The organism is Pseudoalteromonas shioyasakiensis (assembly GCF_001550135.1).
Lineage (GTDB): Bacteria > Pseudomonadota > Gammaproteobacteria > Enterobacterales > Alteromonadaceae > Pseudoalteromonas > Pseudoalteromonas shioyasakiensis.
On the sequence record NZ_LRUE01000018.1, the window covers coordinates 30,820 to 88,490 of the forward strand.

Consider the following 57,671-nt stretch of genomic DNA (forward strand, 5'->3'; position numbering starts at 1 on the left):
AAATCTCGCGCCGCGATTAAATCGCCCCTAGAGTGAACAAATTTTAATCCACAAAGGTCAACACGCCCTAATAAATATTGCTTCTAGTGCTGTAAACTTGCCATATATATGTCAGGTTTGCTTTAATGCATAGACTTTTTGTTTTCTAAGCAATGACTCTCACTTTTTTAACGGGCAAAAAAATGACATTAAATAAAATTAGCCAAGCACTTATCTTATCAGGTGCTGTTTTCCTTGGTGCATGTTCTGACCAGCAAGCTACCACTTCTCAAACTAAGCCTGCTGCAGAGCAAACAAAGCAAACTACTGAACAAAACAACCCACAACTTATCAATGCTGAGAAAAGCCGCTTAGACATTTACACTGACTTTACGCTTACTTCTGATCTTAGCCACTTAAGCGATAACCAGAAGCAAATGATTGGCAAGTTAATCGATGCCTCAAAAATCATGGATGAGCTATTTTGGCGCCAAGCATTTGGTGAGAGCAAAGACGCTTTCTTAGCAAAAATTAATGATGAAAAAGTTCAGAAGTTTGCAGATATTAACTACGGCCCTTGGGATCGCTTAAACGGTGACCAAGTATTCTTGTCAGGCTATGAAGAAAAGCCACTAGGCGCTGAGTTTTACCCAAGCGATATCACAAAAGAAGAATTAAACAACGCAATCGTTGATGACAAAACCGGTCTTTACTCCGTGATCAAGCGCGATGAAAAAGGCCTTCTTTATAGCGTGGCTTACTCGGTTGAGTACGCACAAGAGCTAGAAAAAGCAGCTAATTTATTACGCGAAGCAAGTAAATTGGCTGATGATAAAGAATTTGCTAACTACCTAAGCATGCGCGCAGACGCACTAGTAAGTGATGACTTCCAACCATCTGATTTTGCGTGGATGGATATGAAAAATAACCCAATTGACGTGGTTATTGGCCCTATCGAAACCTATGAAGATCAATTGTTTGGTTACCGTGCAGCGTATGAATCTTATGTATTAATTAAAGATTTAGCATGGAGCGAGCGTTTAGCTAAATTTGCCGCTTTCTTACCTGAGCTACAAAAAGGTTTACCTGTAGACGAAAAATACAAGCAAGAAGTCCCAGGCTCTGATGCTGACCTTAATGCTTATGATGTTGTTTATTACGCAGGCCACTCAAATGCAGGTAGTAAAACAATTGCTATCAACCTGCCAAATGATGAACAAGTTCAGCTAGAAAAAGGCACTCGTCGTTTACAGCTTAAAAACGCAATGCGCGCTAAATTCGATAAAATCTTAGTGCCAATTTCAGAGCAGCTAATTGTTCCTGAGCAGCGTAAACACATTACCTTTGATGCTTTCTTCGCAAACACTATGTTCCACGAAGTAGCGCACGGTTTAGGTATTAAAAACACCATTACTGGTAAAGGAACTGTTCGCCAATCATTGCAAGAGCATGCAAGTGCCCTTGAAGAAGGTAAAGCGGATATCTTAGGCCTTTACATGGTTGAGCAATTACTTAAGAAAGGCGAGATCACTGACGGTACGTTAGAAGATTACTACATCACCTTTATGGCTGGTATCTTCCGCTCAGTACGTTTTGGTGCATCAAGCGCACACGGTAAAGCGAACATGATCCGCTTTAACTTCTTCGCTGAAGAAGGTGCATTCTCTAAAAATGCTGACGGCTTATACAGCGTTAACATGGAGAAAATGAGCCAAGCAATGGAGAAACTATCTAACCTTATCCTTACTATTCAAGGCGACGGTGATTACCAAAAAGTTGATCAGCTAATCGCAACTCATGGCGACATCAAAGCTGAACTAGCTAAAGACTTAGAAAAACTAAGCCAAGCTAACATCCCTGTTGATGTTACTTTCAAACAAGGTAAAGAAGTATTAGGTCTTTAAGCCTTATTCTTCTCTAACAAAAAACGCTGCAATTGCAGCGTTTTTTGTTGCCTGAAATCGAGTAAAACACGACTAGTGTGCAACGAAGTTCAAACCATATTTGGAGTTTAGTTCTAAAATATCCCCGTTGATCAGCATTTTTTGAAACTCTGCATTAAAAGCATCAATAAATTCATCGAGTTCGCGTTGTTTACTAAAGCCATAGTAGCCCTGATTAACCGTCACCGGCGGCGATAACATAATCACTTTATCTGCTATATCTAAACTGTCGATCACAGGCTTTGCAGCCCGAGGATGGGTAAGAATTAAGTCAACTCGGTTATGCATCAATTGTAAAAAGCTAGCCCGCACATTACCCACTTCAGATAGCGATAAATTTGCCTCGTTACGCTTAAATTCAGGACCATAGTTCCAACCTCGAATTGTACCAATAATATCTTTACGAAGGCTGGCAAAGTTTCCAACCCAAGTCACATCATTGTTCTTTTTGGTATATAAAACAATCGGGTCTTCGTAAAAGGGCAAGTCACTAAATTGCATATACTGCTGACGTATAATGGACTTGTAAGGACCAATAATGGCATCAGCCTGACCTTGCTCTACCATTTTTAAAGCGCGTTTTAGTGGCATGATATCAATAACCAACTCATGCCCTAAACGTCTGCAAATTTCGTGTGCGATATCGGCACCTAAGCCGACCACTGTTCCTTGCTGATCTTGTTCTAAAATCGCTGGAAAGTGGCTACCAACAAAGTAATAGCTTTTTGCTAAACAAGAAAAAGAGCTCAGAATAAGCAACACGGCAAACACTGTGTGTTTCATTTATTCTGTACCCCTTCGCGCATCATCCATTTAGCTTAGTCCAATCTTGCTAGAACAAACAGTTTAAAAGTGCGCTTTTAATGCGGCAATTTGTTCATCGCTATAAGGCACTGCAGGTAATTTACCCCAAATTGGTGTTGGCCAAGCTGCATCAGTTGTGAAGCGCGCGATATGATGAACATGTAGTTGCGGTACCATATTCCCTAGTGCTGCTACATTGAGTTTGTCTGGGTTGAATACCTGTTGTAATAATTTACTCAGTTTGCCCGACTCTTGTAATAAGGTAATTTGTAGCTCTTCAGAAAGGTCGATTATCTCTTTAACGCCAGCGACTCTTGGCACTAAAATAAACCAAGGATATTGGCTATCATTCATCAGCAATACTTTACACAGTGGCCAATCAGCAAGCTCAATGCAATCGCGTTGTAGTTCTGGGGCCAAAGAAAACGGCGTATCAGTATTTTTCATCAGTAAATCCTTTGATATTGGGTAAACAAACCCTACTTTATAGCATTTTGTTGCAGTTGCCTAAGCTTACCATTACCATCATGGCAGTTTTTATTCGAGCGAAGGTACTCCTGTGCTAAAAAAAATTAAATCTCTCTCACTTGCTTTGCCAGTGGTGGCAACAGCATTCAGTGTGACCGCTGAACCACTCACTCTTGAACGTATTTTTGACGATCCAAGCTTAGCAGGTAAAGCGCCTGTACAACTTAAATTCTCTCCAGATGGCAGTCGTGTAACTTACCTGCAAGGTAAAACCGATGATTACAATCGCTACGACTTATGGGAATACAACTTAAAAGATAACAAAAACCGCTTATTAGTTGACTCTGCTGCACTATTTTCTGGTCCAGAAAACTTATCTGATGAAGAAAAAGCACGCCGTGAGCGCCAACGTATTTTTGGTAAAGGGATCTTAGAATATAAATGGTCAAAAGACGGTAAAGCGCTTTTATTCCCGCTTAATGGCGACCTTTACTATTATGAGCTTACCTCAGCTAAAAGCCGTAAACTAACCGACACTGAAGCATTTGAAACCGATGCACGTTTCTCACCTAAAGGCCATTATGTGTCGTTTATTCGTGAGCAAAACCTCTACGCACTTAACTTAAAAACGGGTCAAGAAATCCAATTAAGTAAAGATGGCGGCGGCGTTATTAAAAACGGTATGGCCGAGTTTGTTGCGCAAGAAGAAATGGGTCGAATGACTGGCTACTGGTGGTCTGGTGATGAGTCTAAAATCGCTTATACCCGTGTTGATGAAAGCCCAGTAAAAGAAGCGATCCGTAATGAAATTTACGCCGATGAAGTAAAGCTATTTAATCAACGCTACCCGTTTACAGGTACCGACAACGTTAAAATTCAGTTAGGTGTTGTAAGCATCAACAATCAAAAAACTGACTGGGTTGATTTAGGCGACGATCAAGATATTTATATCGCTCGCGCAAAATGGTTAAAAGATAACAAAACGCTTTCATATCAGTGGCAAGACCGCTCGCAACATAACTTAGAGTTACGTTTTTATAATAGCGACACTAAAAAACAAACCGTTGCCCTAACAGAAACCAGTGATACTTGGATTAACCTGCACTTTGATTTGCAGTTCTTAAACGATAAGAAACATTTCGTTTGGGCATCTGAGCGCGACGGTTTTAAACACCTTTATTTATACCGCACAAACGGTGAAATGATCCGTCAAATCACCCAAGGTGAATGGGTTGTTGATAGCTTAAAAGGTATCGATGAGAAAAAAGGCATCGTTTATTTTGCAGGTCGCAAAGATACAGCACTTGAGAGCCACCTTTACAGCGTACCGCTATTCAAAAAAGGCGAAATTAAACGCGTAACTGAGCTAGGTGCTTACCATAATGTGGTAATTGCTAAAGACAACAAAACCTTTATCGATAACAGCTCTTCAGTGAATAAGCCTGGCTCTGCGGCATTACGTAAAATTAATGGCGAATTTATCACTTGGCTTGAAGAAAACAAGTTAGATAAGTCACACCCATTAACGCCTTACCTAGCTGATTTGATCACGCCTGAATACGGCACGTTAAAGGCTGAAGACGGACAAATCATGCATTACCGTTTATTCAAGCCAACTAATTACCAAGATGGTAAAAAGCACCCAGTTATTGTTAACGTGTATGGCGGCCCTCATGCTCAGCGCGTAACGAACAGCTGGCGTAGTAAAAACTTATACTTCCAGTACATGGCACAACAAGGCTATGTTATTTTCCAACTTGATAACCGTGGTTCATACAACCGTGGTAAAAAGTTTGAAGACGTGATTTATAAGCACTTAGGTGTGGCTGAAGTGGCAGACCAAATCAAAGGTGTCGAGTTCTTACGTACCCTTGATTACGTTGACCCTGAACGTATTGGTATTTATGGCCACAGCTACGGTGGTTATATGGCGCTTATGACTATGTTTAAAGCGGGCGACTACTTCAAAGCCGGTGTTTCTGGTGCGCCAGTAACTGATTGGGCACTTTACGACACTCACTACACTGAACGTTATGTAGGTCACCCTGCAACTAACGCGAAAGGTTACGAAGCAAGTGCAGTTTTCCCATATGCCGAAGGCTTAAAAGGCCCACTGATGATTTACCACGGTATGGCAGATGATAACGTGTTATTCACTCACGCCACTAAGTTATTCAAACAACTGCAAGATCAAGAAAAGCAGTTCGAAATGATGACTTACCCGGGTTCAAAACACAGTTTACGTGGCAAGAGCGTACAAACGCACCTACACCAAACCATCACAAGTTTCTTCAACCGACACTTTAACGTGGAGTAATCACGTTTAATTTCGGTAACTTAGACTAAAGGCTGATTGTTAAATCAGCCTTTTTTTTGTCTCAATGTATTCTACTATTTAACTAGATTTTCGACCTATTTTAGCTACGCTTAATACATTGCTCCTATGAGCATGACGAAGGAATACACATGAATTTACGCCGTTTTACAATTTTTCAGCGCCTCGCCATGTTAGTGAGTGTGGTCGTGATAGGGCTGATATTTTTAAGCGTCTCGAGTTTAACGCAGCAATACAGCTCGCTAAAGCAAGAGCAATACATTAAGACCCAAAACCTTGTTGAGTCTGCTTACTCTATTATTGAGCATAATTATGCGTTGTTTAAGCAAGGTAAGCTGAGTGAGCAACAAGCCAAACAAGCAGCCCTCGAAACAATTTCTGCACTACGTTATGACAACAGCAATTACTTTTGGATCAACGACTATCAACCCGTGATGGTCATGCACCCATTTAAGCCCGAATTAAATGGTAAATCTCTAGCGGGCAGTAAAGATCCAGATGGCGTGTTGTTATTTGTCGATATGGTCAATATCGTCAAAAAACAAGGTGAAGGTTTTATTCCCTACAAGTGGCCAAAGCCAGGTAAAGATAAGCCGGTTGATAAAATTGCCTACGTAAAAGGCTTTGATAAATGGCAATGGATTGTAGGCTCTGGTGTCTATATTGATACTATTGAAGAGGCATTCTCTTCGCTACGTAACCATGTAATTATTACCGCAGTTGTGATTATTGCCCTACTGGTTGCGCTAAGCTACCTAATTGCTAATAGCATTCTTCGCCCGACCCAACTTGCCGCAAACATGATGAAAGACATCTCACAAGGCGAAGGCGATTTGACCCAAAAGCTTGATGAAAATGGCAATGATGAAGTATCTCGTCTATCGCGCTATTTTAATTTGTACACCGCAAAAATGCGTGAGTCACTGAAACATGTTGCCCACAATGCCGAGCAAGTAAACCAGTTTGCCCATAGCGTTGATGATGCCAGTAAAACAAATCACTCTTTTATTGAATTACAAAACGACAGCTCAACACAAGTAGCAACCGCGATGGAACAAATGACCCATCAAATTCACGATGTCAGTCAAAATGCCGACCAAGCTGAGCATGCCGCTAATGAAGCAGCGCAAAATGCTGAAGCGGGCAAGCAGGTTCTTAACAAGACTATCACCGCCATTGAGACCCTGTCGCATAATATTGAACAAGTGAGTAAGGTAACGGCGGATCTTGCTGCAGAGAGTAACAACATTGGCTCAGTACTGGATGTTATCCGTAGCATAGCTGAGCAGACCAACTTACTGGCTCTCAATGCTGCCATTGAAGCGGCCCGTGCTGGTGAGCAAGGTCGAGGCTTTGCCGTTGTCGCTGACGAAGTGCGTACATTAGCAAGTCGTACAGGTAAAAGTACCGACGAAATTCAAGCTATGATCAGTAAACTACAAACAGGCGCACAAGCTGCTGTTGATGCTGTATCAGCAAGCCAACAGCTATCGACCGAAACGGTTTCACAAGCGGGCGAAGCAAATAGTTCATTGAGTGAGATTGAGCGACTTGTCTCTATTATTAAAGATATGAACAGCCAAATCGCCCGTGCTACCGAGCAACAAACCAGCGCCGCAGATGAGGTTAATTTACGGATTAATGAGCTTTCACAATCAACCGAACAATCACTGTCGAATACCGAAGGACTTTCGAACGCCAGTGAAAACTTAAAGCAAAGCTCACAAGCGTTAAGTGATGTGGTTAACCGCTTCAAGCTCGACTAACACCACAAAAAAAGCCCCACACTGCTGTGCGGGGCTTTTCAAACTTAAAACTTATAGATTTTAGCTTTTAGCTTATAAACAATAACGAGCGAATAAGCTGCTTACTGTTGCTGCGGTAGGCTTACCATGTTGCCAATCACCGCCTTCTACACCGCTACCTGCGATGTCCATATGAACATACGGTAATGGTTGCGCTGATTCAGTGCCATGTTTATCTAAACCACCAACAATCGCTAAGAATGCCATTGGGAACTGGTGACCACGAGCTGTCACTGCAGAAGCGGCATTGTTACTTGATAATACATCGTCAGCTAACGTGCGAGGACGAATAAAGTCATAATCTTCACGGCGGCTACGAGATACTTCGGCGCCATCTGCCCATAAATCGCCTAAGTCAGCAATTTGGCGCGAAATTTTCGCTGCGCGAGCTGGACCATTTTCAACATATGCGCTGTAAGGACCCATAGCACGTGCTGCGTGGCCTGTTAGTGTTGCAACAGTGAATAGCTCTGGATTTACTTCGTTTAAAGCACGATCTTTCATTTCGCTTAGTAAGTCACCCATTGCTAAACGGCCTTCAGCATCTGTGTTACCGATACGAACACGAACGCCTTCACGGCTGGTAATGATTTCGTCAGGAACAAAACAATCAGAACCAATTGAGTTACGAACTACGGCTAAATAAGCAATCACTTTTACGCCTTTTGGTGCAAAGTCAGCCACTGATTTCATAAAGCCAGCAACCGAAGCTGCACCGCCTTTATCACGGCTCATACCAGCCATAAAGCCACCCACTTTAAGGTCAGCACCACCGGTATCGTAAACTAAACCTTTACCAACAAACATTAAGGTACGCTCAACGTCGCCTTCAGGCACGTATTCTAGTTTTACAACACGTGGGTGATGACGCTCAACAGCGTAAGATGCGCGCGCTACAGTGCTCATCATTGGGTAATCTTTATCGATAGTGTTGATATCTGAAATCACTTCAACAGACACCTTACTACCAGCAAATAACTCAACGCAGTAGTCTGCAAAACGAGGTGGTGCCATACGCTCAGGCTCGGTACCACATAAATCACGTGCAGCGTATTGACCCGCAGCAATAGCATTAAGCGCTTTGCTCATTGCCTCATCTGCACCCACTAGGCTAATTTGGCTAATTGGTTCAATCGCTTGGCCGTGGAACTCACGTGCCTCAAGTGGTTGCCAAAGCGCTTGGCAAGCACCTAAATAAGCCACTTCAAGGGCATGCTTGTAACGGCTATCTTGATTTACGTTAGCAAGTAAAATTGCAGGCTGAGTGCTACCCGATGCTTTCGCCTCTAGTACACCTTGCTTCGCTGCATCAAAGTAACGACGTACATCATCATAATCACGATTTAGAGGGCCTGTAGGCGCTAAGATAACGCGTTTAGAGTCAATAACAAGTAATGTCACTTGTTTGCCAATACGTGCGTCTACAGCTTGTTGAGCGCTAATAGCTTGGCTTAAGCTTGCGTCTGCTAAAGAAGAAAAATCATCACCGATAATAATCAATGCATCGTGATTTGCATCCGCTAATTGCGGGGCTGCAACTGCATGAGGGTATGCCATAAAAAAGGTCCTGCTGTTAGAAACATAGGACCTTATTATCATTGATTTAGAGCGCTATTGCCAGCCAAGTAAGGCAACTTACGATATGGCTGGCAAGCTAAGTTTACTGCTCTGTAATGTCTGCTGAGTCTTTACGATGCTTAACAATCACAGACCAAGCTTCAAGCATAACCAGTACGCTCACAACCAGTACTAACAAATCAAGTGTCACCAGTAACCAGTTACCTTGTTGATAGTACTCGCCCAGTTTAATAACCCCAGCAAAGAACGCCATAACTAATACAAAACTCATTGGGATCAAGGTGTATTTAGCCGGGCGATTCGCTTTAATAAGCATTACCGAGATAACCAGTAGGGTTAAGCTTGCTAAGATTTGGTTAGTCGAACCGAATAATGGCCAAATGATCATACCGCCACTACCGTCAGCGCCACCAGCACCAAAGGCAAGCAGTAAACAGCTAAGTACTGCAATAAGTGTAGCTACAATACCATTACGAATGATGCTGATATTATAAATATCACCCCACTCTTGAATGATATAACGCTGCAGGCGCACGCCAGAGTCCATCGTAGTCCCCGCAAACAGTACCACCATTACAGCAAGTAAGGTTGATGCCACCTCTTGCGAGATACCCCAACCACTTTCAATTAAGTTTGCGCCACCATTAATAAAGGCACTCACACTACCGGCGCCTAAGTGACTGTAAATTTCGTGCCATTCTTCAGGTGATACTGCAAGTGCAACACCACTTACTGCAACTAGTGTAATAAGCGCAAGCATACCTTCACCTACCGCACCTAAGTAACCCACAAAGCGACCATCAGTTTCTTTGTTCAACTGCTTAGAGCTGGTACCTGAAGACACAATACCGTGGAAACCCGATACCGCACCACAGGCTATGGTCACAAATAGCAATGGAATAATACTTGGTGTATCTACCGCAGTTTGAGTATTAAACGCAGGCGCTGTGATATCCGGCATTGACACAAAAACCGCACCATATAGTAATACTAAACCAACCAATAACTGCATACCGTTGATGAAGTCGCGTGGTTGTAAAAGCATCCATACTGGCAATAATGAAGCAATGGCTGCATAGATAAATAAGATGATGATCCAGTTCGCATTCGCACTTAAGCCAAACATTTCATCAGGTAATGAAATCGGCATACCACTACCAAGGTAAATAGTGTAATAAAGAATTCCCACACCAATTAAACAAAGCGGAATTAACGACACTTTACGGCGTAGTAACTGGCCAATAACTAAGGCCACGACAATCGCTGACCAAGCAGGGAATACCGCGTTAGGTTGCGATACAAATGACTTGGCAATCACCACACCAAATACCGCATTCACCATCAGTAGTACTAAGAACACCACAATCATAAATAATGCACGGGTGCGTTTACCAATTACGCTTTCAGACAAAGCGCCCATTGATTTGCCTTTGTTACGCGCACTGGCCCATAGAGCGCCCATGTCGTGAACACCAGCAAAAAAGATAGTACCAAATACCACCCATAGTACCGCAGGCACCCAGCCCCAATATACGGCAATCGCAGGGCCAACAATTGGCGCTGCACCTGCAACAGAGGTGAAATGGTGACCCCATAACACAACTTTGTTGGTTGGCACATAATCCACACCATCCTCAAGTTCATGAGCAGGTGTGACAAAATTATCATCCATTTTAAATATTTTTTCGGCGATGAATTTCGAATAAAAGAACCATCCGAACAACATACCGACTATTCCGAGCAGCACGATTACGACCGATTGCATAGTCATCTCTCTTATTAAGTTATAATGTTGTCTAAGGTGTTGAACTAGGCAGGCCTAGCACCCCAACTAGACACTAACAAACTTTCAAGCACCAAGGTGTTAACCTTTAGTCTAATATATTCAGCTGAAAATGCTCGTGAGCTTGACTCTTTATTCCGACACCTATCCCTAACAGGCGTACTGGCTGGTTGTTACCTCGCTCATAGGCTTTACTCATTAACTCAGTAAAAATGCGTTCGTCTAATTGATGGTGGCTTTGATCGGCACTGGTCACGACAAAATTGGCAAACTTGACCTTCACAGATAACTTATTGATGCGGTTGTTTAATTGCTGTTTATCAAGACGGCGAGATAATTCATCCATCAAGCGGGGTAACTGGCTTAAACACTCATCTAAATTATTTTTGTTGTATTCATAGGTGTGCTCAACACTGAGCGACTTTCGTACTCGCTCAGTTGACACTTTGCCAACGTACTCGCCTGCACACTTTTGATATAAAGACACGCCAAAATTACCAATATGCTGCTGCATCCAATTAACCCCTTTCGCACGCACATCAGCCCCAGTGTAAAGCCCTTTAAGTTGCAGCTTTTCTAATGTCACCTTGCCAACGCCAGGGATTTTGCCAAGCGGTAAACTCGCCAAAAAGTCATCAACTTGATCGGGCAATACCACAAACTGACCATTAGGCTTGTTTTCATCGCTGGCAATTTTGGCAATAAACTTAATTGGCGCGACGCCTGCTGAGGCTGTTAGTCCGGTGGTGTCATAGATTTCTTGGCGGATTTGCTGTGCCATGAGTGTTGCACTGCCTTTGCACGCAGTACTGTCGGTTACATCAAGGTAGGCTTCATCTAACGATAACGGCTCAATAAGGTCTGTGTACTTTGCAAAAATGGCGCGAATTTGCGTGGAGATTTCTTTATAAACCTGCATTCGTCCGGGAACGATAACCAGATCGGGGCACAGTTGTTTGGCGTGATAGTTCGACATCGCCGAGCGCACACCATATTTACGGGCAATATAATTAGCAGTTGAAAGCACCCCGCGACGACTATTACCACCTATAGCCAGTGGCACATTGGCAAGCGCGGGGTTATCACGCATCTCAACGGCTGCATAAAAGCAGTCCATATCGATGTGAATGAATTTTTTCATCAGGAATACAACAACTGTTTATATATACAGTTATTATATTTAAACTTCCTGAGAGTGCAAGCTAAGAGGTTTGGCTTGTTTGTTGGTTTGGTTTTTTTCGGCTAATAAGCCGTGAACCAAATAACCAAAACGCGGCTTCTAATAACAAGCCCACGACAATTAAAGCGATAAATCCTGACATTGTGCCCATGCTATAACAGAGCAAAGCTAGAGCTAGCAAGATGAAAAGTGCAATCCACTTTATCACCCTCAAGGTTAGTTGCTGCATAATTAAGGTCCTTTAATGTGTGTTCATTTTGCTCACACTTTACGTAAGCGTGAACTTATAAATCTAGCACAATCTACTGAGCTTTCTAATTTCCTTGAGCTAAAAGCAGCATATTGCTAACCTAAGATTTCTCACAATCAACGAAGATTTACTATGCAATCGTTTATAGAACAACACCCTATCAGAACAAAAATTAATGTTGCATGGGGCGAAATGGATGCCCTGCAGCACGTCAATAATGTGGTGTATTTTCGCTACTTTGAAACAGCCCGTATCGATTTTTTTACTCAACTGGGTTTTCTTAAAGATTTACAAGTAACAGGTGTTGGTCCGGTGATCAGCGAAAACAACGCCCGCTATAAACGCCCTGTGACATTTCCTGATACTGTGCATGTTGGTGTAAAGATTAGTGACATTGAACAAGATCGTTTTATGATGCATTACACTGTATTTAGTGAAAGCCAAGACGCAGTAACAACCATTGGCTCATCACAAGTGGTTATGTTTAATTTTAAAACGGGTAAAAAAGCGCAGTTAAATGATGAGTTATTAACTGCACTTAGAGCCCATTCTAGCGATTAACAAGGATCTATTATGCTTTATAGCCCACTTGGTCGAAGTGGTATTGATGTATCTCGTGTTTGCTTAGGTAGCATGACATGGGGTATGCAAAACAACCAAGCCGATGCCGATGAACAAATCGCCTATGCATTAGATAAAGGCGTTAACTTTATTGATACCGCCGAAATGTATGCCGTACCACCTTCTCCAGACACCTACGGTAAGACAGAAGAGATCATCGGTAATTGGTTAGCGCGTAATAAAGACAAACGCGATGAGCTTGTCATTGCCACTAAAATAGCGGGTAACGGCTTACCTTGGGTACGCGATGCAGGCGATATTACTCGCCAAGCAGTGGTTGAAGCCGTTGATGCATCTCTTAAGCGCTTACAAACTGATGTTATCGATTTATACCAATTACATTGGCCTAACCGTACATCACCGCACTTTGGTAAACAATGGCCAGGTAAAGTGTGCTTCTCAGAGGCTGACACTGAGCAAAATATCGCGGGTATGTTAGATATTCTTGAAGGTCTGAATGACTGTATCAAGGCTGGTAAAATTAAGCACTGTGGTTTATCAGACGATACTCCTTGGGGCATTAGCCAGTACTTGCGTTTAAGTGAACAGCATAACCTTCCACGTATGGTATCGATTCAAAACGAATTTAGTTTATTGCACGCCAAAGATTGGCCGTATTTGATTGAACAATGTATTCATGAAGATATTGCTTACCTACCTTGGTCACCCCTAGGTGGCGGCATGCTAAGTGGTAAGTACTTAAATGGTGCTCGCCCTGAAGGTAGTCGTTGGACCCTAGTGCAACGTAATGGCCTATTTAGAGACACAGCACAATCACGGGCTGCGATTGCTGAATATGTTGAAATTGCTAACGCCTTTAATTTAACACCTTCACAACTTGCATTGGCTTGGTGTGATCAAGTGGATGGCGTAAGCTCAACAATTATAGGGGCAACCTCAATGGCGCAGTTAAAAGAAAATATCGATGCTTTCTCGGTGCAATTAAGCGATGAAGCTAACGATAAAATCGCTGATGTATTTACCCGCTATCCTATGCCTTTCTAAGCAATTATGTGCATTATTATAAGCCTGTGATCTGACAGGCTTATTAATACTTATTCATCATTTTTATACTCAACCTACAATTTTACCCATACTTTAGTGTATAGTTATTCATAGCATTTCACTATGTAGGTTGTTAATGAGTAAATACATAAAACAAGTAGTATGCGTAGTTGCAGGGATTTTACTTGCTCCCATTACTCATGCCTCCGACAAGCTCTCTATTACCTGGCTTGAAACTGATAACAAACCTTTTTTTCTTGATAAATCAGAGCAATATCCTTTTGGTGGCTTATGTAACAATATAACCGACCAGCTGATTGAAGCGATGCCAAACTTTAAGCACCAAAAATCACTATTACCACCAAAACGTTTGAGCAAATATCTCGACGAAGGACATCTTGCCTGCTATGCCTGCATGATCCATCGTGATAAAAAAACCAACCGTGCTACTTACTCAATCCCAACCACAGTGTACCCACCCTTTAGCGTATTAAGTACCAAAGAAAAAGCACTAAAAATTAAGCAAAAACACGGTAACCCAGTGTCATTAATCTCATTATTGACTGATGCAAATTTTATGTTTGGGCAAAATGATGCGCGAAAGTTTGGCAGTAAGCTTGATACTATAGCTAAAAATACCAAGCTTTATGAAAGTGCAGCATTAAGTGGCACTGGCAGCCATGCAAACCAAGCGCTACTATCGCAGTTAGAACATGGCTACATTGATTACACCATTGATTACCCATTTGTTGCTGATTATTACAATCAACAAAACCAACAGAATATTCAAAAACTCAACATTGTTAATCCGGCTCAGAATGTGGTTTTTGGCGCCATTGGTTGCTCAACGAATGCACCTAATAATTATGCCGAAAAAGTGCTTACAGAAATTAATGAGGCACTGAAAAACAAGGTACTACCAAGTGAGAGATATCAGCAAAGCCAACGAGTTTGGCTCGAACAAAGCTTTCCTGAGTTTTCAACTTATTATCAGCGCTACATTTTAGAGCTGCTTAAAGAGCCTGCCACTGATGAGTTAACAACACCTGCTGACCATCCATAAGAGTTACAGTAAAGGTTGAATTAGCGACAACCTTCCCTACTCCTTCAGGCGTGCCAGTCATAATGATATCGCCATCTTCTAGGTCCATAAATTCACTGATTTCAGCTAAGATTTGCTCAGTGTTATGCAGCATTAACTTTGTATCGCCTAGTTGAGTGTCTTTACCATCAATCTTTAGACTAAATTGATAGTGTAAGTTGGAATTAACGGCAACAAATTCAGTAAAAAGCGCAGAACCATTAAATGCTTTTGCGCGCTCCCAAGGTAGGCCTTTTTCTTTAAGCGTGCTTTGTAGGCCTCGCTTGGTTAAATCAAGCCCAAGCCCAACCGCAGCTAGTTGCTTGTTTTTAACTAAAAAACAAAGCTCTGTTTCGTAATGTAAAGTCTCACCTAAGTGTTCACTATTGAGGGAATCGGTGATAGAACTATTTGGTTTTGCAAACAGCACCATATTTGTAGGCGTTTCGTTATTTAGCTCTGCAATATGCGCTGCATAATTACGGCCAACACAAATGATTTTACTAGGTAAAAACGTTTTATCTGCAAATCTAACCTTATGCATTATTCCTCCGTTAAGTAATTTATTCCAAATAATGGCCTTTACATAAAAAAGGCTAACAGATGCGACAGCACCTGTTAGCCATGAGGAACATTAAGGGAGAAAAAAGTTAGTTGCAAGGAATAGCAGTATCGTTTTTCTTCGAGGTTGTCACATTCAATTTAGCAATCGATACCTGCCATGCACCTTCAGTGGCTAGCTGCCAAGGTGAGAACACTTGTCCAAGTTGCACACCTTGCTCAGCAAAGCAGCTCAAATCGATTGTCAGGGTTTGCCAATCACTTGCTGCTTTAACCTGTTTGCTAATATCAAATTGGCCGTCACAGTTTTCACCGCATTGCATACCCAGCATTAACGGCGCATCAGCAACTTGGTCTACCTTAATTTGCATTTCTAACTGCCCCGCTTTTTCAACGTATGAACGAAGATCCGACGGGAACGCCGCCATTAAACGAACCGCAGCCGCTTCTTTACCATTAAAGCTGATTGCGCGCGCATCTTCTTGTACGTCTTTATCAAAGGTTTTTACGCTAACAGCGTTAAGTGCTGCACGACTACTAGTCATGGCTTGGAGCTCAGAACCACTTTGCAACTGTAGTGACCATGGTGCTTTTACGGCACGCTCAAATAGTACTAAGTCTTCTAATTTAGCGGCAACTTGTGATTTTTCGCTTAAGTCATCTGCTAATGTATTTTTATCTTGGTAAGTTAAACCAAAGCCGTAAGGCAATAGTGGCGCGTAATCTTTATCACCACGGTTTTGGTTACCTACCGGGTTATTTGGCCATGAGAACGATAACTTACCTTTAAAGTCATGATTGATAGAGCCATCTTGCTTTTTAAAGATAACATCGCTGATTGCATCACCTTCACTACCTGGTAACCAAGTTGCGACAAACGCATCACTGGCATTGAGCTCTGCATTCACCCACATTGGGCGGCCACTAATAAATAGCGACACCACAGGAATACCGGCATCTTTTAGCTTTTTAAGTAGGGCTAAATCAGTTTTATTACCGCGTTGGTATTCAAGGTTATCTAAATCACCATTACCTTCTGCATACGGTTGTTCACCAAATACCACAATCGCAACATCTGGCTTAGCTTCAAATTCGCCATTTACATTGTATTGAACCTGACCACCGGCCTGCTCAACTGTATTTTTGATCCCATCAAAAATTGAAGAGCCACCCGGGAAGTCACTATTTTCATTACCTGTGCCTTGCCATGTGATTGTCCAACCACCTGACTGCATACCAATGTTATCAGCGCCCTGACCGGCAACTAATACGTTTGAATTTGCTGATAGCGGTAACAACTGTTGTTTATTTTTCAGAAGAACCAATGATTCACGTACCGCTTGTTTTGCAACTGCGCGATGTTCTGCACTACCAATGATTTCTGTTTTACCTGAAAGCGGACGCTTAGCAGGGCTTGGCTTATCAAACAAACCTGCGCGCATTTTTACACGTAAGATACGTGTTACTGCATCATCAATGCGGCTTTGCGCAATTTCACCACTTTTAACTTGCTTAATAAGGTTTTCGTAAAGTGGTTTCCATGCATCTGTTGGCACCATGTACACATCAAGACCGGCATTTGCTGCTTGCGCGCAGTTGCCATTAGTACAACCCGGAATTTGACCATGGCCGTTCCAGTCACCAACAACAAAACCATCAAAGCCCATTTTGCCTTTTAGTACGTCAGTAAGTAGGTATTTGCTACCGTGAATTTTTTCACCATTCCAGCTATTAAATGACGCCATTACAGTTTGTGCGCCAGCACCTAAGCCGCCCACATACCCTTGCGCATGAATATCAAATAACTCTTGCTCAGATGCTGTGTTATTACCTTGGTCATCACCGCCTTCTGTGCCGCCATCACCTAAAAAGTGTTTAACGGTACTTATCACGCGCTTATCAGATAAAAAGTCGTCATCAACCGCACCTTGCAACCCTTTAACAATGGCTGCTGAATATGCTTTTACAATTTCAGGGTCTTCAGAGTAACCTTCATAAGTACGACCCCAGCGGTCGTCACGAACAACTGCGACTGTTGGCGCGAATACCCAATCGATGCCGGTTACCATCACTTCTTGCGCGGTAGCGGCTGCAATTTTTTCGATTAGCTCAGGGTTGTTTGTTGCACCTAAACCAATGTTATGAGGGAATAGTGTCGCACCAATAACGTTATTGTGACCATGCACAGCATCGGTGCCCCACATAGTCGGAATTGAGCTGCCATCAAGCGAGTCATCAATTGAGGCTTGATACATTTTTTCAGCAAGATCAATCCAATCTGCAGCACTAGCATGTTTATCATTATTAGGGAATGCGCCACCGCCATTAAGGTAAGAACCAAAGCCGTATTTACGCATATCTTCAACGGTAATATCGCGAATTTCTGGTTGGATCATTTGCGCAATTTTTTGCTCAAGGGTCATATTTGCCAGCATTTTCGCAATTTTTGCTTCCATTTCTGGATTTGCAGCAATGCCCGTTTCGATGTTTGGCCAAATTTCTTGCTCAGCGCTCACGTTTGCCACCTTATCTTGCCCAGTGCAAGCTGTCATGCTGGCGCCTGCCATCATTAACGAGAAGAGTGTGAATGTTTTTTTCAATTTCATTTTTACACCTATGAAGATTGCTGAGTCTGAGTCGATACTTTTGAGCCAACCAGCGCAAAGTAAGTAATATATAAATAACAGGCGATAGGTAAGAATAACGCCATTTGTACGCCAATAGAATCGGCTAACACACCTTGTAGTAATGGAATAATTGCACCACCTACAATCGCTAAACATAAAATACCAGAACCTTTTGATGTGTACTTACCAAGGCCGTGTAAAGCAAGGCTGAAAATGGTTGGGAACATAATCGAGTTACATAAACCCACAAGCAGAATTGCCCACATAGCCAGGCTGCCCTCTCCAGTCATAGCAATCACAACCAGTAAAACAGCCAATAAGCCATGACATGCTAACACCTTACCTGCATTAAATTTTTGCATTACAGCAGCGCCAATAAAGCGGCCAACCATGGCTCCTGCAAAATAGTAGCTAATATAATGCGCGGCTTCGTTTTCTGGTAAACCCGCAATGTTATCAAGGGTCAAAAAGCCCACCAAGAAACTACCAATTGCCACCTCTGCGCCTACATACACAAAAATACCAACAGCACCTAGAATTAGGTGGCGATAGCGCCAAACACTGCCTAAATCAACAAAGTCTTCTAGGTCTTGGTGTGCCGCTTCGCTATCACTTTCTTTACCTAGTTTTGGCAGTTTTAAAAACGCAAAGATAACCGCAAGCACAAGTAAGGTTAACGACAACATTAAATAAGGGAGTTTCACTTCTTCTGCTGTAGCTTGACTAATTTCAGATAGAATTAACCAACCACCAAAAATTGGTGCGACTGTTGTTCCTAAAGAATTAAACGCTTGCGTCATAGTCAAACGCGAAGACGCTGTTTTTTGTGGGCCAAGAACACTTACATAAGGGTTAGCAGATACTTGTAAAATAGTAATACCCGAAGCAAGTACAAACAAAGCTAGTAAAAATAACTCATACACATGAGCAACAGCAGCTGGGTAAAACAGCGCACAACCAATGGCTGCAACCACTAAGCCGACCACGATACCAAATTGGTAACCAATACGACTGACCAACTTACCTGCCGGAATCGACATCACAAAATACGCGCCAAAGAAGCAAAACTGTATAAGCATAGCCTGCGTATAGTTAAGTGAAAACATGCCTTTTAAGTAAGGGATTAATATGTCATTAAGACAGGTGATGAATCCCCACATAAAAAATAATGTGGTCAATGATGCCAGCGCAAAGTGCTGCTTTGGCATATCTGCTTGGCCTGCTGCAGCCGAAACAGGAGTTGATACATGAGCCATAATTTTCTTCTCTAGTTAATTATATTTATCAGTTTGTTACAGCAAACTCTGGTACTTAATTACTAACAACAAATAGCGAAAAATGTTGCAACATCAAATGTAAGCGCTTACATTTATAACATATAAATCATATTTAGCAATTTATTTACAGAAAAAATGTAAGCGCTTACAGCGGAGCCAAAACTCTAAATATTCAAGCCTTACACTAACCCAAAGGACGAGTATTAACTGTGTATAAATCAATCTCACTGTTACCAGATTCGGCTTTGCTCAAGCCCGAATTCACTTTTGGGGTGGCAACAGCCTCATTTCAGATTGAAGGGGCACGCGATAAGCGCCTCGATTGTATTTGGGATACATTTTGCGAAAAGCCTGGCACCATTGCAGATCAAAGCCATGGCGATGTCGCTTGCGATCATGTTGCGCGTTGGCAGCAAGATGTCGAGATGATTGCAGATTTGGCTGTCGATGCTTACCGCTTATCTATTTCGTGGCCGAGGGTCATGCAACAAGATGGCTCGGTTAACGAGCAAGGTATGGCATTTTACGCTCAGCTATTATCGGCGTTAAAAGCACGTAATATTAAGACCTACGTCACCTTATATCACTGGGATTTACCTCAATACCTTGAAGATAATGGCGGTTGGTTAAACCGCGAGACAGCCTATAAATTTAAAGACTATGCCGAACTTGTTACTCAACACCTTGGTCACTTAGTTGATTCATTCGCCACCTTGAACGAGCCATTTTGTAGTGCCTACTTAGGTTATGAAGTGGGTGTACATGCACCTGGCATTAAATCGCAACAAGCTGGCCGACAAGCAGCGCACCACTTATTACTTGCCCACGGCCTTGCTATGCAAGTATTACGTAAAAACTGCCCAGACACAGAAGCAGGTATCGTATTAAACTTCAGCCCGACCTACCCTTTAACCGCCGATGATAAAAAAGCCGCAGAGCTTGCTGATCAATACCATAATCAATGGTATATCAAAGCGGTTTTAGAAGGTGCTTACCCATCTTTACTGGATGATTTAGCAGATGAAGTTAAGCCAACTATTATTGCTGGCGATATGGCAATTATTAGCCAAGATGTCGACTTTATTGGCGTTAACTACTATACCCGCATACACTACAGAAATACCGCTGATAACTGGTTTGAAGAAGCAAACCTTACAGATGTTCGCGTTACCGATATGGGCTGGGAAGTTTACCCACAAGGTTTAACTGAACTTTTGGTATCACTTCATCAGCAATATGATTTACCAAAAATGTATATTACCGAAAATGGCGCAGCCATGGCCGATACGTTAGAAAATGGTGAAGTGAACGATATAGAACGAGTAGATTATTATCACACTCACTTAAATGCAGTGTGTGATGCAATTCGCCAAGGCGTTGATATTCAAGGCTACTTTGCGTGGAGCTTAATGGACAACTTTGAATGGGCGTATGGCTACGAAAAGCGCTTTGGGTTAGTTTATATTGATTATCAAAGCCAACAACGCATTTTAAAAGAAAGCGCAAAACAATATCGCGCGCTACTCAAACAGCGATAAAAATAACAACAATCGAGAACACACATGCTGACAAAAAGAGAAAAAATAGCCTACGGATTAGGCGATACAGCAAGTAATATCATCTTTCAAACGGTGATGTTATTTTTAACTTTTTTCTATACTGATATCTTTGGTATTTCACCCGCGATTGTTGGCACCTTGTTTTTGGTGGTGAGAGTCGTTGATGCAATTACCGACCCATTAATGGGAGCTTTAACTGATTCAACCCGCACTAAGTGGGGAAGCTATCGTCCCTACTTACTCTGGCTTGCTTTACCATTTGGGGTGATCAGCATGATCACCTTCACCACGCCCGACCTTCCTGAATCAGGCAAAGTCATTTATGCGTTTGTCACTTACACTTTGCTGATGCTGGTTTACACCGCGATTAATATTCCTTACTCAGCGTTAGGTGGGGTATTAAGTAGCGACCCTAAAGAGCGAGTATCCATTCAATCATATCGCTTTGTGTTTGGTATGCTGGGCGGCTTAATTGTCAGTGCCTTTACTTTGCCTTTGGTAAATTGGCTTGGCAAAGGTGATAACGCAACGGGCTACCAACTCACTATGGCCCTGATGAGCGGCTTAGGTGTAATCTTATTTCTGATTTGTTTTCGCTTTACCAAAGAGCGTGTTGCAGCTCATAACAGCTCATCGTTGAGCTGGAAAACCCGCATGAACACACTATGGCAAAATGGTCCATTTAAAGTGTTGTGCTTTGCTGCATTTATGCTGTTAACCAGTATGGTATTGCGCACGACCCTTGCCATTTACTATGTAAAATATGTACTTGGTGAAGCAGAGCTAGTCACCTACTTTGTTACCATCGGCATGATAGGTAATATTTTGGGCTGTGCCTGTGCAAACCCACTCAGCAAACGTGTTGATAAGAAAACCGCCTATATTCGTTTGCAATATATCTCTGCAGCTATCAGTTGCGTGGCATTTTGGTTGCCGGGTGAACAACTGATACTTGCCTTTGCAGTGTACTTTTTATGGTGTTTCTTCACGCAAATGGCAACCCCGCTACTGTGGGCAAAAATGGCCGACACCATAGATTACGGGCAATGGAAAACTGGTGAAAGGCTAACAGGCCTAGTCTACGCAAGCGTGGTCTTCTTTATTAAGCTTGGTCTTGCCCTTGGCGGTGCCATTGCAGGTTGGTTACTGGCATTTTATGGCTATGAAGCTAATACCGAACTCAGTGAACACACGCTTTCGGGTATATTAATTTCGTTTACCCTTTACCCAGCAATAGGTAGTATGCTTGTCGCTTTTATAATGAAAAGGTATATTCTGGATAACCAAACGGTTGAGCAGATCAGTGCCGATTTATCGTTAAAGCAGCACCCATAATTTTGTTTAAAAAGGAATAACATGGCCACCATTTACGAGGTGTCGAAACTAGCAGGTGTTTCTCTTGCAACCGTTTCACGAGTAATGAACAACAATGCAAATGTCAGTGATGCAACACGTAAAAAAGTCACTGCCGCAATGGATGAACTTGGCTATCGACCTAACTCAATTGCTCAGTCATTGGCATCAAATTGCTCGAACAGTGTTGGCCTACTGGTCTCTGAATTACAGGGTCCGTTTTACGGGCCTATGATGAGCGGCATTGAAAATACCTTTCGTAATCAAGGCAAACATCTGATTATTGCTGCGGGTCACAGTGATGAAGAACGCGAAAAACAAGGGATTGAATTTTTAATTAGCCGTAACTGCGATGGCCTTATTTTGCATGTTGAAGCGGTCAGCGACGACTACCTTATAAAACTCAGTAAAGGTCGGACGCCGTTTGTTTTGATCAACCGCTATATCAGCGAACTCAGTGACCGCTGTATTTTGCTTAACAACATTAAAGGTGGCTATTTAGCGGCGAAGCATGTGTTAGAGCAAGGTCATAAAAATATTGCCTACATCAGCGGGCCGCTTTGGAAACAAGATGCTAAAGACCGCTTAGAAGGTCATAAACAGGCTCTTGCTGAGTTTAACCTTGAGTTTGATGAAAACCTATTATTCCAAGGTGACTTCATGGAAGCGAGTGGTTATGAAGGGTTAAAGGCGCTTCATGAACAAACGCATCCATTCACTGCGCTTATCTGTGCCAATGATGAAATGGCAGTGGGTGCCATGGCTAGCGCGCGGGATTTAGGGCTAACTTTACCTAAGCAATTGTCGATTATGGGTTACGATAACGTGTTTTTCACCCGTCATGTTTACCCACAATTGAGCACCGTTAATTATCCAATCGATGAAATGGGCCGCATGGCAGCTGATTGGGTGTTAAACCAAGTTTATCAAAAACAAACACCACCACTACAAACGCTATTTGAACCGGAACTGGTAGTTAGGCATTCAATTAGCCGCCAATCAGCTCAGATAACAAGCCAAGGTTAATCGGCTTTAATAGCACTTGTTCAATCTCAAGTTGCTTGATTTTTTCTGGTTCTGGCTCGGCGCCACTAACGATGACTAGATTTAAGTCAGGGTGGCGCTGTTTTATCTCATGGGCTAAATCAAGCCCTTCACCATCCGGCAAATGCATATCCAGTAATACTTTAGCAAAATTTTGATCGTGACTCAGGGTCGCAAGACATGCGGCACAACTTGGCGCTATAACAGTTTCAACACCTAAGCTTTCAAGCAATAACTGAGTGATTTGCGCCGCATCACTGTCGTCTTCGACCAGTAAATAGCGCGTGCTTTGTAATGTCATTTCAGGGCTGTCGTCTTGCTCAACCACAGGTGCAGTATTGCCTTCGCAAATATAATGATTGAGCACTTGGTAAAGCAACCCAGAATCAACCGGCTTGGCAATCATATCGTTAAAGCCAAGCGCACTTAATTCTGTTTTCACCCCTTTCATGGTGGCGGCGGTAAGGGCAATAATCGGCCCTTGATAACCCATTTTACGAAGCTCTATAGTGGCCTCTTTGCCGCCCATAACCGGCATATGCAAATCAATAAATACAATATCAAAAGGCTTACCCGCTTGCTCTGCATTAGCTACTTTTTCAATCGCTTGTTTACCATGTTCTGCATACTCCACTTCTGCCCCGGTGCTGGTGATCATATGGCCAACGAGATTACGTAAATCTTTTAGGTCGTCGACCACTAATACTCGCCCAGTGGTTTTTAACGTTGCTAGTTTTTGCTGGCAATCGGGGTTTGAATCAAAGCTCAGCACTTGGCGTTCAATATCTCGAATATTGCCAGGGTAAATCGAAAGGGTAAATTCAGAGCCCACGCCTTGCGTTGATTCAAGTTCAATAGAACCTTGCATACGACTAAGTAACTCTGAACAAATAGCAAGGCCCAATCCTGCTCCACCGACATCTCGAGATTCTACATCGGCAATTTGTTCAAATGGTTTAAAGATCAATGCTTGTTTTTCGGCTGGGATTCCAAGGCCAGTGTCTTTAATACTAAAAAACAGCATTTCCCGCTCATTAACCCAAGCAGTCCAAGCTCGCACTGTGATCTCGCCTTGGTTGGTAAACTTGATTGCGTTGTTGATGATGTTAATGAGGATTTGGCGTAACCGCGTAGCATCTGTGTTTATAACTAAAGGCAGAGCTTGCTGCGACTCAAACTTAAGAGTTAAGCCTTTATCAAGCGCAGAAACGCGCATTAAGGTATAAACGTCAGCCATTAGGCTATCTAAGTTAACATCACTGCAATTGAGCTCCAGTTTATCGGCAGCAATCTTTGATAGGTCGAGCACATCATTCAGCAAACTCAGTAAGTGTTTACCATTTCGGTAAATCACACCCAACTCATTTTGAGCATGCTGATTTTTATCACTTTGCATGAGTAACTCTGTGTAACCCAAGATAGAAGACAGAGGTGTGCGTAACTCATGACTCAAATGGGCCAAAAAGCGGTCTTTAGAGCGGTTTTCAGCTTCTGCTTTTAAACGCTCAACACGCTCATCTTCAACATCTCGGCGAGCTAAAGCGTAGCGTATAGCACGGGCAAAGCGGCTAGAGTTCATCTCGCTTTTAACCAGATAATCAACCGCACCGGCATCGAGTGCTGCAGAATCGAGAGCTTCATCTGATTGCCCGGTTAGCATGATAATCGGGCCGCGAAAGCCATTTGCTACAGCCCGTTTTAGTACTTCGAGGCCATCTGATGCGCCTAAGCGGTAATCTAACAAACAAATATCATGTTTGTTTTCGCTAAGCTCACTAATGGCCTCTTCAGGGCAACTTAACCACTCAACATCGAATGTATGGGAACCTAATTGGTCTAAGTAGTCGCAAGTAAGAATATAATCGTCTTCGTCGTCTTCTACTAAGAGTAATCGGGTTACCTTGTCTAACATTCTTATTCCTTATTCCAATTTGCTTAATTAAGTATGATTGCGAATTGGACTTAATCGTTCTGTGATGTTGGTAGCTCTACAAACTCTACCCAGTATTTCCCTAATGTTTGCATTAACTCAACTAAACCTTCAAAAGTAACCGGTTTAGTGATGTATGATGCAGCGCCCAAGTCGTAGCCTTTAACCATATCTTCTTCTTGTTTTGATGTGGTTAAAATCACAACCGGTATGCCCTTCAAGTTAGGGTTGGCTTTGATGGCTTGTAAAGCTTCTCGACCATCCATACGCGGCATATTTAAATCGAGTAAAATCAAGCCCGGACGAGGCGAGTTTTCTTTTTCACTAAATTTGCCTTTACGCTCAAGGTATTCAAGCAGTTCTACACCGTCTTCAACAAAAAACAGCTCGTTCAATACACGGCTTTCGGCCAATGCGTCTTGGGTTAATAAACGATCATCTTCGTCGTCATCAGCCATTAAAATGGTAATTGGTTTAACTTTATTAAGTGGCATTACGCCTCTCCTTGTAATGTGAAAAGCGATGCTTCCACGGGTAATTTAATAGTGAAACTTGCACCCTCACCAACGCGACTGCTTGCGGTTATTTCTCCGCCGTGACGCTCAACAATACGGCGACAAACCGATAAACCTATGCCTGTGCCTTTATATTGAGAACGACCATGCAATCGCTGAAACGGAACAAATATTTTTTCGAGATACTCTTCAGAAAAGCCGATGCCGTTATCTGAAATTGTAATAACTTCCCACTCCACATCGCTATTGTGAGTTTCGCTAAATTCTGACGTTCGTTGGTATGCAATATCAATCACAGGCGCAACATTCTCACGTCTAAACTTCACCGCATTAGAAAGAATATTTAAGAACAATTGCAGCATTTGGCTTGGATCGGCTTGAATATGCGGTAAAGTATCAAGGTTAACTGTGGTTTCAGATTCTTTTATCGCAATTTCAAGATCATCAAGAACTTCTGCAACAACTTCATTTAAATCAGTATCAGTAAAATCTTTACCCCGGGTGGTTACGCGAGAGAACTCAAGCAGGTCATTGATTAAATTAGACATACGCTGCGCCGCATTTTTCATCCGGCTAATATAGTCGATACCTTTTTCACCGAGTTCATCTTTAAACATCTTTTCAAGGCGGTCACTAAAAGCTTGAATCTTACGCAGTGGCTCTTGTAAATCATGACTTGCAACAAAAGCAAAGTCTTCTAACTCTCTGTTAGAGCGGCTTAACTCGTCTGAATATATGGTTAGCTCTTGGGTGCGCTCTGCGACTTTTGCCGCTAGATTCTCATTTTGGCTTTCAAGTTCAGCTCTATATTTAGCTTGGTTACGTTGGTTAATACGAGTTAATACAAACATACCTATAATCAATAAGGTACTGGTCACTGCCGTAATCGCAAATGTTAGCTTAGCTTCATTTCTAATCTCAGAAAGCTTTGCAAACTGCTCTATTTTAAAGTTCAGTTCACGCATTTGAATTTCATCAACTGCAGCGCGGATATCTTTGTATAAATCACGGCCTTGGTCTGTTAGTAACAAGCGGCGAGCCTTAACGTCTTTATTCGCAAGGGCCAGATCAGTTGTTTTAGTCATCACCGCAACTTTGTCGTTTACTAAATATATTAAACGAGCAATGCGGTCTGCTTGGCCTTCAATTTCAGAATGCAGACTTTTCACAAGCATAATCTGCGCCTGCATTGAAGCGATTGCATCATTGTAAGGCAGTAAATAATCTTCTCGGTCAGTAAGTAAATAACCACGCTGACCTGACTCAGCTTGCACTACAGATAAATGCAAACGCTCAATCGCGGTGTTAAGCGAGTTGGTGTTATCAAGACTACTTTGTGTTTCGGTGAGTGAGCGAATGCTATTAAGGGCTAAAAACGCATTAGCCACCACGATACACAGCACCACGGCAATAAAGCCAGCCCAACTGACTGCTATTTTTCCTTTTTGTTTTTGCATTTGCTTCCCAGTTTTTAAGTGCTTAATCAGCTGCGTAAGTGTCGCTTATTTCCTGTAAGTGCTCACTACACTGCTGACAATTAGCTATTATTTTATTTAATGCCTCTAGTGCTTTTTGTTTTGGCATATCATTTTCTAATACGAGCTTAACTAACTCTGCATTCATTGAAATACGGTTCAGCGGCGCACGGGCATCGTGCACCATTTTTCGTAAAGACTCGTTATTATTCATAGCTATCCTTTTATTTGTATTCGCCAATGCCTCCATAAGCATTTAAACGGTTATAAAGTGTTTTAGTACTGATCCCCAGCATTTGTGCTGCAATCGTCTTATTACCTTGTACTTTATCTAAAGTAGCGTGGATCAATTCTTTTTCAACTTCTTCAATGGTTTGCCCTGCAACGACTTGGTTTGCTTGACTCTCTTTATTCACTTTAGAAAATGGTGACTCTAGCGATTCAGGCAAGGTAATAACAGTGCCTTTAGGGTCACTCATAATAAAGGCGCGGTGAATAGCGTGGCGAAGTTCACGTACGTTACCTGGCCAATCATGGGCTTCAAGCTCTTTGATTTGCGCCGCTTGCCATTTAAAGTCAGTGCCGTTTTCTTCATTGAGTTGCTCTAAAAAGGCATTGGCAAGCAGTGGAATATCTTCTTTTCGCTCACGAAGTGGTGGAATATCAATGGGGAATACCGCTAAACGAAAGTAAATATCTTCACGGATAACATTGTTTTGCGCAAGGTCAGTCAAAGTGCGGTTGGTTGCAGAAATAACACGGCAATTTACTGCTTGCTCTTTTGTGCCACCCACTCGGGTTACTTTTTTGCTTTCAAGTACACGTAGTAAGTTTGGCTGCATATCAATTGGCATTTCAGTTACTTCATCTAAAAACAAAGTACCACCAGCAGCTTGTTCAAACACCCCCTCTTTACGCGCAATAGCCCCTGTAAACGCGCCCTTTTCATGACCAAAAAGCTCGCTACCAATCAGCTCTTTTGAAAATGCACCACAGTTGGTTGCCACTAGCGGACCATCACACTCAGTCGCATTGTGTATCGCCTGCGCCACCACTTCTTTACCGGCACCACTTTCACCCATCAACATTACATTGGCAGAAGTGGCTGCAACACGCTCAATCATAGTATAAAGCTTTTGCATCACTTCAGATTCACCAATTAGAGTGCCAAAGTGACGTTTTATTGCTGGCGTTGATTTTTTCTTAGGGGTCGCTTTTTTCGGGTTGAGTACACGCTCAATGTCTTCGCGTTGCAGTGGTTTGACTAGGTGGCCTACATTAGGCTCACACATTTCAGCCAGCTTACCTTTTACTGAAGGGTGCCCTGAAATTAACGTAACACGAGGCGATTGACCGATTGCTTTTAAATGCTCTAGTAAATGCAGGCCGCTGCCATCTGGCAGCATGAAATCTAAAAAGACATGATCAAATGTGTTGTTTTCAAACCATTGCTCCGCTTCAGCAAGGTTCGCTGCGGTATTTATATTGTGCCCGAGGAACTCAACTATGTGACAAACTACATCACTAAATTCACTGTCATCATCAACCAAAAGTACGTTTAACATATTCATTCCCTAAGCTTTTTTTGCCATTTTACGCATAGTTATAATGAAATGAAACTATATGCGTTAAATACCTAAATAGTTCTTAATTCCAGTTATATTACCTTATTAGTTTCGATTTGGGGTAAGTATAATGAATTAAATTCGGAAAAAAGGTTATTATGGCGAGTTCAATATTAAGCCAAGCTGTACTTGCATTAATTTAAAGTTGTAATTCTATGAAGTTATTAAGAAAAGTAATTCACCCAAGTTTAAGTAATGACTATGGAACGGTGTTCATTCGTCACACTGCCCGCGCCATTGTTTTAAAAGGTGAACAAATACTACTTTTATATACCGCCCGTTATGATGACTATAGCCTACCTGGCGGTGGCGTTGATGAAGGCGAAAGCATTGAGCAAGGACTCCTGCGAGAGTTACATGAAGAAACGGGTGCACTACAAATTAAAATAAAGCAGCCATTAGGATTATACGAAGAAATCAGGCCTTGGTATAAAGACGACTTTGATTGTGTTCATATCAAATCCTATTGCTACTTCTGTGAAATTAGCGATGAATTTGCAGACCCAAAAATGGAGCATTACGAAGTGCAAAATGGCATGCACCCTAAGTGGGTGAATATTTTTGATGCCATCGCACACAACGAAACCACCATGGCAATGAGTGAAAAACAGGGCCTATCGATTCAGCGCGAAACCTTTTTATTAAAGCTGATTGCTGACATTCTTTAAGTTATTTTACATTACTTTACGCAACCATCAGATATTGTGGCAGTCTATATTTATAGTTAAAACCAATTATGAGAGTAAACCATGAGTAAAGTAGCCCCCCTTTCAAAGCCAACCATCCTTTTACATTGGACCGTTGCCATTTTGTTTATCGGCGTATTCGCGATGGGCATTTATGTTGCTGATTTTGCCGAGCCACCCGCTAAATTTACTTATATGGGTTGGCATAAATCAATGGGCTTAGTGGTATTAGTTTTTGCCATTGCAAGGCTTATTTGGCGTATTAAAGAAGGTGCATTACCCGCGACATCTGCAATGCCTAAATGGCAAACAGCGATTGCTCACCTCACTCATGGCTTATTATTACTTGCAACTCTAGCTATGCCGTTATCTGGTTTTATCATGAGCTATGCGGGTGGTCGTGCAATTAGCTTCTTTGAGTTTGAGCTATTGAACGCACCAGAGAAAACACCTTGGCTTGCTGATGCAGGCAGCTTTGTGCATCACAGTTCAGTGCTTATTATCGTGGTGATTTTAGCCTTACACATTGCTGCTGCACTTAAACACCAGTTTGTTGATAAAGATGGCATGTTGAGCCGCATGCTAGGTAAGTCTTAAATCAAATTTAAGCGGGCTTAGGATGAGCATAAAAGCGCCATAAGCCCACTAAATTACTTATTAAAAACACCGTTTCCATTACCACTGCTAGTGGTGAAAAAACCAAAATGTTATGGACTATCCAACCAATCGTGCCAACAATCATCAGTATGCGTAAGGTAAAATCTTTGCCTTGGAATGAAGCATAAGTTTGCAGTAACGTTGCCGACAGCGCGATAAAGCTAACCCAGCTTTGCCAAGTAAGTAGTACTGCGCTAATACTCAAAAGCATAAAAGCTATCATCACCCAGGTTTTGCGGGCAAAAATACAATAGCCATAACGTAGTGCTGCAATCAGCATTAAACATGCAGCGCTGAAGTTATCGAGCAGCATAAAGTGCACAGATGTCAGTAAAACCGAGCTAAACAAACAAGCTAAAATTGCCTGCCTTTGTTTAAACTGAAATGAAGCCAAATCGAGTAATGTGGCAATGGCAACTAAGCACTGAGATAAAATAAACATAACGACTCCTGAAAAATCAGCAGTGTAATGTTTACTGTTTTGCTACGCCTTAACTTAAGTTAAGACGCCGTCTAATTCGCGATAAAGAAATCGCAGAAACCCCTAAATACATAGCAACCTCGTTTAAACTCAGTTGTTCAAGCCAATGCGGTTTTTGTTCCAGTAAATATTGGTAACGCTGCTCAGGGGTATTGAGTAATAAAAACGCTTCTTTTGCTTCTTTAAACATTAATTGCTGACTAATTAACTGATGTTTTATTGCTTGCCAGTCACTACTATCAAATAAAACCAAAGGCACCTTAATAAGCTCAGCATCACGTATCACTTTGAGCTGGTAAAGCGCTGGGGTTTTGGTTAACCAGTTACCATATAGCAGTGCAAATTCATCTTGAAAGTAGAACTCTTTACACTTTTGCGCACCTTGCGATGATGCATGTAATGCCCCAAGCACCCCAGATATAATTAAGTAACCTGCATCTTGTTCGTCACCTTGCTGCAATAAAACATCACCTTTAGCGAAACGCTTTATGGCGCATTGCCCAGCAAGCTTGTTACGAAATTCACAGGCTAGTTGATGGTAACTATCACCAAGTGGGAGTAACTGGGTATCAGTCAAGACTGCCAACCTTGCATTAGTAGTTCAGTAATTTGCTGGGCGTTTATACCTTCTCGAACCACAAAGCGCTCACCACACCAAAGCGGTGAAAAACCACTGTCGCCTTTAGCCTCTGCTTTTGCACGTAATGCGGTCATTGCAATCGACGCATACGGAAATGGCGGCGCCTGCTCTGGCATCGCCCCTAATTCTTGCATCACTCTGTTGCGTATTCCTCGGGCCGGTCGGCCAGAGAATAAGGTTGTCAATTCTGTTGAGTCTGGCTTAGCCGTTTTTAATACTTCACGATGTAAAGCACTTGTTGTCGCTTCTTCACAAAGTAAGTAAGCGCTCCCCACCTGCACTGCTACTACACCTAATGCTTGGTACTGGGCTACATCTTCTGCTGTACAAATTCCACCCGCAGCAATAACGGGAATATCAAGCTTTACACACTCTCGCACCAATTGAACAGTGGTTGGTTGCAGCGATAAATCCATTGATAAAAAATGGCCGCGGTGGCCGCCTGCTTCAATCCCTTGTGCAATAACCGCATCGGCACCATTTGCTTGTAACCAGCGCGCTTCATCTAATGTCGTGGCTGATGAAAGAACCGCTCCGCCCCACGCTTTAATCTGAGAAACAATCTCTTTACTGGGCAGGCCAAAGTGAAAGCTAACAATGGCAGGCTTATAAGGCGCGATAATATCGATCACTTGCTGATTAATTGGCTGGCGTGAAGCGTTACGGGTAAATTGTGAGGCATCGACAGCAAACTCATCGAAATAAGGCTCAAGTACATTATGCCATGCAGTTTGCTGAGCCATTGTATAGTCAGGTGTTTGATGACAAAAGAAATTAAGGTTGTAAGGCTTATCAGTATGCTGGCTAATGTAATCAAGCTCTGAGACAAGCTGCTCAGCCGAGAGCATAGCGCAAGGTAACGAGCCAAGCCCCCCAGCTTCACAAACAGCCACTGTCAGTTTGGCGTTTTGCACACCCGCCATTGGCGCTTGAATAATCGCAAGTTCGGTATTTAACACAGAATTTGTCATTACGTATTCCTTGTAAGTTTTGCAGCCTGTTGCAGTTTTTACAGAAAAAAGAGTGCCTAGCCAAGTTCAAATTAAATAAAACACAATTAAATCAAACAGCTAGAACAGCGAAAAATAGGTATTAGCCTTGCAAACCTTTTACTACAATTTTGTAAGGAGATAATGATGACTGATACTGTAACTACAATCAATCCAGCCAATGAGCAAACCTTAAATACGTATAATTTATTGTCATTGCAACAAGCACAGAGTGAAGTTGACCAATGTCATCAAGCTTTTTTAAAGTGGCGCACCACATCCCACGAGCAGCGAGCAAAATTACTCAATCAACTTGCACAAGTAATTGAATCAAACCAGCAAGAGTTGGCCCAGTTGATGACCGATGAAATGGGAAAGTTATATCAACAAGGCCTACAGGAAGTTGAGCTTTGCGCTGCAATTTGTCGCTATACCGCAGAGCAAGGGCCACAAGTGCTTGCTGATGAAAGCCGTGATATGCAAGACGGCCGTGCAATTATTAGCTACCAACCAATCGGTGTCGTTTTAGGTATCCAACCTTGGAACTTCCCGCTTTATCAAGTCATTCGCTATGCTTGTGCGAATATCATGGCGGGTAATACCACGGTGCTAAAACATGCAGGCAATGTATTTGGCATGGCTGAAAAAATTGAGCAATTATTTACTCAAGCTGGCTTTGATGACTATTGCTTTAAAAACCTACTGATTGACGGCAAAACCGCAAGCAAACTTATTGAGCACTCAGCTATTCGAGGTGTGACATTTACTGGTAGCGACGAAACAGGCAAAAAAGTTGCTGAGCTTGCAGGTAAACAGGTTAAGAAAACCGTACTTGAGCTTGGCAGTAACGATGCCTATGTTGTACTCGATGATGCTGACTTAAATACCGCGATTACCGCATGTACACAAGGGCGTTTGATCAATAACGGGCAAACCTGTGTTGCCGCAAAACGCTTTATTGTTGTTGATGCTTTATACGATGATTTTAAAGCCTTAATTAAAGAACAATTTGAACAAGTTGTTCTTGGTGATCCGAATGATGAAAAAACCACGCTCGGTCCAATGGCCCGTAAAGATCTGCGCGATAAACTTCATCAGCAAGTGACTGATTCAGTCAATGCGGGTGCGAGCATTGTTACCGGCGGTAACGTTGCTGAGCACACAGGCTTTTATTACACCCCGACTCTGCTTGAAAACATTAAACCGGGCATGCCCGCCTATGATGATGAATTATTTGGCCCTGTAGCATCGCTTATCAGGGCAAAAGATAATGATGAGGCTATGCAAATTGCTAATGACTCTCGCTATGGTCTTGGTGGCGGTATTTTCTCAAAAGACGAACAAGCAGCCATTGAGCTTGCAAAGCACCATTTTGATACCGGCATGGTGAATATTAATGGCTATGGTCTTGCTCAGCCGAACTTACCATTTGGTGGTGTAAAAGACAGTGGCTATGGCCGTGAACACGGCGGCTTTGGGCTACGTGAATTTGTTAATATCAAAACCATTATGATCAACGACTAACCACAAAAAAGGGCTCATTAGAGCCCTTTCTTATATCTAATTGTCCACCCTGAATAAGGTTATCACTTTTCAAACATGGGCACTTGCTGCTTAGACGCTGATGGCATTTTTAACTCATCCACTGCTTTTTCTTTATCAATCTGCTCTTGTTGTTTTTGATTGTCAGAATCGGGGTTATAAACAAGTTCAGTAAGTAGTGCAAAATGATCTGAGCCATATTTTGCCAAACGCTCAATACGCTTAACGCTAAACTCATTACTATGAAAAAGGTGGTCAAGCGGCCAGCGCATAAAGAAATAACTGGCATGAAACGTATTAAAAAAGCCGCGACCTTTGCGTGGATCTAACAAACCACTAATACGCATGAACAAGCGGGTACTCCGCGACCATGCAACATCATTTAGATCACCGGCAACAATACAAGGTCGCTGTCTGTTTTTAAGTGCTTTCGCTAAGATTATCAACTCAGTATCACGGGGTCGTGAACTGTCTTCTTCCGTAGGACTCGGAGGAGCAGGATGAATAAAGTGCCCTTGTACTTCTATGCCATCTGCATCTTCAAACAAAATATGAATTGAGGGGATATCGCTTTCTATAAGCTCACAAACTTTCTGTTGTTTGATTTTAAACTTGCTGTACAAGTGCATGCCATAGCGATTATCTTTTGGGCAGTACACTCGATATGGGTACTCTTGTTCTAAACTACTCAGTTCATTTTGCCAAGTTTGATCAGACTCTAACGTAATGAGTAAATCAGGTTGGTGCGTTTTAACTAAGCCAATGAGTTTGTCATATTCGGTGTTCGACATCAGTACATTTGCCGACATAATACGAATACTGTGCTTATCGGACTTATTGCTTGAGGCAACTTCTTTGTTAGCTAGCCTTGTGTAAGGGTAAATCCAGCCAACTTGCAATAACAGCACTAGGATACTAGCCAAAGCGCAACCAATATAAAGCATTGATCCCGTACGACTGATTAAATAGCTTGCAGCAATTAAACTCCCACAAGCAAGGTAAACCACTTGCAAGCGTACAAAGTCACAACTGCGAATTAAATAATGTTGGGAATATGAAAATGGCAAGATTGAGACCACTAGCAGCATGGCCAATAGTGAACTCAATCCATAAGTCATGATCGATTCAAGCAAAACTAGCGGCTCAGAATAGAAATAATTTCTCGGGTATCTTCCACTAAACGCACGACAGTATCGTCGACTTGAATTGAAATTAGACCATCTCTGTCTCGTGATTTAATCACTTTGCCACGGCGGTAAATATCACGGTCAAGAATATCGCCTTTACGTAATTTTTTTTGCCAACCAGGTGGTAAATCACCACCATTATCAAGTTTCTTTTCTAGGCCAGGTGGCAGGCTTTTACCTTTGTCCTTATCCTTGTCTTTATCTTTCGCAAGTGCGCCAGCCGTCACTAAGCTCAAACCTATTACTGCAACTGTTAACAATGCTTTCATACGAGTGCTCCTTTTGTTAGTCCCAGTTAAGCGTAGCAAGTTTTTCTGAACTGGGTATGAAAGCAGCTAAAAAAAGCCGCTAAGCGGCTTTTGACAGGATTAACGATGGCGAGTAACAATTGATAAAATCTCTCGCGTATCGTGTACTAGATGAATAAGACGGTCGTCGATTTCGATGGCAATAATACCATTTCGGTCGCGACGTTTAATCACTCGCCCATGACGATATATATCACGGTCAAGAATATCACCATGATGATAACGCTTATACCAACCTGGTGGTAAGCCACCACCATGCCCTACTTTTTTGTATAAACCAGGTGGTAAATCACGGTAACTGTAACGGTCGTACCTATCATAACGATCATGTCTGTCATGATGGTGATGTTTGTGATGTTTGTGGTGTTTTTTATGCTTTTTACGTTCGTGCTTATGTTCGTATCTATCATGGTCACGATCATGTTTCGCGTTTGCTTCCATAGGCATCAAACTCAAACCTAAAACGGCAACTGAGATAGTAAGTAATTTATTCATAATAGAGACCCTTAACGTTTGCTCTTGATAAAAAGCCTAACGTTTTAGCCTGAATCATAGATGAAGGGTTACAATTTAAAAACGTAACTGCTTATATACCCAAACCACCTCAAGATGCGAGTTTCAGTTGGAATTAAAAGCGATTTAGGCAAGGCATTGATTGCAAGTAATAGTGGTTCTATTGTTAAAATCAATAACGCAGTATAAATCGCTTTTAAACCAACCCTTTGGGCGCTTCACAGGCACTTACTCTCATCGTTGTTACTTCTTAAAAGGGGATGCCATTCTTGCAAAGTAACGCCTTGATATTAAGCTCCTGTGAAACGCTGAATTCTGCATCTTGAGGTGGCTTGGGTATATATCAACACATTAGAAAGCCAATCTTTACATTTCTTTAAACTTCTTTGGCACTATTTACGAAAACCCGCGTTAAAGAAGAAAAAGTAGCGAATGTAACGCACAGAAACGGCAGCAGCGGCAGTAGCTTATTTTGGTTAGTTGCAGTACTGGCAGGTTTTGCCGTACATCGCCGTAGCGCATAACAGACAAAGTTATTAATCGCGAAAGCTTTTACCCATCCTAAAAAGCAGTTACCCTTTGGTTTTTGTTGTACCTAACCAAAGGGTTTTCATGAAGTTGTCGATACTCTCAGTGCTTGTGAGCACCTCATTATTTAACCATCAAGCTTTCGCTAATAATGAGCTAGAACATATTACAACGACCGCCTCGCGCAACGAAGTGTTGGCAGATCCACTGCCTGTTGTGGTCAGCAGTATTTCACAAAAGCAACTAGCCCTAATCGCTCCTACCCATATTGAACAAGTCCTTAAGCAAGTGGCCGGTGCTAATCTTCAACACGGTAACGGCCAAGAGTATTTACCCGCTCTACGTTCGCCTGTACTTTCTGGTGCTGGTGCCTGCGGTGGCTTACTTACCGCTGAAGATGGTATTCCACTTCGCGCAGCTGGTTTTTGCAACATCAATGAATTATTCGAAGCCCACACAGAAATGGCTGAACGTATCGAAGTACTGAAAGGCCCGGGCTCTGCCCTTTATGGTTCAAATGCAGTGCATGGTGTAGTCAACGTGATCACGCCAGATACGACCTATGACCACAACCAACTTGGTTTTGATTACGGCTCGTTTGGCTACACTCGCTACAAACTTGGTACGGGGCGTGACTTTGGCCAGCAAGGTTTAGGCATTAATGCCACGATCACCCGAGATACGGGTTATCGTGATGACGAAAGTGTTGATCAAGAAAAGCTCTCGCTACGTCACCGTTTTGATGGCGAAAAACTAAGTGTAAGTACAGGCCTGACTTACACCCATTTAGATCAGCAAACAGCTGGCTACATCGAGGGCTTTGAAAGCTATAAGGATGAGCAAATAGCTCAGTCTAATTTTGATCCTGATGCATTTCGTAAAGCCCGATCTTTGCGTGTTTGGTCAAAGCTAAATTGGGCACAAGATGAGACTAACAGCTTTACCCTAACGCCTTATATCCGCGATCAAAACATGACCTTCTTTAAGCACTTTTTACCGGGTACTCCCCTTGAAGAAAATGCTCAGCAAGGTGTTGGCCTTCAATCAAGCTGGCAGCATAAGCTAACAGGTTCTAGCCTGTTAACCGTTGGCTTTGATGGTGAGCTTACAGATGCTGACTTTTTACAATATCAAGACAGCCCCACTCAAGGCTCAGCGTTTTTAGTCGCCACCGTGCCTCAAGGTAAACATTACGACTATCAAGTAACTAGCACCCTATTAGCACCATTTGTTAATCTTGATTGGCAACTTGATGAGTTACTTATCAGCCTTGGTGGCCGATACGAGCGTATGCGATATGACTACAACAACCATATGTTGGCTGGCCGCACAAAAGAAGATGGTACTCCATGCGCAATGGGTGGATGTCGCTATTCTCGACCAGAAAGCGGTGTAAATCGTTTTACTAACTTTTCGCCTAAGCTTGGTTTAAGCTATCAATATGCTAAAAACCAGTTTATCTACGCCAATGCTTCAGAAGGTTATCGAGCACCGCAAGCGGCAGAGCTTTATCAGTTACAACGCGAACAAAATGTCGTAGATCTGAAATCTGAAACAGCTAAAAACCTAGAGCTTGGTTTAAAAGGTCAACAAGCACAGCTGCATTATGTAGTTAGCATTTATGCAATGAATAAAAAGAACACAATTTTCCGCGACAGTGATTTTTATTACGTCAATGATGGCCAAACCCAGCATCGTGGTGTTGAGCTTGAGTTAGCTTATGCCATTACGCCAAGCTTATCGATGCAGTTAGCCGCGAGTCACGCCAAGCATACATACAGTTATGACCAGTTACTCAGCGGAGTTAATATCAATGGTAATCTCATTGATACTGCACCACGTAACATCGCTAACTTACAGCTACTTTGGCAAGCAAACGATATGACGCGTGTTGGCCTTGAGCTACATACCACCAGCAGCTACTTTACTGATCCTGAAAACCAGCATAGCTACGAAGGTCACTCATTAGTAAACTTAAGAGCGGCGTGGCAACTATCAGCTAATTTTACTGTGACTGCACGAATAAATAATTTAACCGACGAACGTTATGCAGAGCGCGCTGACTACACCACATTTAGTGGCGACCGCTACTTTCCGGGTAGACCGCGCAACGCCATGTTATCAGCAAGTTATCAGTTTTAAGTAACCGCATTATTTGGTGAGCTATCTCATAGTTCACCCACGCTGTTTAGTGTTTTGGTATGATAAATGTACCTCTTGCTATTACTCCTAAACAGCGTGTCATCATCTCAAAATCTAATTCGTAACCTTCTTTTAGTGCTGGGCATTTTTCTTATTGCAGCCAGTTTGCGAGCCCCTATCACTGGTATTGCACCGGTACTTGAACAGATCATTGATCAATTTAAGTTAAATGCATCACAAGCAGGCATGTTGACGACTTTACCTTTAATTGCATTTGCTATTGCTTCACCTATGGCAGCAAGCCTTGCTAAAAAATGCGGCCTTGAGGTATCACTGTTTATTGCCCTTGTATTAATAGGCATAGGGGTTGTCTCTCGTGTTATTGATTCTGCCACCGTGTTATTTATTGGTACTGCAGTGATTGGTGTCGGTATCGCGATTGGTAATGTGTTATTGCCAAGCCTGATAAAACGAGACTTTCCACACAAAGTCGCTGTGATGACGTCTAGTTATGTTTTGGCAATGGGCATATTTGGTGGCAGCTACTCAGCACTCATCATTCCGCTAGCTGAGTATAAAGACCTCGGTTGGCAATTGGCGCTTGCCAGTTATGCCTTATTGGTTGTGCTGGCTATTGTGGTGTGGTTACCACAACTAAAGCAACATACCATGCCAAAACAGGCACATGTGTCGAACAATACACAAAGCAAAATTTGGCACTCTGCACTTGCTTGGCAAATCACCTTATTACTTGGCTTTAACTCCTTTTTCACTTATATCATGCTAGGTTGGCTACCCAGCATTTTAATAGAAGGTGGCCACAGTGCGCAGCACGCAGGTGCTTTGCAAGGCGCCTTTCAAGTAGCCTCTGCGCTGCCAGGTATTGTGCTTATTCCACTACTTGCCAAATTAAAAGATCAACGCATCTTAACGCTAAGCTTAGCGTTACTTGGTGCGCTTTGTTCTGTTGGATTATTAGTTGCGCCTAGCTTTGCGATGCTTTGGTCAGTCACCTTAGGTTTTTGCTCAGGTGCCTGTTTTATCTTGGGCTTATCATTTGTAAGCCTGCGCACTCATGACTCAATGCAAGCTGCGGCGTTATCGGGTATGGCGCAATGTATCGGGTATTTATTGGCTGCAACAGGCCCTATTATTGCGGGCGCCTTACATAGTTATTTTAATAACTGGGCGGGAGCACTTTGGCTGTGTATTGCATCTAGCCTATTGTGTGCTTTATTTGGTTACTTAAGTGGCCGAAATATCACCATCGGCCAACAATAAATATGAAACCGCGGCTATTTAGGGGCGGTTTCAAAGGCACTCATATTACTAAGGTTATCGAGCCAAGGTTTATGTGAGCGATACCAAATATGCGCTTTAGGGATAAGCTTATCAGCTTGCTCTATAGCGCCAATACGTAAGCCATAAATACGCTCACCTGCACCTACAGAAGTCGCGTATAAGGCCGTACCACAGTTACCACAAAACCCTTGCGCACGCTGGTTACCACTTTCGGCAATTTTTATATACTCTTTTGGCTCAGCACCTGTAAAGGTAACCCCACCTGGCACAGACACCACAACCGTACGAAAAGGCGCACCCGAGATAATTTGGCAGTCAGTGCAGTGACAGTTAATCACTTTATTTTCATCCACTTCTGCGTGGTAAGTTACCTCACCACAATGACAACGACCGGTAACCTTCATATTAAACTCCTTGTTGAGGTGGCTGCTCTTTTACTGGATAGTGATTGGCATGTTTTAAGCTTTGTAAATCATTAAAACGTACTCCATGCTGGGCCATAATAAGGCGTATTTTTTTGCTAATCAATTGCCTAATGTAAAAGGGCTGGTTCGGCACAAAATGATGGATTGTATGGGTTCGGCCGAAATCAAAACAAAATAACTGAAACGGTAAAAACCAACGGCTGGTGATCACATGCGTTTGCTCAAGCAAGTTATTTACACCGCCATAATAATGCATTGAAGATGTCACTAAGTTAAGAGACGTTGAGCGAATGATATTAGGCACAATAAGTACCACCATTAAAAACTCAGCTCCCGCCAGTAACTCAGCTCCCCACGGCGGCAATGTAAACGGCTGCACAAACTGCACAGCATAATAAGCAATTACCCCATAAAGAATCGCAAAATACGCGGTTGCAATCGGAAAGCCCGCATTAAACACGCTTAAAAACTTAAAACCACTAATTTCTTTATTAAATCGCTTGGTATTGATTAATAAACCTAGCAGACCATCAGTAATGACCAAGGCTCTTAAAAATGGCGATTTAATGCCATTGCCCACTAAACGCTCTTCTAAATCTTGTGAGGTGCCGGATACTTTATGGTGATGTAAATGAATCTTTCTGCGATACCAAGGATTAACCGTATTGGGCCGCATAAGCCACACGGTTAACATCATAAAGTTATGTATAAAAGGGTGATTACTAAAATACTGCTTATGGATAAGGTCATGCTCAAGCTCATGCGATACCGAGGTAATAAAGGCAGCCAGAATGATGCAAAGCCACGAGGGAATAATCGCTAAGTAATAAAGTGTCGCAACACCGATTAGTGAAAACAACGACGCCAGCAGAATAATCATCGCAATGGCGTTTTGCTGGTTAAGAATAGGGTAATGCGATCTAAGCGATTGTTCTTCGGCCTTAATGGCTGTAACAATCGCCTTTATGTTTTGCTTTGCGGTTAATTCTGACATCACAAGCTTTGCTAACTGTTTGATGTCAAAATCATACAGTAATTACCTACTGCTCTCGAGAAAATTGCGTTAAAAATGGAATTACATCATTTGCTGGCAATGGTTTAGAAAAGTAATAGCCTTGTATATAGTCACAACCGGCTTCGGTTAGCACAGCCAATTGCTCGCGCTCTTCAACTCCTTCAGCAACGACTTTAATACCCAAAACACGACTCATTTGAATAATCGATTTAACCAGCGCTTCATCGCCTAAATCAACATGCACTTCATCAATAAATGACTTATCTAGTTTTAGTACATCAACAGGGAAGCGGCGCAAATAACTAAGAGACGAATAACCCGTACCAAAATCATCTAGCGAAATTAAACACCCAGCTTGCTTCAACTGCTTTAACACATCGAGATGATTCGTATTTTCTGGCGCTAAAACACTCTCAGTTAATTCAAATGAAATTTGTGATGGTTTAACCCCTTGCCCTTTAATAATCTCAAGCCATGCATTACGTTCAGGGTTAAACTCAGTAAATTCAAATAAAGAACGGTTCACATTAAAAACAAAGTTTTCATAACCTTGTGCTTCTAACGCCTTTATTTGCTGGCAGGTTTTAATCAATACAAGTTCACCGAGGGGAATAATCACCCGCGACTCTTCTGCTAACGGAATAAACTCAGCAGGTGATACCCATTGCCCTTGGTTGTTCCATCGCACTAAACTTTCGAATTTAGCGACCGTATTATTTTCAATATCAATAATAGGTTGAAAATACACTTCTATGTCGTTGTTCTTTACGGCTTGTGTAAGCTGCTCAACCAGTAAGTTGTGCTTTTTAACCTTGTTATCCATCTCTTTGCAGAAAAACAGATATTCATCGCCTGTTTGTTTTGCATTTAAGGTGGCAAGCTCAGCTTGGCGAACTAAGCGACGAGCTATTTTTTCGATATTTTCTTGTGAAGTCGCCGTTCCCGCTTGCTCAAATTGACTAATGCCCAGCGTAACTGAAACCTGCTGACTAATGCCGCCAATAGAAACGGGCTCAACAAGTAACGCGGTAATTTGTTTACAAACATGCTCAAGTTCACTGACATGCTGATAAGTTTGTAAAATTGCGAAACTATCACCATCGATCCGCGAAAAAGCAGACTCTTTAAAGCTTTCATCGAGGCGCTCTGAAAGCTCGCATAAAACCTTATCGCCAAAGGTTAAACCGTAAACGGTGTTGATATCTTGAAACTTATCAACATCAAAGTAGATAACGGCTAAGTTAGTATTCTCATCATCTTGATAAGACAAAGATGATAGCAACTGGCATAAGTACTCTTTGAAGTAAAAACGATTGGTCAAACCGGTGAGTTGATCGTGGTTTGCATGAAAATAGATTTTCTGCTCAGCTTCTTTTTTCTCGGTGATATCCAAAATAAACGCCACATAGCAATCTTCACCATTATTTTGCATTTTGGTTATCGATAAAAATTGCGTGTACAACTTACCTTGTTTGGTTTTATTAGTGATCTCACCAGACCACTTACCTTCAGTATTAATTTGGTGCCACATTGCTTTATAAAAATGCGGGTCATACTTGTTTGAGCTTAAAATTTTTGGATTTTGCCCTAAGACTTCATCCAACGAATAACCCGTCATTTTAGTAAATGCGGTATTCGCGTAGGTAATATGTACATTGTGGTCGCAAATAAAAATCGCTTCGTGACTTTGCTCAATCAATTGGTTTGCAAAATCAAGTTTAGCTATAAAGCGATCTTTTTCGATTTCTCGCTGGATAAGACCAGTAAATAACGAGAAAAAAGATTCAATTTGCATCGCATCATTTATTTCATGCTGAAATAGAGCTACAAGAATAGTATCGGTTTTACCCGAAATACTTTGTAAAGGCACACCCACATAGGCTTCGATACCCATATCAACAAGTAGCTGATCATTAGGGAATAACTGCTGAACACCCGAGCTGAAACTAGAGATACTGCCACAGCTGACATCGTTACAAGGCGTACAGCGGATATCGTAGCTGATGTTTTCAACAATTTCGTCACGCGCACACAAAGCTATAGTCGTTGCATGCAAAGTTGACTCATCGACTTGAGCTAAAAAAACATAAGAAGCACCAAGCACTTCTGATAAAGACAGGCATATTGCATTATAAAAGTTATCACTTTTAAGACTTGAAATACTTTCAACAATACGCTTTAAGTCGTATGTACCCACGCTATGCTACCCTACCGATATTGTGCACTAAGTGATTGACTTCACTTATAGTTCAGACCGCAAATTGTATTATAAGATGTATTCAAACACCATCGTACTCTAGTCTTAAATGATTAATTTTCAACCAAATAAGCACACATTTTTCGGGGTTATTTGTAGACTAAGCATAGTTCGAACTTGACCGCTTATAAATAGAACAAAAGTTGCTTTAATAGAGGCTGAATTGGTACTTAGATTTGAGTTATAGGTGCTAGGCTCTGGGTGCTAGGTTCTAGGCTCTGGGTGCTAGGCGCTAGGCGCTAGGCAAAATGTACCCGTAGGAATGGCTTTAGCCATGAATTATGTTTTTCAGCATTGCTGGTTCGGTTTTCTTGGTTCGGCAGTAAACTACCTCCTACAATGCTTTTACGTAAGGGTTGTTTTCAAAACCCAACAACCGCACCGCTCGGCTAAAAACTGACAGCTGATGGCTGATGGCTGAAAGCTTTTCAGGCATAAAAAAACCCCAGCAAAACTGCTGGGGTCATAAAAGTGGTACCAGTAGGTGGACTTTTACTTATTCCAGTGCCACGCCCTGCGTGGCGCTCAAGTCCGCTAACTACTTTTTTCAGGCATAAAAAAACCCTAACCAATTGGCTAGGGTTAAAAAGTGGTACCAGTAGGCGGACTTGAACCGCCACGCCCGAAGGCAACGGATTTTGAATCCGTCATGTCTACCAATTCCATCATACTGGCTTCATTTTTCTTTAACCTTCTAAACACGAGAAGATAAAGAAAAACCACTTTAGAGCAAAAGCTTTTTTAACTGCTTTTGTCTCTATGCCAAGCATTATACAAAGAATGGGTAAGGCAGCAAGCGTTTTGTGCGGCGTCACTGATCAACCGCACAATAATTAAACAAGTTGTTAACTTTAGAGTTTTGGCATCATTCGCGAAACAATCGCCTGACAATCGATATCATGACTCAGGCAGCCGTACTGACTAAACCCTGCACCACTTAAACGACTTTTTACAAACGCATCGGCAATAAGTGGCTCGCCAAATTGTAATAGTGTTGATGCTTGCCAAAGCTGTGCCAGCCTTTCAATTATGCGCCGAGCATGCATTTCAAGGTTTGCAGTATCTGTGAGCATCTCTTTTAGTTCATCGAGTTTTATCGCAAAATCAGGATGCAAACTGCGCGCTTTTTCAAGTTCATTGATAAGCACCTCAAGTGACTCGGGCTCACGGCTGAACACGCGTAAAAGATCAAGGCATTGCACATTACCAGAGCCTTCCCAGATAGAGTTAACCGGTGCTTCTTTATAAAGTCGGCTGGTAATGTTGTCTTGAACATAACCCACGCCACCAATACATTCCATAGCCTCATAAGTGTGCTGCACTGCCCGCTTACAGATCCAATATTTACCGATTGCTGTGGCGCTACGTATTAATGCCACTTCATTGCTATCATCTTGGTTATCAAGGGCGTTGGCAATACGCATTGAAATGGCAAGAGCAGCTTCGGCCTCGATAGCTAAATCAGCGAGTACATTGAGCATGAGCGGCTGTTGATGCAAGTTTTTACCAAACACACTGCGCCCAGCTGTATGCCAAATTGCTTCTTTTACTGCTTGTAACATCAGCGAGCTTGAACCCAGCATGCAGTCATAACGAGTTAGAGCGACCATTTGAATAATAGTGGCAATGCCTCGCCCCGGCTCACCGAGTAACCAGCCATGTGCACCTCTGAATTCAATTTCAGAGCTCGCATTTGATTGGTTCCCCAATTTACTTTTTAAGCGCTGAATATACATGGCATTTTTCTCGCCAGTTTCGAGCCAGCGTGGCACTAAAAAGCAAGATAATTGCTTTTCATCGGTATTAGCGAGTACTAAAAAGGCGTCGCTCATGGGCGCTGAGCAAAACCATTTGTGGCCGGTTAAAGTATATAATTGCCCTGCACCGCTTTCATTGATGGCGTCTGCTTTGGTGGTGTTCGCACGAACATCAGAGCCGCCTTGTTTTTCAGTCATCGCCATACCTATGGTGACACCTTTTTTCTCGGTCCAAGGCTTATTGTCTGAATCGTAATGATTTGCCAGTATTTTAGGTAGCCACATAGCCGCTACATTTTCTTGACTCGCAATGGCAGGCACACTAGCAAACGTCATGGTTAATGGGCAACCAGAGCCCGGATCAGCATGATTGTGTAGCACCGCCATTACCGCTCTTACAACATGGCTACCGGCTTTCTTTTGCTGCCAAGGCAAAGCGCTGTGCCCTTGCTCTATAGCATGCTGCATTAGCTGATGGTAACTTGGATGATAATCAACTTGGTCTATGCGTTCGCCAAAGCGGCTGTGAGTTGTTAATTCGGGTAAGTGTTTGTTTGCTAAGAACCCAGCTTGCAGTAATACACCTCCCACTTGTTCCCCAAACGCCGTTAAATGCGCAGTTCCCCATTGCCCAGCAAAACGATTTTGCCAGTATTGAAGTACCCTGTCGGCCTCATAGGCGTTGTAGTTTTCAAGTGGTTTGGGTTGATTAAATACTTGGTGAGTTTCGCTTTGAGAAACGGCCATAACTGTGTGCTCATTTTTATTATTTTCTCAACTATAGCAGGTCAGACCTGTTTGTCGACTTGCTAAACGGCCGTTAAGTATTTCTTGTTTGCGAAGGACTTTGCTAAACTACTGCGCAATTTAATTGGACGAGATTGTTTATGTCAGCTGAGTTTCCACGTGCCGGTTTCTGGCGCCGCTTTGCCTCTTTAATCTACGATACCTTGGTTATCATTGCCTTTGCGATGCTGACAACCGTACTGTATTTATTAGCTGTTCAAGGGCTAATTTCTTTAGACTTACTAAGTATTGGTGACGCTGAAGATGTATCTGCTTTCATTCAAAATTCACCATTATTGTATGGCTTTCGTAGTGTGTTATTAGTGATAGTGAGTGTTAGTTTCTTTAGCTATTTTTGGGCTAAGAGCGGCCAAACTATTGGTATGCGTGCATGGCGTTTGAAGGTGCAAACCCTCGATGGTCATTTAATTAGCTGGCATCAAGGCGCACTTAGAGCCATTACTGCACTATTAGGGTTAGGTAATTTAGTGGTGTTGGTAGATTTTAAAAATAAGCGTGCCTTACAAGATTACATCGCAAAAACAGAAGTGATCACCCTCACCAAAGAAGAAAATAAACGTATTTATCGCTCACTTGATTAAGTGATTAAGCAATACCGCAAGCACAAAAAAAGCGTGGCTCAAACCACGCTTTTTTTGTGCTTTTTAAACGACTATCAAACTCGTTTATTCAATAGGTAAGTTGCAAACCCTATAAACAGTAGGCTTGGTAACACAGCACCAACCACAGCTGGAATTTGGTAAACCATCACCACAGGACCAAATATCTCATTAGTTAAGTGGAAAGTAATACCGGTTATAACACCCATGATGATACGTGCGCCCATGGTTACTGTGCGAAGCGGGCCGAATATAAACGATAAAGCAACTAACAACATAACGGCAATAGATACAGGCTGCATGATCTTACGCCATAGTGCTAGCTCATAAGTGCTGGTGTCTTGCTCATTTTGCTGCAAATAACCTAAATATGACCAAAGCCCAGTAAACGACAGCGCTTCGGGCTTAACCGACACCACTCCTAATTTTTCGGCGGTCAGCTGCGAGTCGTAAAATTCTTCTTTGTGCTGCTCAGTACTGATCTGCTCTGGCGTGATCATGACTTTATTTACATCACGAAGTAACCAACCATCTTTACGGTTTATTGCCTCTTCTGCCTTGGTAATTTGAGTAAGTTGCAACGATTTATCAAAGTGATACATGTGCACGCCACGTAAAGTGCCTTGCTGATCGACATCTTCAATATTAATAAAGTTGCTGCCATCTTTCGCCCACACACCTTGCTTAGCATTAAATACATCACCACCATAAATCGCTTGGTTTCGTATTTCTTTTGCTTTGAGCTGTGCTTCTGGAGCACCCCATTCACCTAGCGCCATCATACAAATCGCCATAAACATAGCGGTTTTCATGACTGATGCAATAATTTGCAGGCGTGACATACCCGCCGCTTGCATAACGACCAGCTCACTGTTTGAGGCCAATGCACCTAAACCTGTTAAGCCACCAATCAAGGCTGCCATTGGGAAAAAGATAACTAAATCACCCGGCATGCTGTATAGGGTGTAAATCAGCGCAGTTGCAATATCATAGCTACCACGGCCAACTGATTTTAACTGCTCAATAAACTTAATGAGGGTACTAATACCTACCAGCACCATTAAAGCAAAACCGGTGGTTTGAATTATGCTGCGACCTAAATACCAGTCGAGTGTTTTCATCATGCGCTTAACTCCCGCTTAGTCACAACTGCCTTTAACCATGCGCCTAGCGGACGACCTTTAATAATCAAGAAACCACCAATAAACAAGGCTGATAAATGGATCCACCATAAACCAATTGAAGGTGGAATTTTACCGTCTTCAACAGCAAACTTAGCTGCATTCAATAAAATGAAGTACCCTAAATACAAGCTGATTGCGGGCACTAATTTAGCGAATTTACCTTGGCGCGGATTCACCACACTCAAAGGTACTGCGAGTAAAGTTAATAATGGAATTGAAAGCGGAATAGCTAAACGCCACTGCCACTGCGCAATTGCTTCAGAGGTTTTCATTTTGAATAAATCAAACGTTGGTATAGCTTCTAATTTACGACGCTGATGCTCAATTTCTTGATCTTGAATTTGTACACTGTAACCATCGAACTCTGTTAGGTTTAACGCAGCAGACTCGCCATCTGTTTCATAGCGCTTACCGTCATTAAGAACAAGTTGCTGCTCACCGTTATCTTGCTCAATCACCACACCACGCTCTGCATATACTAAACGGGCTAAGTCACCTTTTTCACGATCTGGTAACTGCGCAACAAATACCTTGTGTAGCTCTTTACCGCTATTTTCGATGTTGTGAATGAAGACTACGGCTTTCTCATTACCCGTTTGCTGAAAACGCCCTGCACGTAATGCCGATAAGCCTGCATCAGCTTTGGCTTGCTCTTTTAATTGATATTCTTGCTCACTGGCCCATGGCGCAACATAAAGAGTAAGCGCACCGGCTAAAATAGCCATCGCAGTACTTGAGATAAGCGTGACCCGAACCACATACCACTCACTAACACCACAGGCTTTGAAAACAGTCATTTCGCTGTCTGCATAAATGCGACTGTATGCCAAAATAATCCCTAAGAAGATACTCAAAGGTAAGATAAGTGAAGCAAGTTGAGGAAGTTTTAGTGCAATCATCGAAAGCACAAGTTTAGCTGGAAGACCCCCTTCAGAGGCGTCTCCTAATATAACAACAAACTTTTGAGACACAAAAATAGTCATCAAAGTTAAAAATACGGCGACCTGCGACTTGAAGACTTCAGTGGTCAAATAACGAAAAATTAGCAATGCTCGCCCCTGTTAAACATCGAGTTTCACTGGAATAGTAAGGAATTTTGAGTAAACTAGTTATTTTACTCACTTTATTATATGCCATCAAAGTTAAATATCATACCTAGCAAGAACATATAATCTTGCATAAATGGTGCAGATGGCGTCTATTATGTGATATTGATATTCACATTAAGATAAAGTTCAAAAACACATAAATAGAGTCATAGTTTATGTACTAAGATTAGTGCTATTAAACTAAAAAATGTAAGAAAGGACTCGAAAAAGAATTTCTTACCCTTATAAACTAAGGTTATACGACTCAATATCAGGAGTAACAATGGAATTTAGCGTAAAAAGTGGTAGTCCAGAAAAGCAACGTAGCGCATGTATTGTAGTAGGCGTTTATGAGCCACGTCGTTTATCCCCCATTGGTGAACAATTAGATAAAATCAGTGATGGTTATATCTCTAACTTACTACGCCGTGGTGACCTTGAAGGTAAGCCAGGCCAAGTATTGCTATTGCATCATGTACCTAATGTACTGAGCGAGCGTGTACTACTAGTAGGTTGTGGTAAAGAGCGTGAGCTTGATGACAAACAATATAAACAAATCATCTCAAAAACGATTAACACGCTAAACGAAACTGGTTCGATGGAAGCGGTATGCTTTTTAACTGAGCAACACGTTAAAAGCCGTGACACTTATTGGAAAGTACGCCAAGCAGTTGAAACAACTCAAGACTGCTTGTACACCTTCAATCAATTGAAAAGCAAAAAGAGCGACCCACGTCGCCCACTACGTAAAATTGTTTTCAACGTACCAACGCGTCGCGAGTTAACTATTGGCGAAAGTGCAATTGAGCATGGCTTAGCCATCGCTGCAGGTAGCAAGTTATGTAAAGACGTTGCTAACATGCCGCCAAATATCTGTAACCCTGCTTATTTAGGTGAGCAAGCACAAGAAATTGCTGATAACTTCGATAATGTAAGCGTTGATATTATTGGTGAAGAAAAAATGGCAGAGCTGGGCATGAATTCATACCTAGCGGTTGGCCGTGGTAGTGCTAATGAATCGGTTATGTCGGTGATCAACTATCAAGGTGGCGACAAAGACCAAGCGCCAATCGTGTTAGTGGGTAAAGGCTTAACCTTTGACTCAGGTGGTATTTCAATCAAGCCAGGCGAAGCCATGGATGAAATGAAATACGACATGGGTGGTGCAGCGGGTGTTATTGGTACTATGCGCGCTTTAGTGCAAATGCAATTACCAATTAACGTTGTCGGTGTTTTAGCAGGTTGTGAAAACATGCCTGGCTCAAACGCTTATCGTCCGGGTGATATCTTAACCACTATGTCGGGGCAAACAGTTGAAGTGTTAAATACCGACGCTGAAGGCCGTTTAGTACTGTGTGATGCACTCACTTATGTTGAGCGCTTTGAACCAGATACTGTTGTCGATGTAGCAACACTGACAGGTGCGTGTATTATCGCACTGGGTTCGCATGCCACAGGTTTACTATCAAACCACAACCCACTTGCCCATGACCTTCTAAAAGCATCTGAGCAAAGTGGCGACCGCGCATGGCAGTTACCTCTTTGGGATGACTATCAAGAGCAACTTGAAAGCCCATTCGCTGATTTCACCAACTTAGGTGGCCGTGCTGCAGGTACGATTACAGCGGCATGCTTCTTGTCTAAATTCACCAAAAAATACAATTGGGCGCATTTAGATATCGCAGGTACAGCATGGCGCAGCGGCGGTAAAAACAAAGGCGCAACCGGTCGTCCGGTACCTATGTTGACTCAGTATTTACTGAACCGCGCAGGCGTGAGTGAAGCAAGTCACGATTAAGCCTTACCGTAAGCTTAAAACTAACCCTAAATAAGGCGCCAAATGGCGCCTTATTAATTGAAGCAATTCGCGTTCTATGTCAAAATCCATGCTTTGATCTGTGTATCTGTGGGGACGAAAGTCACTATGAATATGAACGCACAATTTTACGTTCTAAAACAAGATGATAGTGCCCACCAAACGGCTGGCGCTGTTTTCGATCTGGCAGCTAAAATTGCTGCGGATCAGTATCGTCTAGGTCATCGCGTATTTATTTACGCTGATAACACCGACACGGCCCACATAATCGACGACATCATTTGGTCATTTGAACCAGATAGTTTTGTACCACATAACTTACAAGGTGAAGGCCCTAAAGGTGGCGCTCCGGTTGAAATTGGTATGACTCCACCTGTCGGCAACAGAAAAATATTAATCAACTTAGCTGAACACCTACCGGATTTTATTCGCCGTTTTCAGCAGGTTTATGATTTCGTACCCGTTGAGCCAAATGCTAAGCAAGCCGCCCGTGAGCGGTTTAAAAAGCTTCGCCAACTGGGCGCCCATATTGCAACGCAAGAAATTGACATTTAAGCATTTATTTAAGGTTCTGTGTAATGGATAAAACCTATAATCCGCAAGATATTGAACAGTCTTTATACCAAGGCTGGGAAGAAAATGGCTACTTTAAACCGTCTGGCCAAGGTGACGCATACTCAATTATGATTCCGCCACCAAACGTCACGGGTAGCTTACACATGGGCCACGCGTTCCAAGATACCATCATGGATACGCTAACGCGTTTAAAGCGTATGCAAGGCAACAACACTTTATGGCAAGTAGGTACTGACCACGCAGGTATCGCAACGCAAATGCTTGTTGAGCGTAAGCTTGCTGCTGAAGAAGGTAAAACACGTCACGACCTAGGCCGTGAAGCATTTATCGATAAAATCTGGGAGTGGAAAAACCACTCTGGTGGCACGATCACTAAACAATTACGTCGTTTAGGCGCTTCTGTAGATTGGGACCGTGAGCGTTTCACTATGGACGAAGGCCTTTCTGAAGCGGTTAAAGAAGTATTCGTACGTCTTCACAAAGAAGATTTAATCTACCGTGGTAAGCGCCTAGTTAACTGGGATCCTAAGCTACACACGGCGATTTCTGATCTTGAAGTTGAAAACAAAGACAAACAAGGTCACATGTGGAACCTACGTTACCCACTTGCTGATGGCGTAAAAACCAAAGATGGTAAAGACTACATCATTGTTGCGACAACGCGTCCTGAAACAATGCTAGGTGATTCAGGTGTTGCTGTTAACCCTGATGATGAGCGTTACCAAGATCTGATCGGTAAAGAAATTTTACTACCTATCGTAAACCGCCGTATTCCAATTGTTGCCGATGAACATGCAGACATGGAAAAAGGCACAGGTTGTGTGAAAATCACGCCTGCCCACGACTTTAACGATAACGAAGTAGGTAAACGTCACCAACTACCAATGATCAACATCTTCAATAAAGATGCAGCGGTATTAAGCGAAGGCGAAAGCTACACATTCGACGGTAAAGAGCTTAAATTAGACGCGCCAATTCCTGAACGCTTACACGGCCTTGACCGCTTTGATGCACGAAAAGCGATTGTGAGCGAATTTGAAGAGCTTGGTCTACTAGAAAAAATTGAAGATCACAGCCTAACAGTTCCTTACGGTGACCGTTCTGGCGTAGTGATTGAGCCACTTCTTACTGATCAGTGGTACGTACGCGTAGCACCTCTAGCAGAGCCTGCAAAAGAAGCAGTTAAAAATGGCGACATTAAGTTCGTGCCTCAACAATACGAGAACATGTACTTCTCGTGGATGAACGACGTACAAGACTGGTGTATTTCACGTCAGCTTTGGTGGGGTCACCGCATCCCAGCTTGGTACGACAACGAAGGCAACGTTTACGTTGGTCGTGACGAAGCTGAAGTACGCCGCGATAACAACCTTGCTGATGATGTTGCACTTAAGCAAGACGAAGACGTTTTAGATACCTGGTTCTCATCTGCGCTTTGGACTTTCTCAACGCAAGGCTGGCCGGCAAACACTGATGATTTAAAAACTTTCCACCCGTCTGACGTATTGGTAACAGGTTTCGACATCATTTTCTTCTGGGTTGCTCGTATGATCATGATGACCATGCACTTCATCAAAGATGAAGACGGCAAGCCACAAGTACCATTTAAAACCGTTTACGTAACTGGCCTTATCCGCGATGAAAACGGCGATAAGATGTCTAAATCGAAAGGTAACGTACTTGATCCTATCGACATGATTGACGGTATCGATCTTGAAAGCCTAGTTGAAAAGCGCACTGGTAATATGATGCAGCCACAACTAGCGAAGAAGATTGAGAAGAACACTCGTAAAACATTCGAAAACGGTATCGAAGCACACGGTACAGACGCACTGCGTTTCACCCTTGCTGCAATGGCTTCAACGGGTCGTGATATCAACTGGGATATGAACCGTCTTGAAGGTTACCGTAACTTCTGTAACAAACTATGGAACGCAAGTCGTTACGTATTGATGAACACAGAAGAGCAAGACTGTGGTTTCGCTACAGATGCTGAGAAACAGTATTCACTCGCTGATCGTTGGGTTTTAGGCCAGTTTGAAGCAACTGTTAAAACCTATACTGAGCATCTAGAAAACTACCGTTTTGACCTAGCTGCAAACACCATTTATGAGTTCACTTGGAACCAATTCTGTGACTGGTACCTAGAACTTACTAAACCAGTATTGTTTAAAGGTAACGAAGCACAGCAACGTGGCACTCGTCATACCCTAATCACGGTATTAGAAAGCCTACTTCGCTTAATGCACCCATTAATGCCATACATCACAGAAACGATTTGGCAACGCGTGGCACCACTTGCAGGTATCGAAACTGCGGGCACTAGCATCATGGTTCAAGGTTTCCCTGTTTACAATGAAGCTAATGTTGATAGCCAAGCGATGGACGACCTAGAGTGGGTTAAACAATTCATTCTTGCTATTCGTAACATCCGTGGTGAAATGGATATCAGCCCAAGCAAACCATTATCGGTATTGCTTGCTAATGCGTCTGACGAAGACAAACGCCGCTTGACGGAAAACGAAGCTTTCTTAGCGTCTCTTGCTAAGCTTGAAGAGTTCACGTTACTTGATAACAAAGACGAAGCACCTGCGTGTGCAACATCGTATGTTAGTAACCTTGAGATCATGATCCCAATGGCTGGCCTAATCGATGTTGAAGCTGAACTAGCTCGTATCGCGAAGCAGCTTGAAAAAGCAGAGAAAGGCTTAGCTCAAGTTAATAACAAATTAGCTAACGAAAAGTTCGTAAATAACGCGCCAGAAGCTGTACTTGCTAAAGAGCATGCTAAGCTGGCTGAGTTTACAGATGCGAAAGACAAACTATTAGCGCAAAAAGCGAAAATCGAAAGTCTATAACAGCATAAATAAAGCGCGATTTATTCGCGCTTACAAAAAAGCCGCGCTATAACATTGTTATAGCGCGGCTTTTTAATGCTCTGTAGCAGCGACTTTATTAAAATTTGTAGTTGTACTGAGCACCAATTAGAACTGCGTGACCTTTTGATTCATATTCCCATGAAACATCTTGGCCTAAAGAAGCAGCTAGGCTGTCTTTTTCAGAGAAGTTTTGTGTTTTACCACGAAGGATACTTACACCTAAGTCAACATTTGAGTTTTCGCTGAATGCGTAGTTACCACCAAACGAGAACCAGAAACGATCTGTATCAGGGATAGAGATTGAAAGGTGTGATTGGTCTGCTGGTGACTCATCGTATGCAATACCTGCACGAAGTAAAAGTGCATCGCTGTACTGGTAGTCAGTACCGATAGAGTAACGCATTGAATCAGAGAAGTTCTCTTCTTTAGAGAATACAGGCGTTTCAAGGCTTGGTGTATAAGCTTCTAATTTTTGGAAGCTGTCCCAACCAGTCCATAAGATGCTGTAGTGTACGCCTAGCTTCTTATCAAGTTGATGTGAACCAGAAAATTCAGCAATTGCTGGTAAAGTCAGTTTTAACTCACCCGGTACTGTAGTACCCGCTAAACCGCCAACTGCAGCTGGAAGTTGGTTTGAGTACTCGCCTTCAAAGTCGATATCTGTTTCACTGCGGTAGTTAAAACCAAAACGGTTGTTTTCGTCTAACTGATACATCGCACCAATGTTCCAACCAAAGCCGTAGTCGTCACCTTCAAGGTGAGCAATTTGCGTGCTAGCTGGTAAACCAAATGGATTAGTACCTGCATTACGAACAACTTTTGCATCAGCATAAACATAGTTTAAACCAAGACCTAAGCTGAACTGTTCGTTGATTTTATATGAAGCGCTTGCATTCATGTTAACGGTTACGATTTCAGTTTCACCCGCGATAGAGCCTGCAGCGTAGTCATCTTTAAACTCAGTTGAAAGACCGAAGTTTGAAAAAGCACCAAAGCCTAAAGACACTTTATCGTTTAAAGGCATTGTGAAGTAACCTGCAGGGATAAATGCAGATGGTGCGATGCTATCGTCATCGATAGAGCTTTCATCTAAGCCGTATGCAGCACTTTCGCCTTTTAAGCTTACATCTGGAATTACAGCAATACCTGCTACTGAGATTTGCTTGTCTTTGAATAAAGACATAAGTGCAGGGTTACGAGCAACAACTGATGCGTCATCTGCAACAGCTGCTTCACCAGCGTATGCGCGACCTAAACCTGAAACGTTTTGCTCTGCTAATTGGAAAGCTGCAGCGAAGCTGTCAGCAGAAACAACAGCAAGTGATGCTGCAATTAGTGTTTTAGTGAACTTCATAAATCTGTGTCCTCTTGCAAACTTGTGCGAAAGCTAATCCAACAATGAGGGCAACCTATTAGTTAAGCATAAAAGATTAGCGCTGTATGTTGGTATTAGATGTTTTATTCTAATGATTACAAACTTTCGAACATTACCTTAATTAAGATCAAAAAACTGTAATTTTTCGTTAGAAATAGGTAAAAAACCCGCATTTTAACAACAAGATAACAACTTATTAAAACTCATCAGAGCTCTGATTACAAAAACAACAAACAGTAGTAATTATCATTTGCATTGACATCTATTTCTTGTCCCTTTAGACTAAAAATAAAGGTTTTACTGTTGAGTTTGAGTATGGAAATCGTATTGATTATTGCGGCACTGATGTTATGCGGTGTGAGTGTTCATTATTTTTGTAAAGCAAACTATTGCGCGTGCACTAAAGCAGGTGATTGCGATAACCCAGTTAATCACTATTGGCTAGGCGCCATGCTGAGTGCTGTTTTATCACTACTGTTATGTTGTGTGGCCTTACATGTCGAAAAAGGCACATTGCTGTGGTTGGTATTAATGACGAGTTGTTTTAGTGGTGCATTTATATCAGCAAAACGCAGTGCCAAAAAACGCTGTGTTAAGTCTAAACAAGCAGATGCTCTTTTAACAAACGAGCCAAATTAAGCTGATAATCTAGAGGCTTAATGCTCGCGATAATTTTTAGTTCTTTTTCTACACTTAAATCGACATCTTTGGCAGTAATATGATGCTTATGCTTGGCATTATAGAAGATCTTTATTTTCGGCTTAATTGGGTTTTCGTGGTTACCTTCCATCACTAACGCCAAGCGCTCATTATTCAACTTCACAATCGTACCAACAGGGTGAACCCCTAGGCATTTAATAAAGCGTTGCACCAACTCAGAGTCAAACAATTGCTTATTGGCAAGTAAATAACGCAGCGCTGAGATTGGCTCTTCACCCATTTGATGCGGCCTGTCTGCAGTCATTGCATCATAAACATCGACGATTGCCATCATACGGGCTGCACGGCTCAGCTTTTCAGCTGCAATACCGCGAGGGTAACCTGTACCATCTAAACGCTCATGGTGATTCACTATCATATCGAGCATTAACGGCGTAATGCCCTTTTCACCTTTCACTAAACCTAAACTCTGCGCCACATGCTTTTTAACAACTTGCATTTCGTTGTCGTTCAAGGCACTTGGTTTAGACAATACACCTTGTGGCATTTTCGCCTGACCGATATCGTGCATCAATGCACCCATTGCCAGCTCTTTAATTGTCTTTTCTTTGTAACCTAGGTACTTAGCAAACACACTCACCAAAATAGCGGTGTTGATCATGTGCCGCCAGTTATAAATATGTTTATCTTTAAGGCGAGTTAAAATAGTTAAGGCATTGTGATTACGAAATACCGAGCTGACTATATCAACGGCGATATCATCAAGCACAGCGACATTCATCTTTAAACCCGATGTGATATCTGAGTAGAAACCTTGCAATTTTCGGCTGTGCTGCTCGTAATGCACGCTGGCTTTTAAAAACTCTTGTTGAACCGTGATCCCTTGTGGTGCTTCGTTAGCTGCAGGCTTTTGTTCAACCTTAGGTTTAGCCGGTTCAGGCTTTGGTTGGTATTTTTTAGGGAGTGCAACATCGCTTTGTGTAAAGTCGATGAGTAGCTCTTCAACCCCCTCAGAGATAAGGCGTTGAATAATGGTTTTATCACGCACTAAACCACGTGTTTTGATTTTAATACTATTTACATGCTCTTGTTGCTTACTGACACTGTCAACAAACATCCCTGGTACAAGTTCGGCAATGGGTAAGGTAATAAGCATATGTGAGCTTAGCGCATAAAAACATCGAGTTTTTTATTATCGCTAATTGATTACAAATGTCTATAGATTGGGTAGCGAATACGAAATAGGTATTAGAGAAGAGTTAGAAAGGGGAAAGTTAGAAAGGGGAAAGTTAGAAAGGGGAAAGTTAGAAAGAGTAAAGTTAGAAAGTAGCAACTCGCTAACTTTATCCCTGAAAGCTGACGGCTGATAGCTGACGGCTGATAGCTGACAGCTCTCTAGCTATTTATTCCTGAAAGTAAGTGCCCCAGCCGTCGTATTCAACGTCGGTTTGCTGAGCGAG

The 57,671-nt window shown here is 42.3% G+C and carries 49 protein-coding genes and 1 tRNA gene (1 of these 50 running past the window's edge); 20 read left to right on the top strand and 30 right to left on the bottom strand.

Annotation, left to right across the window (positions count from 1 at the left end; all coding sequences use genetic code 11):
• Window positions 1–182 precede the first annotated feature (182 nt).
• Window positions 183–1,883 carry a dipeptidyl-peptidase 3 family protein gene (locus PASHI_RS14010; RefSeq protein WP_062566085.1) on the top strand — a complete coding sequence of 567 codons (1,701 nt, stop codon included), beginning with the start codon at window positions 183–185 and terminating at the stop codon, window positions 1,881–1,883.
• A gap of 72 nt (window positions 1,884–1,955) precedes the next feature.
• Here PASHI_RS14010 and PASHI_RS14015 read toward each other — a convergent pair whose 3' ends face one another.
• Window positions 1,956–2,705: a substrate-binding periplasmic protein gene (locus PASHI_RS14015; RefSeq protein ID WP_062566086.1), complete on the bottom strand. Its 750-nt coding sequence runs from the start codon at window positions 2,703–2,705 to the stop codon at window positions 1,956–1,958.
• A 63-nt stretch (window positions 2,706–2,768) separates the two neighbouring features.
• The gene (locus PASHI_RS14020; RefSeq protein ID WP_054562674.1) at window positions 2,769–3,173 is read right to left on the bottom strand and encodes an HIT domain-containing protein; all 405 of its coding nucleotides are present in this window, start codon (window positions 3,171–3,173) and stop codon (window positions 2,769–2,771) included.
• A 112-nt stretch (window positions 3,174–3,285) separates the two neighbouring features.
• Here PASHI_RS14020 and PASHI_RS14025 point away from each other — a divergent pair, with 112 nt between their 5' ends.
• The gene (locus tag PASHI_RS14025) at window positions 3,286–5,511 is read left to right on the top strand and encodes a S9 family peptidase (RefSeq protein WP_062566087.1); all 2,226 of its coding nucleotides are present in this window, start codon (window positions 3,286–3,288) and stop codon (window positions 5,509–5,511) included.
• Between the two features lie 149 nt (window positions 5,512–5,660).
• Entirely contained in the window at window positions 5,661–7,295 is a 1,635-nt protein-coding gene (locus PASHI_RS14030) for a methyl-accepting chemotaxis protein (RefSeq protein ID WP_062566088.1), read from the top strand.
• A gap of 72 nt (window positions 7,296–7,367) precedes the next feature.
• Here PASHI_RS14030 and PASHI_RS14035 read toward each other — a convergent pair whose 3' ends face one another.
• The 4 genes from PASHI_RS14035 to PASHI_RS14050 form a co-directional block, all read right to left on the bottom strand.
• On the bottom strand, window positions 7,368–8,891 hold the full coding sequence (locus tag PASHI_RS14035) for a M17 family metallopeptidase (protein ID WP_054552591.1): 1,524 nt from the start codon (window positions 8,889–8,891) through the stop codon (window positions 7,368–7,370).
• Between the two features lie 103 nt (window positions 8,892–8,994).
• Window positions 8,995–10,677, bottom strand: coding sequence for a carbon starvation CstA family protein (locus tag PASHI_RS14040; RefSeq protein ID WP_062566089.1), 1,683 nt, complete (start codon window positions 10,675–10,677; stop codon window positions 8,995–8,997).
• Between the two features lie 106 nt (window positions 10,678–10,783).
• Window positions 10,784–11,836 (bottom strand): DNA polymerase IV, encoded by a 1,053-nt coding sequence (dinB, locus tag PASHI_RS14045; protein WP_062566090.1) that lies wholly within the window; start codon window positions 11,834–11,836, stop codon window positions 10,784–10,786.
• 61 nt (window positions 11,837–11,897) lie between these two features.
• A complete protein-coding gene (locus PASHI_RS14050) occupies window positions 11,898–12,104 on the bottom strand; it encodes a hypothetical protein (RefSeq protein ID WP_054562678.1) in 207 nt (68 codons plus the stop codon).
• Window positions 12,105–12,257: 153 nt separating this feature from the next.
• On the opposite strand from PASHI_RS14050, the gene PASHI_RS14055 reads away from it, so the two are divergent.
• The 3 genes from PASHI_RS14055 (at window position 12,258) to PASHI_RS14065 (ending at window position 14,814) form a co-directional block, all read left to right on the top strand.
• Complete coding sequence (locus tag PASHI_RS14055; protein WP_054562679.1) at window positions 12,258–12,686, top strand: acyl-CoA thioesterase; 429 nt, start codon at window positions 12,258–12,260, stop codon at window positions 12,684–12,686.
• Window positions 12,687–12,698: 12 nt separating this feature from the next.
• Window positions 12,699–13,751, top strand: coding sequence for an aldo/keto reductase (locus tag PASHI_RS14060; RefSeq protein WP_062566091.1), 1,053 nt, complete (start codon window positions 12,699–12,701; stop codon window positions 13,749–13,751).
• A 136-nt stretch (window positions 13,752–13,887) separates the two neighbouring features.
• On the top strand, window positions 13,888–14,814 hold the full coding sequence (locus PASHI_RS14065; protein WP_062566092.1) for a hypothetical protein: 927 nt from the start codon (window positions 13,888–13,890) through the stop codon (window positions 14,812–14,814).
• Here the strand turns inward: PASHI_RS14065 and PASHI_RS14070 are convergent.
• The 3 genes from PASHI_RS14070 to PASHI_RS14080 all read right to left on the bottom strand — a co-directional run bounded on the left by PASHI_RS14070 (window position 14,765) and on the right by PASHI_RS14080 (window position 19,276).
• Complete coding sequence (locus PASHI_RS14070) at window positions 14,765–15,376, bottom strand: fumarylacetoacetate hydrolase family protein (protein WP_062566093.1); 612 nt, start codon at window positions 15,374–15,376, stop codon at window positions 14,765–14,767. The genes PASHI_RS14065 and PASHI_RS14070 overlap by 50 nt on opposite strands.
• Window positions 15,377–15,482: 106 nt before the next feature.
• Window positions 15,483–17,960, bottom strand: coding sequence for a glycoside hydrolase family 3 protein (locus tag PASHI_RS14075; RefSeq protein WP_425272499.1), 2,478 nt, complete (start codon window positions 17,958–17,960; stop codon window positions 15,483–15,485).
• Between the two features lie 47 nt (window positions 17,961–18,007).
• Window positions 18,008–19,276 carry a sugar MFS transporter gene (locus PASHI_RS14080; protein ID WP_062566095.1) on the bottom strand — a complete coding sequence of 423 codons (1,269 nt, stop codon included), beginning with the start codon at window positions 19,274–19,276 and terminating at the stop codon, window positions 18,008–18,010.
• A gap of 230 nt (window positions 19,277–19,506) precedes the next feature.
• Between PASHI_RS14080 and PASHI_RS14085 the strand changes: the two genes are divergently transcribed.
• The 3 genes from PASHI_RS14085 to PASHI_RS14095 are packed head-to-tail and all read left to right on the top strand — an operon-like array spanning window position 19,507 to window position 23,235.
• Window positions 19,507–20,835 (top strand): GH1 family beta-glucosidase, encoded by a 1,329-nt coding sequence (locus tag PASHI_RS14085; RefSeq protein ID WP_062566096.1) that lies wholly within the window; start codon window positions 19,507–19,509, stop codon window positions 20,833–20,835.
• Between the two features lie 24 nt (window positions 20,836–20,859).
• Entirely contained in the window at window positions 20,860–22,191 is a 1,332-nt protein-coding gene (locus PASHI_RS14090) for a glycoside-pentoside-hexuronide (GPH):cation symporter (RefSeq protein ID WP_062566097.1), read from the top strand.
• Window positions 22,192–22,212: 21 nt separating this feature from the next.
• Window positions 22,213–23,235 (top strand): LacI family DNA-binding transcriptional regulator, encoded by a 1,023-nt coding sequence (locus PASHI_RS14095; protein ID WP_062566098.1) that lies wholly within the window; start codon window positions 22,213–22,215, stop codon window positions 23,233–23,235.
• Here PASHI_RS14095 and PASHI_RS14100 read toward each other — a convergent pair.
• The 5 genes from PASHI_RS14100 to PASHI_RS14120 are packed head-to-tail and all read right to left on the bottom strand — an operon-like array spanning window position 23,198 to window position 28,738.
• Window positions 23,198–25,165 (bottom strand): response regulator, encoded by a 1,968-nt coding sequence (locus PASHI_RS14100; RefSeq protein ID WP_062566099.1) that lies wholly within the window; start codon window positions 25,163–25,165, stop codon window positions 23,198–23,200. The two genes, PASHI_RS14095 and PASHI_RS14100, sit on opposite strands and share 38 nt — an antisense overlap.
• 50 nt (window positions 25,166–25,215) lie before the next feature.
• A complete protein-coding gene (locus PASHI_RS14105) occupies window positions 25,216–25,677 on the bottom strand; it encodes a response regulator (protein ID WP_062566100.1) in 462 nt (153 codons plus the stop codon).
• Window positions 25,677–27,155, bottom strand: a complete 1,479-nt coding sequence (locus PASHI_RS14110) for a sensor histidine kinase (RefSeq protein ID WP_062566101.1) — start codon at window positions 27,153–27,155, stop codon at window positions 25,677–25,679. The genes PASHI_RS14105 and PASHI_RS14110 overlap by 1 nt, the downstream gene beginning before the upstream one ends.
• 22 nt (window positions 27,156–27,177) lie before the next feature.
• Window positions 27,178–27,387, bottom strand: a complete 210-nt coding sequence (locus PASHI_RS14115) for a histidine kinase (RefSeq protein ID WP_062566102.1) — start codon at window positions 27,385–27,387, stop codon at window positions 27,178–27,180.
• A gap of 10 nt (window positions 27,388–27,397) precedes the next feature.
• A complete protein-coding gene (locus PASHI_RS14120) occupies window positions 27,398–28,738 on the bottom strand; it encodes a sigma-54-dependent transcriptional regulator (protein WP_062566103.1) in 1,341 nt (446 codons plus the stop codon).
• Window positions 28,739–28,953: 215 nt separating this feature from the next.
• Here PASHI_RS14120 and PASHI_RS14125 point away from each other — a divergent pair, with 215 nt between their 5' ends.
• Together PASHI_RS14125 and PASHI_RS14130 are read left to right on the top strand one after the other, a co-directional pair.
• Complete coding sequence (locus tag PASHI_RS14125) at window positions 28,954–29,466, top strand: NUDIX hydrolase (protein WP_062566104.1); 513 nt, start codon at window positions 28,954–28,956, stop codon at window positions 29,464–29,466.
• An 81-nt stretch (window positions 29,467–29,547) separates the two neighbouring features.
• On the top strand, window positions 29,548–30,081 hold the full coding sequence (locus PASHI_RS14130; RefSeq protein WP_062566105.1) for a cytochrome b: 534 nt from the start codon (window positions 29,548–29,550) through the stop codon (window positions 30,079–30,081).
• A 7-nt stretch (window positions 30,082–30,088) separates the two neighbouring features.
• On the opposite strand, the gene PASHI_RS14135 is transcribed toward PASHI_RS14130, so the two are convergent.
• The 3 genes from PASHI_RS14135 to PASHI_RS14145 are packed head-to-tail and all read right to left on the bottom strand — an operon-like array spanning window position 30,089 to window position 32,233.
• Entirely contained in the window at window positions 30,089–30,583 is a 495-nt protein-coding gene (locus PASHI_RS14135) for a YgjV family protein (RefSeq protein ID WP_062566106.1), read from the bottom strand.
• Between the two features lie 49 nt (window positions 30,584–30,632).
• The gene (locus tag PASHI_RS14140) at window positions 30,633–31,199 is read right to left on the bottom strand and encodes a Crp/Fnr family transcriptional regulator (protein WP_062566107.1); all 567 of its coding nucleotides are present in this window, start codon (window positions 31,197–31,199) and stop codon (window positions 30,633–30,635) included.
• Entirely contained in the window at window positions 31,196–32,233 is a 1,038-nt protein-coding gene (locus PASHI_RS14145; protein ID WP_062566108.1) for an NAD(P)H-dependent flavin oxidoreductase, read from the bottom strand. Before PASHI_RS14145 ends, PASHI_RS14140 begins: the two co-directional genes overlap by 4 nt.
• A gap of 165 nt (window positions 32,234–32,398) precedes the next feature.
• Here PASHI_RS14145 and PASHI_RS14150 point away from each other — a divergent pair, with 165 nt between their 5' ends.
• Window positions 32,399–33,775: an NAD-dependent succinate-semialdehyde dehydrogenase gene (locus PASHI_RS14150; RefSeq protein ID WP_062566109.1), complete on the top strand. Its 1,377-nt coding sequence runs from the start codon at window positions 32,399–32,401 to the stop codon at window positions 33,773–33,775.
• 62 nt (window positions 33,776–33,837) lie between these two features.
• Here the strand turns inward: PASHI_RS14150 and PASHI_RS14155 are convergent, their stop codons facing one another.
• The 3 genes from PASHI_RS14155 to PASHI_RS14165 form a co-directional block, all read right to left on the bottom strand.
• Window positions 33,838–34,911, bottom strand: a complete 1,074-nt coding sequence (locus PASHI_RS14155; protein ID WP_082710953.1) for an endonuclease/exonuclease/phosphatase family protein — start codon at window positions 34,909–34,911, stop codon at window positions 33,838–33,840.
• 17 nt (window positions 34,912–34,928) lie between these two features.
• A complete protein-coding gene (locus PASHI_RS14160) occupies window positions 34,929–35,249 on the bottom strand; it encodes a hypothetical protein (RefSeq protein WP_062566111.1) in 321 nt (106 codons plus the stop codon).
• A gap of 99 nt (window positions 35,250–35,348) precedes the next feature.
• Window positions 35,349–35,783 carry a hypothetical protein gene (locus PASHI_RS14165; RefSeq protein ID WP_062566112.1) on the bottom strand — a complete coding sequence of 145 codons (435 nt, stop codon included), beginning with the start codon at window positions 35,781–35,783 and terminating at the stop codon, window positions 35,349–35,351.
• Window positions 35,784–36,187: 404 nt separating this feature from the next.
• Between PASHI_RS14165 and PASHI_RS22100 the strand changes: the two genes are divergently transcribed.
• The 3 genes from PASHI_RS22100 (at window position 36,188) to PASHI_RS14175 (ending at window position 39,752) form a co-directional block, all read left to right on the top strand.
• On the top strand, window positions 36,188–36,325 hold the full coding sequence (locus tag PASHI_RS22100; RefSeq protein WP_175083251.1) for a hypothetical protein: 138 nt from the start codon (window positions 36,188–36,190) through the stop codon (window positions 36,323–36,325).
• Window positions 36,326–36,413: 88 nt separating this feature from the next.
• Window positions 36,414–38,471, top strand: a complete 2,058-nt coding sequence (locus PASHI_RS14170; RefSeq protein WP_062566113.1) for a TonB-dependent receptor — start codon at window positions 36,414–36,416, stop codon at window positions 38,469–38,471.
• 66 nt (window positions 38,472–38,537) lie between these two features.
• Window positions 38,538–39,752: an MFS transporter gene (locus PASHI_RS14175; protein ID WP_082710946.1), complete on the top strand. Its 1,215-nt coding sequence runs from the start codon at window positions 38,538–38,540 to the stop codon at window positions 39,750–39,752.
• 14 nt (window positions 39,753–39,766) lie between these two features.
• Here PASHI_RS14175 and PASHI_RS14180 read toward each other — a convergent pair whose 3' ends face one another.
• The 5 genes from PASHI_RS14180 to PASHI_RS14200 form a co-directional block, all read right to left on the bottom strand.
• Window positions 39,767–40,177, bottom strand: a complete 411-nt coding sequence (locus PASHI_RS14180; RefSeq protein ID WP_062566114.1) for a GFA family protein — start codon at window positions 40,175–40,177, stop codon at window positions 39,767–39,769.
• Between the two features lies 1 nt (window position 40,178).
• On the bottom strand, window positions 40,179–41,192 hold the full coding sequence (locus PASHI_RS14185) for a fatty acid desaturase (protein WP_062566115.1): 1,014 nt from the start codon (window positions 41,190–41,192) through the stop codon (window positions 40,179–40,181).
• 46 nt (window positions 41,193–41,238) lie between these two features.
• Entirely contained in the window at window positions 41,239–43,410 is a 2,172-nt protein-coding gene (locus PASHI_RS14190) for a putative bifunctional diguanylate cyclase/phosphodiesterase (RefSeq protein ID WP_062566116.1), read from the bottom strand.
• A gap of 650 nt (window positions 43,411–44,060) precedes the next feature.
• A tRNA-Leu gene (locus PASHI_RS14195) sits at window positions 44,061–44,145 on the bottom strand.
• A 176-nt stretch (window positions 44,146–44,321) separates the two neighbouring features.
• Complete coding sequence (locus PASHI_RS14200) at window positions 44,322–45,974, bottom strand: acyl-CoA dehydrogenase family protein (RefSeq protein ID WP_062566117.1); 1,653 nt, start codon at window positions 45,972–45,974, stop codon at window positions 44,322–44,324.
• A 140-nt stretch (window positions 45,975–46,114) separates the two neighbouring features.
• Here PASHI_RS14200 and PASHI_RS14205 point away from each other — a divergent pair, with 140 nt between their 5' ends.
• Window positions 46,115–46,615: an RDD family protein gene (locus tag PASHI_RS14205; RefSeq protein ID WP_062566118.1), complete on the top strand. Its 501-nt coding sequence runs from the start codon at window positions 46,115–46,117 to the stop codon at window positions 46,613–46,615.
• A gap of 74 nt (window positions 46,616–46,689) precedes the next feature.
• Here PASHI_RS14205 and lptG read toward each other — a convergent pair whose 3' ends face one another.
• Window positions 46,690–47,757: an LPS export ABC transporter permease LptG gene (gene lptG, locus PASHI_RS14210; RefSeq protein WP_054562714.1), complete on the bottom strand. Its 1,068-nt coding sequence runs from the start codon at window positions 47,755–47,757 to the stop codon at window positions 46,690–46,692.
• Window positions 47,754–48,866 carry an LPS export ABC transporter permease LptF gene (gene lptF, locus PASHI_RS14215; RefSeq protein WP_062566119.1) on the bottom strand — a complete coding sequence of 371 codons (1,113 nt, stop codon included), beginning with the start codon at window positions 48,864–48,866 and terminating at the stop codon, window positions 47,754–47,756. The genes lptG and lptF overlap by 4 nt, the downstream gene beginning before the upstream one ends.
• 322 nt (window positions 48,867–49,188) lie before the next feature.
• Between lptF and pepA the strand changes: the two genes are divergently transcribed.
• From pepA to PASHI_RS14230, 3 genes are all read left to right on the top strand, one after another.
• Window positions 49,189–50,703 (top strand): leucyl aminopeptidase, encoded by a 1,515-nt coding sequence (gene pepA / locus PASHI_RS14220; RefSeq protein ID WP_054552638.1) that lies wholly within the window; start codon window positions 49,189–49,191, stop codon window positions 50,701–50,703.
• 126 nt (window positions 50,704–50,829) lie between these two features.
• Window positions 50,830–51,276 carry a DNA polymerase III subunit chi gene (locus PASHI_RS14225; protein ID WP_062566120.1) on the top strand — a complete coding sequence of 149 codons (447 nt, stop codon included), beginning with the start codon at window positions 50,830–50,832 and terminating at the stop codon, window positions 51,274–51,276.
• Between the two features lie 23 nt (window positions 51,277–51,299).
• The gene (locus PASHI_RS14230; protein WP_062566121.1) at window positions 51,300–54,155 is read left to right on the top strand and encodes a valine--tRNA ligase; all 2,856 of its coding nucleotides are present in this window, start codon (window positions 51,300–51,302) and stop codon (window positions 54,153–54,155) included.
• A 97-nt stretch (window positions 54,156–54,252) separates the two neighbouring features.
• Here PASHI_RS14230 and PASHI_RS14235 read toward each other — a convergent pair whose 3' ends face one another.
• Window positions 54,253–55,530: an outer membrane protein transport protein gene (locus PASHI_RS14235; protein WP_054562718.1), complete on the bottom strand. Its 1,278-nt coding sequence runs from the start codon at window positions 55,528–55,530 to the stop codon at window positions 54,253–54,255.
• Window positions 55,531–55,866: 336 nt separating this feature from the next.
• Here PASHI_RS14235 and PASHI_RS14240 point away from each other — a divergent pair, with 336 nt between their 5' ends.
• A complete protein-coding gene (locus PASHI_RS14240; protein WP_062566122.1) occupies window positions 55,867–56,190 on the top strand; it encodes a hypothetical protein in 324 nt (107 codons plus the stop codon).
• On the opposite strand, the gene PASHI_RS14245 is transcribed toward PASHI_RS14240, so the two are convergent.
• Entirely contained in the window at window positions 56,150–57,367 is a 1,218-nt protein-coding gene (locus tag PASHI_RS14245; RefSeq protein ID WP_054562720.1) for a cyclic di-GMP phosphodiesterase, read from the bottom strand. The two genes, PASHI_RS14240 and PASHI_RS14245, sit on opposite strands and share 41 nt — an antisense overlap.
• Window positions 57,368–57,614: 247 nt before the next feature.
• Window positions 57,615–57,671, bottom strand: partial view of a ribonuclease E inhibitor RraB gene (gene rraB / locus PASHI_RS14250; protein ID WP_054552644.1) — the 3' portion only. Its footprint extends 279 nt past the window's final position; only the last 57 of its 336 coding nucleotides appear in the window; the start codon falls outside the window, past its right edge; it ends in the stop codon at window positions 57,615–57,617.

Excerpts from the sequence above, each read along its gene's own strand:
- PASHI_RS14080 (WP_062566095.1), bottom strand. The coding sequence starts at position 19,276 with ATGGCTCATGTATCAACTCCTGTTTCGGCTGCAGCAGGCCAAGCAGAT.
- PASHI_RS14035 (WP_054552591.1), bottom strand. The coding sequence starts at position 8,891 with ATGGCATACCCTCATGCAGTTGCAGCCCCGCAATTAGCGGATGCAAAT.
- PASHI_RS14040 (WP_062566089.1), bottom strand. The coding sequence starts at position 10,677 with ATGCAATCGGTCGTAATCGTGCTGCTCGGAATAGTCGGTATGTTGTTC.
- PASHI_RS14125 (WP_062566104.1), top strand. The coding sequence starts at position 28,954 with ATGAAGTTATTAAGAAAAGTAATTCACCCAAGTTTAAGTAATGACTAT.
- PASHI_RS14170 (WP_062566113.1), top strand. The coding sequence starts at position 36,414 with ATGAAGTTGTCGATACTCTCAGTGCTTGTGAGCACCTCATTATTTAAC.
- PASHI_RS14145 (WP_062566108.1), bottom strand. The coding sequence starts at position 32,233 with ATGACAAATTCTGTGTTAAATACCGAACTTGCGATTATTCAAGCGCCA.
- PASHI_RS14135 (WP_062566106.1), bottom strand. The coding sequence starts at position 30,583 with ATGTTTATTTTATCTCAGTGCTTAGTTGCCATTGCCACATTACTCGAT.
- PASHI_RS14230 (WP_062566121.1), top strand. The coding sequence starts at position 51,300 with ATGGATAAAACCTATAATCCGCAAGATATTGAACAGTCTTTATACCAA.
- PASHI_RS14240 (WP_062566122.1), top strand. The coding sequence starts at position 55,867 with ATGGAAATCGTATTGATTATTGCGGCACTGATGTTATGCGGTGTGAGT.
- PASHI_RS14075 (WP_425272499.1), bottom strand. The coding sequence starts at position 17,960 with ATGGCAGGCGCCAGCATGACAGCTTGCACTGGGCAAGATAAGGTGGCA.
- PASHI_RS14180 (WP_062566114.1), bottom strand. The coding sequence starts at position 40,177 with ATGAAGGTTACCGGTCGTTGTCATTGTGGTGAGGTAACTTACCACGCA.
- PASHI_RS14055 (WP_054562679.1), top strand. The coding sequence starts at position 12,258 with ATGCAATCGTTTATAGAACAACACCCTATCAGAACAAAAATTAATGTT.
- PASHI_RS14095 (WP_062566098.1), top strand. The coding sequence starts at position 22,213 with ATGGCCACCATTTACGAGGTGTCGAAACTAGCAGGTGTTTCTCTTGCA.
- PASHI_RS14120 (WP_062566103.1), bottom strand. The coding sequence starts at position 28,738 with ATGTTAAACGTACTTTTGGTTGATGATGACAGTGAATTTAGTGATGTA.
- PASHI_RS14060 (WP_062566091.1), top strand. The coding sequence starts at position 12,699 with ATGCTTTATAGCCCACTTGGTCGAAGTGGTATTGATGTATCTCGTGTT.
- PASHI_RS14105 (WP_062566100.1), bottom strand. The coding sequence starts at position 25,677 with ATGCCACTTAATAAAGTTAAACCAATTACCATTTTAATGGCTGATGAC.
- PASHI_RS14245 (WP_054562720.1), bottom strand. The coding sequence starts at position 57,367 with ATGCTTATTACCTTACCCATTGCCGAACTTGTACCAGGGATGTTTGTT.
- lptG (WP_054562714.1), bottom strand. The coding sequence starts at position 47,757 with ATGATGAAAACACTCGACTGGTATTTAGGTCGCAGCATAATTCAAACC.
- dinB (WP_062566090.1), bottom strand. The coding sequence starts at position 11,836 with ATGAAAAAATTCATTCACATCGATATGGACTGCTTTTATGCAGCCGTT.
- PASHI_RS14010 (WP_062566085.1), top strand. The coding sequence starts at position 183 with ATGACATTAAATAAAATTAGCCAAGCACTTATCTTATCAGGTGCTGTT.
- PASHI_RS14065 (WP_062566092.1), top strand. The coding sequence starts at position 13,888 with ATGAGTAAATACATAAAACAAGTAGTATGCGTAGTTGCAGGGATTTTA.
- PASHI_RS14130 (WP_062566105.1), top strand. The coding sequence starts at position 29,548 with ATGAGTAAAGTAGCCCCCCTTTCAAAGCCAACCATCCTTTTACATTGG.
- PASHI_RS14160 (WP_062566111.1), bottom strand. The coding sequence starts at position 35,249 with ATGAAAGCATTGTTAACAGTTGCAGTAATAGGTTTGAGCTTAGTGACG.
- PASHI_RS14150 (WP_062566109.1), top strand. The coding sequence starts at position 32,399 with ATGACTGATACTGTAACTACAATCAATCCAGCCAATGAGCAAACCTTA.
- PASHI_RS14070 (WP_062566093.1), bottom strand. The coding sequence starts at position 15,376 with ATGCATAAGGTTAGATTTGCAGATAAAACGTTTTTACCTAGTAAAATC.
- PASHI_RS14030 (WP_062566088.1), top strand. The coding sequence starts at position 5,661 with ATGAATTTACGCCGTTTTACAATTTTTCAGCGCCTCGCCATGTTAGTG.
- PASHI_RS14205 (WP_062566118.1), top strand. The coding sequence starts at position 46,115 with ATGTCAGCTGAGTTTCCACGTGCCGGTTTCTGGCGCCGCTTTGCCTCT.
- PASHI_RS14115 (WP_062566102.1), bottom strand. The coding sequence starts at position 27,387 with ATGAATAATAACGAGTCTTTACGAAAAATGGTGCACGATGCCCGTGCG.
- PASHI_RS14020 (WP_054562674.1), bottom strand. The coding sequence starts at position 3,173 with ATGAAAAATACTGATACGCCGTTTTCTTTGGCCCCAGAACTACAACGC.
- PASHI_RS14050 (WP_054562678.1), bottom strand. The coding sequence starts at position 12,104 with ATGCAGCAACTAACCTTGAGGGTGATAAAGTGGATTGCACTTTTCATC.
- PASHI_RS14165 (WP_062566112.1), bottom strand. The coding sequence starts at position 35,783 with ATGAATAAATTACTTACTATCTCAGTTGCCGTTTTAGGTTTGAGTTTG.
- PASHI_RS14235 (WP_054562718.1), bottom strand. The coding sequence starts at position 55,530 with ATGAAGTTCACTAAAACACTAATTGCAGCATCACTTGCTGTTGTTTCT.
- PASHI_RS14090 (WP_062566097.1), top strand. The coding sequence starts at position 20,860 with ATGCTGACAAAAAGAGAAAAAATAGCCTACGGATTAGGCGATACAGCA.
- pepA (WP_054552638.1), top strand. The coding sequence starts at position 49,189 with ATGGAATTTAGCGTAAAAAGTGGTAGTCCAGAAAAGCAACGTAGCGCA.
- PASHI_RS14015 (WP_062566086.1), bottom strand. The coding sequence starts at position 2,705 with ATGAAACACACAGTGTTTGCCGTGTTGCTTATTCTGAGCTCTTTTTCT.
- PASHI_RS14225 (WP_062566120.1), top strand. The coding sequence starts at position 50,830 with ATGAATATGAACGCACAATTTTACGTTCTAAAACAAGATGATAGTGCC.
- PASHI_RS14110 (WP_062566101.1), bottom strand. The coding sequence starts at position 27,155 with ATGCAAAAACAAAAAGGAAAAATAGCAGTCAGTTGGGCTGGCTTTATT.
- PASHI_RS14155 (WP_082710953.1), bottom strand. The coding sequence starts at position 34,911 with ATGACTTATGGATTGAGTTCACTATTGGCCATGCTGCTAGTGGTCTCA.
- PASHI_RS14200 (WP_062566117.1), bottom strand. The coding sequence starts at position 45,974 with ATGGCCGTTTCTCAAAGCGAAACTCACCAAGTATTTAATCAACCCAAA.
- PASHI_RS14100 (WP_062566099.1), bottom strand. The coding sequence starts at position 25,165 with ATGTTAGACAAGGTAACCCGATTACTCTTAGTAGAAGACGACGAAGAC.
- PASHI_RS14185 (WP_062566115.1), bottom strand. The coding sequence starts at position 41,192 with ATGTCAGAATTAACCGCAAAGCAAAACATAAAGGCGATTGTTACAGCC.
- PASHI_RS14175 (WP_082710946.1), top strand. The coding sequence starts at position 38,538 with ATGTACCTCTTGCTATTACTCCTAAACAGCGTGTCATCATCTCAAAAT.